The organism is Halobacillus sp. Marseille-Q1614 (assembly GCF_902809865.1).
Taxonomy (GTDB): Bacteria; Bacillota; Bacilli; order Bacillales; family Halobacillaceae; genus Halobacillus_A.
Genome location: NZ_CADDWH010000001.1, coordinates 977209 through 1034504, shown reverse-complemented (window position 1 = coordinate 1034504; position 57296 = coordinate 977209). Strand labels below are relative to the sequence as shown.

Annotated in this window: 63 protein-coding genes (2 of these 63 only partly in view); 8 read left to right on the top strand and 55 right to left on the bottom strand. The window is 42.2% G+C overall.

Translation table 11 applies throughout. The features are described 5' to 3' along the window. Positions 1-28 carry the beginning of an NfeD family protein gene (locus HUS26_RS05100; protein ID WP_173916128.1) on the bottom strand. Its footprint begins 617 nt before the window's first position, so only the first 28 of its 645 coding nucleotides appear in the window; its start codon is at positions 26-28; its stop codon lies beyond the left edge, outside the window. Positions 29-286: 258 nt separating this feature from the next. On the opposite strand from HUS26_RS05100, the gene ispG reads away from it, so the two are divergent. Beyond that, positions 287-1396, top strand: coding sequence for a flavodoxin-dependent (E)-4-hydroxy-3-methylbut-2-enyl-diphosphate synthase (gene ispG / locus HUS26_RS05095; protein WP_173916127.1), 1110 nt, complete (start codon positions 287-289; stop codon positions 1394-1396). Between the two features lie 29 nt (positions 1397-1425). On the opposite strand, the gene HUS26_RS05090 is transcribed toward ispG, so the two are convergent. Then, the gene (locus HUS26_RS05090) at positions 1426-1881 is read right to left on the bottom strand and encodes a hypothetical protein (protein ID WP_173916126.1); all 456 of its coding nucleotides are present in this window, start codon (positions 1879-1881) and stop codon (positions 1426-1428) included. Between the two features lie 89 nt (positions 1882-1970). Next, positions 1971-2672: a lytic transglycosylase domain-containing protein gene (locus tag HUS26_RS05085; protein WP_173916125.1), complete on the bottom strand. Its 702-nt coding sequence runs from the start codon at positions 2670-2672 to the stop codon at positions 1971-1973. A gap of 136 nt (positions 2673-2808) precedes the next feature. On the opposite strand from HUS26_RS05085, the gene HUS26_RS05080 reads away from it, so the two are divergent. Beyond that, positions 2809-3093, top strand: coding sequence for a DUF2624 domain-containing protein (locus HUS26_RS05080; RefSeq protein WP_173916124.1), 285 nt, complete (start codon positions 2809-2811; stop codon positions 3091-3093). 155 nt (positions 3094-3248) lie between these two features. On the opposite strand, the gene HUS26_RS05075 is transcribed toward HUS26_RS05080, so the two are convergent. Further along, positions 3249-4142, bottom strand: coding sequence for a deoxyribonuclease IV (locus HUS26_RS05075; RefSeq protein WP_173916123.1), 894 nt, complete (start codon positions 4140-4142; stop codon positions 3249-3251). 15 nt (positions 4143-4157) lie between these two features. Further along, positions 4158-5477, bottom strand: coding sequence for a DEAD/DEAH box helicase (locus HUS26_RS05070; RefSeq protein ID WP_173916122.1), 1320 nt, complete (start codon positions 5475-5477; stop codon positions 4158-4160). A gap of 159 nt (positions 5478-5636) precedes the next feature. Here HUS26_RS05070 and HUS26_RS05065 point away from each other — a divergent pair, with 159 nt between their 5' ends. Beyond that, complete coding sequence (locus HUS26_RS05065; RefSeq protein WP_173916121.1) at positions 5637-6584, top strand: 4-hydroxy-3-methylbut-2-enyl diphosphate reductase; 948 nt, start codon at positions 5637-5639, stop codon at positions 6582-6584. Between the two features lie 38 nt (positions 6585-6622). On the opposite strand, the gene HUS26_RS05060 is transcribed toward HUS26_RS05065, so the two are convergent. The 38 genes from HUS26_RS05060 to gpr all read right to left on the bottom strand — a co-directional run bounded on the left by HUS26_RS05060 (position 6623) and on the right by gpr (position 42678). Beyond that, positions 6623-7729: a Nif3-like dinuclear metal center hexameric protein gene (locus HUS26_RS05060; RefSeq protein ID WP_173916120.1), complete on the bottom strand. Its 1107-nt coding sequence runs from the start codon at positions 7727-7729 to the stop codon at positions 6623-6625. Continuing rightward, a complete protein-coding gene (locus tag HUS26_RS05055) occupies positions 7726-8430 on the bottom strand; it encodes a class I SAM-dependent methyltransferase (protein WP_173916119.1) in 705 nt (234 codons plus the stop codon). Before HUS26_RS05055 ends, HUS26_RS05060 begins: the two co-directional genes overlap by 4 nt. 60 nt (positions 8431-8490) lie before the next feature. Next, a complete protein-coding gene (cccA, locus tag HUS26_RS05050; RefSeq protein ID WP_173916118.1) occupies positions 8491-8856 on the bottom strand; it encodes a cytochrome c550 in 366 nt (121 codons plus the stop codon). A gap of 613 nt (positions 8857-9469) precedes the next feature. After that, positions 9470-10597 (bottom strand): RNA polymerase sigma factor RpoD, encoded by a 1128-nt coding sequence (gene rpoD / locus HUS26_RS05045; RefSeq protein ID WP_173916117.1) that lies wholly within the window; start codon positions 10595-10597, stop codon positions 9470-9472. 32 nt (positions 10598-10629) lie between these two features. Further along, on the bottom strand, positions 10630-12447 hold the full coding sequence (dnaG, locus tag HUS26_RS05040) for a DNA primase (RefSeq protein ID WP_173916116.1): 1818 nt from the start codon (positions 12445-12447) through the stop codon (positions 10630-10632). 28 nt (positions 12448-12475) lie between these two features. Further along, entirely contained in the window at positions 12476-12946 is a 471-nt protein-coding gene (locus HUS26_RS05035; protein WP_173916115.1) for a DUF188 domain-containing protein, read from the bottom strand. Positions 12947-13154: 208 nt separating this feature from the next. Beyond that, positions 13155-13964 carry a pyruvate, water dikinase regulatory protein gene (locus tag HUS26_RS05030; protein WP_173916114.1) on the bottom strand — a complete coding sequence of 270 codons (810 nt, stop codon included), beginning with the start codon at positions 13962-13964 and terminating at the stop codon, positions 13155-13157. A 29-nt stretch (positions 13965-13993) separates the two neighbouring features. Further along, complete coding sequence (locus HUS26_RS05025; protein WP_173916113.1) at positions 13994-14623, bottom strand: helix-turn-helix transcriptional regulator; 630 nt, start codon at positions 14621-14623, stop codon at positions 13994-13996. Between the two features lie 86 nt (positions 14624-14709). After that, entirely contained in the window at positions 14710-16794 is a 2085-nt protein-coding gene (gene glyS, locus HUS26_RS05020) for a glycine--tRNA ligase subunit beta (RefSeq protein ID WP_173916112.1), read from the bottom strand. After that, on the bottom strand, positions 16787-17674 hold the full coding sequence (gene glyQ, locus HUS26_RS05015) for a glycine--tRNA ligase subunit alpha (RefSeq protein WP_173916111.1): 888 nt from the start codon (positions 17672-17674) through the stop codon (positions 16787-16789). The genes glyS and glyQ overlap by 8 nt, the downstream gene beginning before the upstream one ends. Positions 17675-17762: 88 nt before the next feature. Next, positions 17763-17951, bottom strand: a complete 189-nt coding sequence (locus HUS26_RS05010) for a hypothetical protein (RefSeq protein WP_173916110.1) — start codon at positions 17949-17951, stop codon at positions 17763-17765. 3 nt (positions 17952-17954) lie between these two features. Beyond that, on the bottom strand, positions 17955-18707 hold the full coding sequence (gene recO, locus HUS26_RS05005; RefSeq protein ID WP_173916109.1) for a DNA repair protein RecO: 753 nt from the start codon (positions 18705-18707) through the stop codon (positions 17955-17957). Between the two features lie 20 nt (positions 18708-18727). Then, on the bottom strand, positions 18728-18865 hold the full coding sequence (locus tag HUS26_RS05000) for a YqzL family protein (RefSeq protein ID WP_173916108.1): 138 nt from the start codon (positions 18863-18865) through the stop codon (positions 18728-18730). A 95-nt stretch (positions 18866-18960) separates the two neighbouring features. Further along, a complete protein-coding gene (era, locus tag HUS26_RS04995; protein ID WP_173916107.1) occupies positions 18961-19866 on the bottom strand; it encodes a GTPase Era in 906 nt (301 codons plus the stop codon). Between the two features lie 23 nt (positions 19867-19889). Next, positions 19890-20270 carry a diacylglycerol kinase family protein gene (locus HUS26_RS04990; RefSeq protein WP_173916106.1) on the bottom strand — a complete coding sequence of 127 codons (381 nt, stop codon included), beginning with the start codon at positions 20268-20270 and terminating at the stop codon, positions 19890-19892. After that, positions 20245-20718, bottom strand: a complete 474-nt coding sequence (gene ybeY / locus HUS26_RS04985; RefSeq protein WP_173918744.1) for an rRNA maturation RNase YbeY — start codon at positions 20716-20718, stop codon at positions 20245-20247. The genes HUS26_RS04990 and ybeY overlap by 26 nt, the downstream gene beginning before the upstream one ends. A 4-nt stretch (positions 20719-20722) precedes the next feature. Continuing rightward, positions 20723-21337: an HDIG domain-containing metalloprotein gene (locus tag HUS26_RS19980; RefSeq protein ID WP_254434142.1), complete on the bottom strand. Its 615-nt coding sequence runs from the start codon at positions 21335-21337 to the stop codon at positions 20723-20725. 97 nt (positions 21338-21434) lie between these two features. Beyond that, a complete protein-coding gene (locus HUS26_RS04980; protein ID WP_254434141.1) occupies positions 21435-22847 on the bottom strand; it encodes a hypothetical protein in 1413 nt (470 codons plus the stop codon). A gap of 61 nt (positions 22848-22908) precedes the next feature. After that, a complete protein-coding gene (locus HUS26_RS04975; RefSeq protein WP_173916105.1) occupies positions 22909-23871 on the bottom strand; it encodes a PhoH family protein in 963 nt (320 codons plus the stop codon). 2 nt (positions 23872-23873) lie between these two features. Beyond that, a complete protein-coding gene (gene yqfD, locus HUS26_RS04970; protein ID WP_173916104.1) occupies positions 23874-25058 on the bottom strand; it encodes a sporulation protein YqfD in 1185 nt (394 codons plus the stop codon). An 11-nt stretch (positions 25059-25069) separates the two neighbouring features. Beyond that, positions 25070-25357, bottom strand: a complete 288-nt coding sequence (gene yqfC, locus HUS26_RS04965) for a sporulation protein YqfC (protein ID WP_173916103.1) — start codon at positions 25355-25357, stop codon at positions 25070-25072. Between the two features lie 68 nt (positions 25358-25425). Next, positions 25426-25914 (bottom strand): hypothetical protein, encoded by a 489-nt coding sequence (locus HUS26_RS04960; RefSeq protein WP_173916102.1) that lies wholly within the window; start codon positions 25912-25914, stop codon positions 25426-25428. Between the two features lie 29 nt (positions 25915-25943). Further along, positions 25944-26930 carry a flotillin-like protein FloA gene (floA, locus tag HUS26_RS04955; RefSeq protein WP_173916101.1) on the bottom strand — a complete coding sequence of 329 codons (987 nt, stop codon included), beginning with the start codon at positions 26928-26930 and terminating at the stop codon, positions 25944-25946. Then, positions 26927-28276: a nodulation protein NfeD gene (locus HUS26_RS04950; protein ID WP_371809551.1), complete on the bottom strand. Its 1350-nt coding sequence runs from the start codon at positions 28274-28276 to the stop codon at positions 26927-26929. The genes floA and HUS26_RS04950 overlap by 4 nt, the downstream gene beginning before the upstream one ends. Before the next feature lie 115 nt (positions 28277-28391). After that, positions 28392-28838: a GatB/YqeY domain-containing protein gene (locus HUS26_RS04945; protein ID WP_173916099.1), complete on the bottom strand. Its 447-nt coding sequence runs from the start codon at positions 28836-28838 to the stop codon at positions 28392-28394. Between the two features lie 21 nt (positions 28839-28859). Beyond that, positions 28860-29033, bottom strand: coding sequence for a 30S ribosomal protein S21 (gene rpsU / locus HUS26_RS04940; RefSeq protein WP_082233792.1), 174 nt, complete (start codon positions 29031-29033; stop codon positions 28860-28862). A 193-nt stretch (positions 29034-29226) separates the two neighbouring features. Continuing rightward, positions 29227-29898, bottom strand: coding sequence for a deoxyribose-phosphate aldolase (deoC, locus tag HUS26_RS04935; RefSeq protein ID WP_173916098.1), 672 nt, complete (start codon positions 29896-29898; stop codon positions 29227-29229). Positions 29899-30215: 317 nt separating this feature from the next. Next, a complete protein-coding gene (locus tag HUS26_RS04930) occupies positions 30216-30971 on the bottom strand; it encodes a 16S rRNA (uracil(1498)-N(3))-methyltransferase (protein WP_173916097.1) in 756 nt (251 codons plus the stop codon). Between the two features lie 12 nt (positions 30972-30983). Beyond that, entirely contained in the window at positions 30984-31916 is a 933-nt protein-coding gene (gene prmA / locus HUS26_RS04925) for a 50S ribosomal protein L11 methyltransferase (RefSeq protein ID WP_173916096.1), read from the bottom strand. Positions 31917-32001: 85 nt separating this feature from the next. Continuing rightward, complete coding sequence (gene dnaJ, locus HUS26_RS04920) at positions 32002-33129, bottom strand: molecular chaperone DnaJ (RefSeq protein WP_173916095.1); 1128 nt, start codon at positions 33127-33129, stop codon at positions 32002-32004. Positions 33130-33271: 142 nt separating this feature from the next. Beyond that, a complete protein-coding gene (gene dnaK / locus HUS26_RS04915) occupies positions 33272-35098 on the bottom strand; it encodes a molecular chaperone DnaK (RefSeq protein ID WP_173916094.1) in 1827 nt (608 codons plus the stop codon). 29 nt (positions 35099-35127) lie between these two features. Continuing rightward, positions 35128-35697 (bottom strand): nucleotide exchange factor GrpE, encoded by a 570-nt coding sequence (gene grpE, locus HUS26_RS04910; RefSeq protein WP_173916093.1) that lies wholly within the window; start codon positions 35695-35697, stop codon positions 35128-35130. Between the two features lie 125 nt (positions 35698-35822). Then, positions 35823-36845 carry a heat-inducible transcriptional repressor HrcA gene (gene hrcA / locus HUS26_RS04905; protein ID WP_173916092.1) on the bottom strand — a complete coding sequence of 341 codons (1023 nt, stop codon included), beginning with the start codon at positions 36843-36845 and terminating at the stop codon, positions 35823-35825. A 93-nt stretch (positions 36846-36938) separates the two neighbouring features. Beyond that, positions 36939-38078 (bottom strand): radical SAM family heme chaperone HemW, encoded by a 1140-nt coding sequence (hemW, locus tag HUS26_RS04900; protein ID WP_173916091.1) that lies wholly within the window; start codon positions 38076-38078, stop codon positions 36939-36941. A gap of 68 nt (positions 38079-38146) precedes the next feature. Continuing rightward, the gene (gene lepA, locus HUS26_RS04895; protein WP_173916090.1) at positions 38147-39961 is read right to left on the bottom strand and encodes a translation elongation factor 4; all 1815 of its coding nucleotides are present in this window, start codon (positions 39959-39961) and stop codon (positions 38147-38149) included. A 119-nt stretch (positions 39962-40080) separates the two neighbouring features. After that, entirely contained in the window at positions 40081-40335 is a 255-nt protein-coding gene (locus HUS26_RS04890; protein WP_173916089.1) for a hypothetical protein, read from the bottom strand. Positions 40336-40347: 12 nt separating this feature from the next. After that, entirely contained in the window at positions 40348-41499 is a 1152-nt protein-coding gene (gene spoIIP, locus HUS26_RS04885) for a stage II sporulation protein P (RefSeq protein ID WP_173916088.1), read from the bottom strand. Between the two features lie 81 nt (positions 41500-41580). After that, a complete protein-coding gene (gene gpr / locus HUS26_RS04880; protein ID WP_173916087.1) occupies positions 41581-42678 on the bottom strand; it encodes a GPR endopeptidase in 1098 nt (365 codons plus the stop codon). Between the two features lie 153 nt (positions 42679-42831). Here gpr and rpsT point away from each other — a divergent pair, with 153 nt between their 5' ends. After that, the gene (gene rpsT / locus HUS26_RS04875; protein WP_173916086.1) at positions 42832-43092 is read left to right on the top strand and encodes a 30S ribosomal protein S20; all 261 of its coding nucleotides are present in this window, start codon (positions 42832-42834) and stop codon (positions 43090-43092) included. Between the two features lie 177 nt (positions 43093-43269). Here the strand turns inward: rpsT and holA are convergent, their stop codons facing one another. Then, positions 43270-44271 carry a DNA polymerase III subunit delta gene (gene holA / locus HUS26_RS04870; RefSeq protein WP_173916085.1) on the bottom strand — a complete coding sequence of 334 codons (1002 nt, stop codon included), beginning with the start codon at positions 44269-44271 and terminating at the stop codon, positions 43270-43272. Between the two features lie 330 nt (positions 44272-44601). On the opposite strand from holA, the gene HUS26_RS04865 reads away from it, so the two are divergent. Further along, the gene (locus tag HUS26_RS04865; RefSeq protein ID WP_173916084.1) at positions 44602-44736 is read left to right on the top strand and encodes a YqzM family protein; all 135 of its coding nucleotides are present in this window, start codon (positions 44602-44604) and stop codon (positions 44734-44736) included. A 43-nt stretch (positions 44737-44779) separates the two neighbouring features. On the opposite strand, the gene HUS26_RS04860 is transcribed toward HUS26_RS04865, so the two are convergent. The 3 genes from HUS26_RS04860 to HUS26_RS04850 all read right to left on the bottom strand — a co-directional run bounded on the left by HUS26_RS04860 (position 44780) and on the right by HUS26_RS04850 (position 48274). Next, positions 44780-47047, bottom strand: coding sequence for a DNA internalization-related competence protein ComEC/Rec2 (locus HUS26_RS04860; protein ID WP_173916083.1), 2268 nt, complete (start codon positions 47045-47047; stop codon positions 44780-44782). Next, positions 47044-47622 (bottom strand): ComE operon protein 2, encoded by a 579-nt coding sequence (locus tag HUS26_RS04855; protein ID WP_173916082.1) that lies wholly within the window; start codon positions 47620-47622, stop codon positions 47044-47046. Before HUS26_RS04855 ends, HUS26_RS04860 begins: the two co-directional genes overlap by 4 nt. A gap of 76 nt (positions 47623-47698) precedes the next feature. Further along, on the bottom strand, positions 47699-48274 hold the full coding sequence (locus HUS26_RS04850; protein WP_173916081.1) for a ComEA family DNA-binding protein: 576 nt from the start codon (positions 48272-48274) through the stop codon (positions 47699-47701). A gap of 73 nt (positions 48275-48347) precedes the next feature. On the opposite strand from HUS26_RS04850, the gene comER reads away from it, so the two are divergent. Then, entirely contained in the window at positions 48348-49151 is an 804-nt protein-coding gene (gene comER, locus HUS26_RS04845) for a late competence protein ComER (protein ID WP_173916080.1), read from the top strand. Positions 49152-49222: 71 nt separating this feature from the next. Here comER and HUS26_RS04840 read toward each other — a convergent pair whose 3' ends face one another. From HUS26_RS04840 to HUS26_RS04805, 8 genes are read right to left on the bottom strand one after another with little or no spacing between them, the layout of a single operon-like run. Continuing rightward, a complete protein-coding gene (locus HUS26_RS04840; RefSeq protein WP_254434140.1) occupies positions 49223-49954 on the bottom strand; it encodes a class I SAM-dependent methyltransferase in 732 nt (243 codons plus the stop codon). After that, positions 49951-50304, bottom strand: coding sequence for a ribosome silencing factor (gene rsfS, locus HUS26_RS04835; protein WP_173916079.1), 354 nt, complete (start codon positions 50302-50304; stop codon positions 49951-49953). Before rsfS ends, HUS26_RS04840 begins: the two co-directional genes overlap by 4 nt. Positions 50305-50342: 38 nt before the next feature. After that, the gene (gene yqeK, locus HUS26_RS04830) at positions 50343-50909 is read right to left on the bottom strand and encodes a bis(5'-nucleosyl)-tetraphosphatase (symmetrical) YqeK (protein ID WP_173916078.1); all 567 of its coding nucleotides are present in this window, start codon (positions 50907-50909) and stop codon (positions 50343-50345) included. Continuing rightward, positions 50893-51468, bottom strand: a complete 576-nt coding sequence (locus HUS26_RS04825) for a nicotinate-nucleotide adenylyltransferase (protein WP_173916077.1) — start codon at positions 51466-51468, stop codon at positions 50893-50895. The genes yqeK and HUS26_RS04825 overlap by 17 nt, the downstream gene beginning before the upstream one ends. Before the next feature lie 12 nt (positions 51469-51480). Beyond that, the gene (gene yhbY, locus HUS26_RS04820) at positions 51481-51771 is read right to left on the bottom strand and encodes a ribosome assembly RNA-binding protein YhbY (RefSeq protein WP_173916076.1); all 291 of its coding nucleotides are present in this window, start codon (positions 51769-51771) and stop codon (positions 51481-51483) included. Beyond that, positions 51758-52612: a shikimate dehydrogenase gene (aroE, locus tag HUS26_RS04815; RefSeq protein ID WP_371809616.1), complete on the bottom strand. Its 855-nt coding sequence runs from the start codon at positions 52610-52612 to the stop codon at positions 51758-51760. The genes yhbY and aroE overlap by 14 nt, the downstream gene beginning before the upstream one ends. A gap of 9 nt (positions 52613-52621) precedes the next feature. Further along, positions 52622-53722 carry a ribosome biogenesis GTPase YqeH gene (yqeH, locus tag HUS26_RS04810; protein WP_173916074.1) on the bottom strand — a complete coding sequence of 367 codons (1101 nt, stop codon included), beginning with the start codon at positions 53720-53722 and terminating at the stop codon, positions 52622-52624. Beyond that, entirely contained in the window at positions 53710-54246 is a 537-nt protein-coding gene (locus tag HUS26_RS04805; protein ID WP_173916073.1) for a YqeG family HAD IIIA-type phosphatase, read from the bottom strand. The genes yqeH and HUS26_RS04805 overlap by 13 nt, the downstream gene beginning before the upstream one ends. A gap of 337 nt (positions 54247-54583) precedes the next feature. Here HUS26_RS04805 and HUS26_RS04800 point away from each other — a divergent pair, with 337 nt between their 5' ends. Further along, a complete protein-coding gene (locus HUS26_RS04800) occupies positions 54584-54745 on the top strand; it encodes a sporulation histidine kinase inhibitor Sda (RefSeq protein ID WP_173916072.1) in 162 nt (53 codons plus the stop codon). Positions 54746-54989: 244 nt separating this feature from the next. Continuing rightward, a protein-coding gene (locus HUS26_RS04795; protein ID WP_173916071.1) for a Na+/H+ antiporter subunit A crosses the window boundary here: on the top strand, positions 54990-57296 show its 5' portion. The gene runs 24 nt beyond the window's last position; 2307 of the gene's 2331 nt are visible here — the first part of the coding sequence; it begins with the start codon at positions 54990-54992; the stop codon falls past the right edge of the window.

The following is a 57296-nucleotide window of genomic DNA, read 5'->3' as shown; positions in this document are numbered from 1 at the left end:
CCATCCAGTCGTAAGCTAATAAATCCATAACTCTTCCCCCTCTTTAGGTCCCATAATTAAAATACGAATGAAACCGTGAAAATGTTTCAAAAGATATGTAAAGTTTTTCTTCCAATTAGACTCGTGATATAATCTCTCTAGCTGGCCGTCTGCTCTTTCATCTTAAAGCAGGAATCGGTCCATGTTAAGCTGCACTACTTCTCATTTACACTATTACCCCTTATAATAGGTATTGGCAAATTTATAAGAGGAACAGCTTTTTTCAGATATAAAGGAGCGATTATTAATGGCATTAACTCACAGAAAAGACACTCGGCCTGTTAAAGTCGGTAATCTTACAATAGGCGGAGAAGATCAAGTTGTGATTCAGTCCATGACAACGACAAAAACACACGATGTCGAAGCTACTGTTGCTGAGATTCACCGTTTAGAAGAAGCGGGATGTCAAATCGTACGTGTAGCCTGCCCGGACGACCGAGCAGCAGATGCGATCCCGGAAATTAAAAAGCGCATCAACATCCCTCTCGTAGTGGATATTCATTTTGATTATAAAAAAGCATTAAAAGCAATTGAAGGCGGAGCCGATAAGATTCGAATCAACCCTGGGAACATTGGGAAGCGTGAAAAAGTTGAAGCTGTTGTAGAAGCAGCTAAAGCTAAGGGCATCCCTATTCGAATCGGAGTTAACGCTGGATCTCTCGAACGCCATATCCTGGAAAAATATGGCTATCCCACAGCAGAGGGTATGGTGGAAAGTGCCTTACACCACATTAAAATTTTAGAGGACCTTGACTTTCACGATATTATCGTATCGTTAAAAGCGTCAGACGTTAAGCTGGCGATCGAGGCTTACGAAAAGGCAGCAGAAGCTATCGACTATCCTTTACACTTAGGAATTACCGAATCCGGAACATTGTTTGCCGGGACTGTAAAAAGTGCGGCAGGCCTTGGGGCTATCCTTAGCAAAGGCATCGGAAGTACTTTACGTATCAGCTTAAGTGCCGATCCTGTAGAAGAAGTTAAAGTAGCTAAGGAATTATTAAAATCATTTGGTTTAGCATCCAATGCTGCAACACTTATCTCATGCCCTACATGCGGCCGGATCGAAATTGATTTAATTTCAATTGCTAACGAAGTCGAAGAATACATTCAAACAATAAAAGCACCGATTAAAGTAGCCGTTTTAGGCTGTGCCGTAAACGGACCAGGTGAAGCCAGAGAAGCAGACATCGGCATTGCCGGAGCAAGAGGAGAAGGCCTTTTGTTTAGACACGGTGAGATCATACGTAAAGTACCTGAAGAAATCATGGTTGAAGAACTTAAGAAAGAAGTCGACAAGCTGGCAGAAGAACATTACGAAAAAGAACGAAAAGAAAAAGAAGAGCAAAACGCTTAAAAAGTGGACCCGCACAGGGTCCACTTTTTTTATAACATTTGAGTTATTGGTGCCATAAATAATGAGAACAGGATCGAGATGACACTTATAATGATCGCCATGTTCCCGAGCGTATCAGCGCCGCGTCGTTTTCCAAATACTCCAAGCACAATACCGACTATCCCCAATATAAAGGGAGCAAAGAAGAAGGAAAGAATAGCTGCGGTTAAGGCAATCCACCCTAACCCGGGCTTGACGTCATCCTCCATCGTCGTTTCCCTTTCTTCTGAACGCATTGGTTCATCTAAAGGTACAGCTGCTTCCTGAGCATATTCTTCGTTATAGCTTTCACCGTAAACGGGCTTGCTGGCAACTCGTTCTACTTCACTTTGCTGCCTATACTTTTCATGCTCAGTCACTGGTTCTTCACGCTCAATCTCTGGCTCTTCATGTTCAATCTCTAGCTCTTCATTCTGATTCCCTACAGACTCTTTTGATTCATCCATAAGAATTACCTCACTTTCTGTTTTGAGAATCAAGCTTAGTATGTGATTCTTTTTTACATTTAAGTGAGGGAGTTAATGGGAAAATAAATTTAATTAGCAGAGGCAAGTGTCTCGTGCGCAGCAGCGTTTGACTGGATTTCTTCTGCATACCAGCTGTCTGCATCACCATTTTCTTCTTTATATTGTTTTAATCCGCCCATGCCGCGGTGATAGGCGGTAAGTGCCTCGTTCCAATTGTTATATTTATTGTGAAGATAATCTAAGTAAACAATAGAAAGGTGCATCGCATAATAGGGGTCGAACAAATAGTCTTTTTTATAAGGCAAATCAGCCATGTCAGCTATCCAAGGGGCAGTATTAGTCATAAATTGAGCCATCCCATACGCTTTCCCATACTTTGTTTTAGGGCCAACGAGAGAAGGATCAAACGTTCTTCCTGTTTCCACTTTCAGCAGTTCATACACAATCACAGGATCGACTTTATACTCATTTGCTTTCTTCACTAAATAAATCGCCCAGGATCTTTTGAAAGCTCCTCCGCTGTCTTCATGCAGATTCTCGGCCTGCACTTCCATTTCTGACCAGTATTTAAAGCTGATGTCTTCTTCTACGTTTTGCTGAGATATGTATTCATATTCTGATTTAAGTTTTTCATGCTTTTCTTCCAGCTGCTTCTTTTGTAAAGCTAGCTCCCGGTTATCCTGTTCTTTCATATGATTAACGATAAGTATAGAGCCAGTTACTAAAATAACGGTGACTCCGATATTAATATACCAGATAATTCCTTTCATCTAAATCCACTCCTTCAACAGCAAACCCCTATTCCTGAGCCTTAGACCGACGAATTCCTATTCCTTTTTTTTTCGAGAACAGATTAAGCCCTCTTAACATAAGGTGTACTGAATAAGCAGAGAGGGAGACGGTAGAATGTTCAACGTAGCTCAACAGTACATTACCCATAAATTGAAGCAGTTAACCATTGAAGATTTAATGTATTACAGTCAGACGTATAACATACCTATTTCGTATGAAGAAGCAGGAAAGATTACGAAAGCCTTAAAACATAGTAAAGAAAACCCATTTGACCCGGACGGAAGAAAAAGAATGCTGCGGCAGCTGGCCTCCATTACCTCTAAGGAAACCGCTCATTCGGTCAATATATTATTACATCGGTTAGCCAAACAGTATGGAGTCGAAGACTGGCTTTATTAAAAGGCTTATTTTTTGTAAATAGTGAAGCCAGCTCGCTTTCCAGACGAGGGGCGTTCGATGTTGGCACACTGCATGCCGGTCTTAATCGAACTTCCTTTTTTTGTCCCAGCCATAGCTCCTATTAAAAAAGAGAGTGCTGATGCTCAGCACTCTTCTTATTGTTCCATAATTTTTTCTTTCAAATCTTCCTCGTACTCTCCCGCTTTAAGCATATCAATTTCAAACTTATAGGGCGGCTTTTTATTTTTCTTATCTTCGCCGACGTATGGTGTTTCTAGAATTTTCGGAATACCCTTAAACACCTCATGATGCACGATCTGATGAAGGGCTTCAAAGCCGATATGGCCGAATCCAATATTTTCGTGACGGTCTTTTCGTGCTCCTGTAATGTTCTTGCTGTCATTGACGTGGACAACTTTGATTCGGTCAAGCCCTATAATGCGGTCGAACTCTTCTAATACACCGTCAAAATCATTTACAATATCGTATCCCGCATCATGAACGTGACACGTATCAAAACAAACGGAAAGCTTTTCATTCATCGTTACACCGTTGATTATCTGTGCTATTTCTTCAAACGAGCGTCCACATTCCGACCCTTTTCCTGCCATCGTTTCTAATGCGATTTGGACATTCTGATCTTTATGGAGAACTTCGTTGAGTCCTTCAATGATTTTAGGGATTCCCTTTTCAGCCCCCTGTCCAACGTGAGAGCCCGGATGCAGTACGATTTGTTTTGATCCCAGCGCCTCGGTTCTTTCAATTTCACTTCTTAGAAAATCAACACCCAACTGAAAGGTCTCCGGCTTTGTCGTGTTTCCGATATTAATAATATAAGGAGCATGCACGACAATATCCTCGATCCCGTGAGCCTTCATGTGGGCCTTCCCTGCTTCAATATTTAAATCATCAATCGCTTTTCTTCTCGTGTTCTGCGGAGCTCCTGTATAGATCATGAATGTTGTGGATCCGTATGATACAGCTTCTTCACTTGCTCCTAACAGCATTTTTTTCCCCTTCATAGATACGTGTGACCCAATCTTAACCATTCACAATTCTCCTCTCTATTTATTGCGAAAGCTGTCTCGCTTTAATTTTTTAAAATTCTTATCAGCCTGCTGTTTCATTTTCTTTTTATAGCCGGGCTTGACCTTTTTAGGCTTTCGGACCATCGCTTTTGCTTTCTTCTCCATATCAGAAGTCGTGCGTGTCCGTTTCTGCCTGTCTTTATAGGACTTAGCTTCCTTCCATTCTCCATCTTTCACTTCATAAAACGTAAAGGTAAGGCCGCGTTTTTCCAGCTTCTCGATTAAAGGAAGATCTTCCTCTGTGTACAGGTTGATCGCTGTACCTTCTAACCCTGCCCGAGCTGTCCGGCCTACACGGTGAATGTAAAACTCTTCTTCCTTCGGCATCTGTGCATTAATAACGTGGCTGACACCCTGAATATCGATTCCTCTGGAAGCAAGGTCTGTAGCTACGATATATTGATATTTTAGATTTTGCAATTCTTTCAGCATCCGTTTTCTTTCGCGGGGACTTAAGCCTCCGTGGATAACACCGGCTTCTAGTCCTCTTTCCAGTAAATCTCCCGCCAGCTGATCAGCCTGTTCTTTTCCATTTGTAAAAATAATCGCTAAATACGGCTGTATCGCTTTAGAAATCTCAAAGACCACATCTGCAGGATCTTTATGCCTTAGTGCAATAAGCCTGTGTTCCATAAGCTCAGGGGCAGGCTTGCTGTCCTGGATTTGAATATGTGTTGGATTGGTAAGATATTTCTTTAAAAAGGGCTGTAATCTTTCCGGTATCGTTGCAGAAAAGACGAGAAGCTGGACTTCTTCATTGGTACGGACCAAGATTTGATCCACATCTTCAATAAAGCCTAAGTCGACCATAAGATCCGTCTCATCTAAGACGAATGAAGCGGTTTTTGATAGATCTAATGCTTCTTCTTTAGCCATATCCAAAATTCTTCCCGGCGTTCCTACGACAATTTGCGGAGGATTGTTTTTTAGCTTTTCCATCATTTTTTGCTTGTCTGTTCCGCCGATTACAAGGCTTGCTCTCCACTCGCCCTTTTTGCCGGCGTACTCAATGGACTGCTTTACTTCTTCATGAATTTGAATAGCAAGCTCCCTCGTTGGTGCTGCTACAACAAACTGAACATGCGCGGCTTCCTTTTCCATTTCATTAAAAAGCGGAAGCAGGTAAGCGTGAGTTTTTCCAGACCCTGTATGAGACTGGCCGATAATACTTTCACCGCGAAGTGCGGCTGGTATAACTTTTTGCTGGATAGGTGTAGGCTCTTTAAAACCATAACCTTCTATAATATGTCCGACCGTTTCCCGGATATCGAATTGATAAAACGAATGATTGCTCATAGACGTACTCCTTTAATGTATAATGTCCCCATCTTATTATAAGCCACTGCCTTAAGAATTGCACGGACTGAGAAGATTCTTTGTTTTCTGAGGCTATAGGCTTTATAATAAAGGTTGGAAGTTAGTATAGATGTGTACACAAAGAGGAGGATTTATGCAATGGAAGTCATAAAAATCGCCCCTCGCGGTTATTGTTACGGAGTGGTTGATGCGATGGTCATTGCCCAAAACGCAGCAAAAGACCCTAACCTGCCACGACCTATATATATTTTAGGAATGATTGTGCATAACTCGCACGTTACGAAGGCATTCGAAAGTGAAGGAATTATAACTGTAGATGGCAAAAACCGCTTAGATTTACTTGAAGGCATCAATGAAGGGACTGTTATTTTCACAGCCCACGGAGTTTCACCTGAAGTAAAAGAGCGTGCGAAAAAGAAAGGGTTAACCGCACTGGATGCGACCTGTCCTGATGTAACCAATACTCATAATTTGATTCGTGACCGCGTAGCTGAAGGCTATGAAATTATTTATGTCGGGAAAAAAGGACATCCGGAACCTGAAGGAGCGATGGGTGTTGCTCCTGATAAAGTTCATTTAGTAGAAACTGAAGACGATGTGGATGATCTGGACGTAAATCATGATAAGCTGATGATCACCAATCAGACTACGATGAGCCAATGGGACGTATATGATGTAATGGAAAAGGTAAAAGAAAAATACCCGCACGTCGAAAAACACCAGGAAATCTGCATGGCTACACAAGTACGCCAGGAAGCTGTTTCCGAACAAGCTAAAGATGCTGATTTAACTTTGGTGGTCGGCGACCCGAAAAGTAATAATTCAAACCGTTTAGCTCAAGTATCGATGGAAATTGCCGGAACACAGGCTTACCGGATTGCAGACGTTACGGAAATCGATCTTAAATGGCTCGAAGGAGTTTCCAAAGTAGCGGTAACAGCAGGAGCTTCTACCCCTACTCCAATTACAAAAGAAGTCATCAAATTTATTGAACAATACGATCCAGATGATGAAGACACGTGGGTTCTTGAATCCAAAGTTGAACAGAAGAAGATTCTTCCTCGTGTGAAAGTGAAGAAAAAATAATGAAAAAACCGGCATCCCTTAAGGGGGACGCCGGTTTTTTACATAAAGCGAAAAGGTTCTGTATCTGTATTCGAAATAAGGACTGTGCCCACTTGAGGCACATTTTTTTCTATACAATCTTTTATAAAAGGATGGACGACTTTTTCCACATGGTGTCCCGGATCAATCAATGCCAGTCCCGCTTCAACAGCATCCTGCGCTGTATGGAATGTCATATCACCCGTAATGTAAACGTCGGCTCCTTTACTTAAAGCATTCTTGTAATAACTTTCTCCGCTTCCGCCAAGAAGGGCAACTTTCTTAACTTTTTGATTAGCGTCTCCTGAGTATCGCAGCTGAGGCACCTGATATTTTTCTTTAATCATCGAGCAGAGATCATACAAAGACATCTCGTTTTCCAGCTCCCCGATTCTGCCGACACCAAGACTTGCTCCTTCATTTAACAAAGGAAAGAGGTCATAGGCGGCTTCTTCATAAGGGTGAGCCTCTATCATTGCCTTCAGAACTTTTTGCGTGAGAGAGGACGGCATGATGGTTTCAATGCGATTCTCTTCTACCCTTTCAAGTGAACCTTGAGAGCCGATATAAGGATCACTTCCGTCTAAAGGTTTAAAAGTGCCTTCTCCTTTTACCTGATACGTACAGTGGCTGTAATCCCCGATATGACCCGCTCCTGCTTCACTTATTGCATCCCTCACTTGATCTGCATGACTTACGGGTACATACACAGCCAGCTTCACTAAAGACTTGCTTGTAGTCTCAATGAGCGGCTGAACGTCCTGCAATTGAAGCAGTTCGGCCATCGCGTCGTTTACACCGCCCTGAGCGATATCAAGGTTCGTATGAGCTGCATAAACGGTGATGTCATGCTGAATCAGCTTTCGTATGACCCGTCCTTTTGGCGAGCTAAAATCAATTTGATGAAGCTTTTTGAATAGCAAAGGATGATGAGCTACGATTAGATTAACATTCTTTTCTACAGCTTCCTCTACAACGTCTTCTAATACGTCGAGAGTAACCATCACGTTTTCGACCTTTTGATCAAGAGAACCGAGCTGCAGGCCTACATTGTCCCATTCAAAGGCAAGATTCTTAGGAGCAAGCTTATCGAGTTGTTGAACGACTTCTCTTACGGTAACCGTCATTGGCTTAATTCCTCCTCTATCCATTTGATTTGCTGTTCAAAAAACCTCGCTTTTTCTTGATCTGCATTTTTCGCTCGTTTCATCTGCTCTATAACTCTTATCTTTTTGCTTCTTTCTTCTTCCCATTTCTCAAGAAAAGCTGAGTTTTTCTCTCTCATTAAATAAGGACCAAGCCACAGTTCTTTTTCAAAGTTATCTTTGCCATAAGGGGATTTACTGTCTTCTTTATTAGCAACAAGTATTTCATAGATGTGGCCGTTCTCTTCTAGTATTTCCTCTGCAGCCAGCTGATAGCCGTTTTGATAAAACCACTTTCGAACAGATCGTGCATCAATATTAGGCTGGGCAATAATGCGGGTGACATTCTCGAGTTTATGACGTCCCTCCTCTAAAATGTCTCGGATCAGCGGCCCTCCCATCCCGGCTATAACCACCTGATTAACTCTTTCATCGATCACTTCGAGTCCGTTTCCTTTTTTTACTTCGATCGCGTTCTCGAGCTGATTTTCTTTTACTTCTTCTTGAGCACTTAAGAAGGGGCCCTCATTCAATTCTCCAGCTATGGCTTTGGCAGATGAATTGCTTAAGCAGACATAGCACGGAAGGTAAGCATGATCTGAACCGATATCCGCAAAAAATATGGGGTCCTTCAGGAAATCTGCTACCTTTTTTAAACGCTGAGATAACTGTTTACCGTTCATATTTAATCCCTCTCATAAAAAGAAAAGCTTTCTGAAAGGACAGAAAGCTTTTCTTTCAATTTATTGATGTTCTTCTGCCAGCCACTGAGCTAATTTTGCAGCATCATCACCTGTGTAAAGTCCAGCAGGCATTGCACCGCCGCCTTTACCATTTATGATAATTTCCTGAATTTCTTCAGCCTCGTACTTAGATCCTACCTCTTGAAGGTTTGGACCGTTTGCCCCTTCAAGATCGCCGCCATGACAGCTGGAACAGGACTGCTGATACATTTCTTCAGGAGCGGCTGCAGTCTCTTCTGTTTCCTCTCCATTTTCTTCATTTTGAATGGCTTCTCTTTCGTTAATTCCCACTGATGATACGATAACCATCGCAAGAATCCCCAGCACTGCAATTAGTGCAAAAGGAATCACAGGGTTTCTTTTCATCGGTTGCATCCTCCTTATGTATCCCTTGAAAGTTGACTTATGTCTTACAGACTATATTTATTTTACTTTAAATTCCCCTATCAGGAAAGGGGGAAAGCCTCAAAAACTCATAAAAGTAACCGAATACCGTCAAGTATAATGCCTAATAAAGCGGCAATATTAATAATTTCACACGCATTTCATCCCCTGAAATTACCCAGGAAATAAATTGAATATCTATAATATAGAAAACGGCCGCCTGTTGTGCAAAGTTCCCAACCGTATTAACCGTTCATATTAAAAACAATAACATTAAATTCAAGAGGGCAACAGCTCTCATCCAATTTTCCTGCACGTTTCCTTTTCGATAGATGATAAATCCGCCCCTAACAAATGTCGACAAAAGACTTGTTTGCATTATAATTCCCATTTCAGTAAAATAAATGACAAGAAATGAAAGCGGAACCAAAATAAGAGAAAGAGTTAACCAGCCGTAATAAGCTGGTCAACTGTTCTACTTATCGCCGTTTTAAAAGCTGCAGATCTCTCTTCGTTATAAAGGGCTTAACAGGAAATCACCTCGAAGCAAATAGTTAAGGGGCATCTGCTTGAAATGCCCCTAAAGAGATTAGATTTATTCCATGAAATCTTTCAATCGTTTGCTTCGACTAGGATGTCTTAATTTACGAAGAGCTTTGGCTTCAATCTGACGAATACGTTCACGAGTTACGCCAAAGACTTTACCTACTTCTTCCAATGTACGGGTACGTCCATCATCAAGACCGAAACGCAGACGAAGAACATTTTCTTCTCTGTCCGTTAAGGTATCCAGCACATCTTCCAGCTGTTCTTTAAGCAATTCGTAAGCAGCATGATCGGAAGGTGAAGTAGCTTCCTGGTCTTCTATAAAATCACCAAGATGTGAATCATCCTCTTCACCAATTGGTGTTTCCAATGATACAGGCTCCTGGGCAATCTTAAGGATTTCCCTGACTTTGTCCGGTGTAAGTTCCATATCCTGGGCAATTTCTTCAGGTGTAGGTTCACGGCCGAGGTCCTGAAGAAGCTGTCTTTGTACACGGATTAATTTATTAATCGTTTCCACCATGTGAACTGGAATACGGATCGTTCTTGCCTGGTCAGCAATAGCACGAGTAATGGCTTGTCTGATCCACCATGTAGCATACGTACTAAACTTATAACCCTTACGGTAATCGAACTTCTCTACCGCTTTGATCAATCCCATGTTGCCTTCTTGAATCAGGTCTAAGAAGAGCATTCCTCTTCCTACATATCTCTTGGCAATACTAACGACTAAACGCAGGTTGGCTTCAGCTAAATCACGCTTAGCCTCTTCATCGCCTTCTTCAATACGCTGAGCAAGGCTTATTTCGTCGTTAGCTGAAAGAAGATTTACCCGGCCGATTTCTTTTAGGTACATACGGACAGGGTCATTAATTTTGACACCCGGTGGTACGCTTAAATCATTTAGGTTGAATTCTTCTTCTTTATTTAACTGCTGCATGCTTGGATCCTGATCAGAATCGCCGATTACTTCTACACCTTGCTCATTTAAAAACTCATAGTATTCATCCATTTGATCGGAATCCAGTTCGAAACTCGAGAGTTTCTCAGCCACTTCTTCGTAGGCCAGAACCCCTCGTTTTTTACCCATTTCAAGCAATTGTTCTTTTGCTTGCTCTAAGGTTAGCTCGCTTTCATTTTCTTTAGAACGTGATGGCTGTTGTTGCTTATCTGCCATGAGTCCCCCTCCTTCCAACTATCCATACCAAGTTAATAAGTGTTTTTCATCTCTTTTTTTCTTTTCAATATTTCCATAGCAATCTGTGCTGCTTTAACAGGATCGTTCTGTTGTTCTGCTAATTTCTGCTCCTCCAAAAGTCCTTTAATATCCGTCCGGTCTGTTCGTTCCGCCTTGATTCGATTCATGTAATCGTCGAGTTCCTGGTCCGTCACCTCTTCCCCGCTGGGTGACATGGCCAGCTGAACCGCTAGTTCCTTAATGGATGGATCGTCGAGGCGTTCAACAAACTGGCTTATATCAGATTCATGACCGTCTTCATAATATGCATACAAATGGGTAACAATAACCTGATGCTCAGAAATATTAAATGCTCCGCCTAGTTCTTCTTGAACTTTTTCAGCAATAACAGGGTTGTTCAGCATAATGGAAATCAGCTTTCTTTCTGCATTATGAAAGGCTGGCAGCAGTTTACTCTGTACAGAAGTGCGTGGTTTAGTATGCCTTTGTGGTTTTCCAGCTTGTGGTGGTCCGGCTGAAGAAGTTTTTCTTCGAACCTCCTCCACTTCTTCTTTCAACGTTTCCAAGGCCATTTCAAATTCATTGGCAATCTCTTTTAAATAGTGTTCTCTTTCAATCGCCCGGTCAAGACGGGCAACCTCCTGTACTACCTTTTCGATATAAGCGATGCGATCTCCTTCTAATTGAAGGTTATAATTTCTTTTCCAATAATTTATAATAAACGACGTATAAGGATCACTAGTTTCTAAAACTTCTTTTTTAAAGCGATCTCCGCCAAATTTCTTTATATAATCATCTGGATCCATTCCTTCAGGCAATCGGGCTATTTTCACAGGACAGCCTGTCTGCTTGAGAAGTTTTCCTGCCTTCACTGCAGCCTGCTGTCCGGCTTTGTCTCCGTCATAACAGACGATAACCTCATCTGCATAACGCTTCAAAAGCTGGGCCTGAGTTTGTGATACCGCTGTTCCCATCGTACCTACACTATTATGAATGCCTGCCTGGTCGGCTGATATCACATCAGCAAACCCTTCAAAAAGCACAACGGTCTTTGTCTTTCTGATTTCTGAACGGGCATAATCAAAATTGTAGAGTAGCCGGTTTTTCTGAAACAGATTTGTTTCCGGGCTGTTTAAATATTTTGGAGTTTGATCCCCCATTGCTCTACCGGCGAAGGCCACCGTCTTTCCCAGGTGGTTTCGCAAAGGAAACATAATCCTTGATCGAAAGCGGTCAAAATATTCCCCCTGATCATTAACGACCAGCAGTCCCGCTTTCACCATCGTCTGGGGGTGGAAGCCTTTCTTTTCTAAAAAGGTAACGACAAAATCCTGCGACGGCGGAGAAAATCCTAAAGAATGTTTCTCAATCATCTCGTCTGTAAACCCTCGATCATGAAGGTATTGAAGAGCATCCCTGCCTTCTTTCGAGTGCCGCAAAAGGTGATGATATAATTTTGTAAGCCACATGTGCGCGTCTAAAACGTTCTGAGCTTCCGGATCATGAGGCTTAGAAGGTTCCTCATCCACATCTTCCGGTAAAGAAATACCTGTTTTATCAGCGACTTTTTTTACGGCTTGAACGAAGGAGAATCCTTCAAGCTCCATAAGAAAGGAATAGACATTCCCTCCTTTTCCACAACCAAAACAATGGAAGATTTGTTTATCAGCGGATACGGAAAAGGACGGCGTGTTTTCGCCGTGAAAAGGGCAAAGGCCGAAATAATTTCTTCCCTGCCTTTTGAGTTGCACATATTCCCCGATCACATCGGCTATATCCACGGATTTTCTAATTTCATCAACAGTTTCTTCTGGGATACGTCCAGCCATAAACATCACCATACCAGTACTTAAATACTTACATCCCGTCCCTCTCGAGATGACTTTCTAAAATATCGGTTAAAGTTTGGGAAAATTGTTCTCGATCTTGTTTTGTAAAAGCTTTAGGCCCCTTCCATTTTTTCTTACGCTTTAAAGTTCGCTGCCGGAGGTGCTTCTGATTCATTATCTGAACCGCATCCCCTTCGTTAACTAGTTTACCTCGTGGGGTAAGGACATAAACCCTTTGAGGGGTAAGAAGAACACCGAGTGATAGATCTTGTGTAATCACTACATCATTTGGTTTTACGTGATTTAGAATATATAGATCGACACTTTGAGACCCATGGTCAAGGTAGATCCACTCTTCCCCTGATGGGTCTGCTTTATAGTGATTGATCGTAGCGATAAATTGAGGTGTGATTTGAAAGTTTTTGCATACATTAGTGATTTCTTTCTGAACCGGACAGCTGTCAGCATCTACCCATACATTAATCATAGTTTTCGGCATAATTCAGTAATTCTACAATAATCTTTAGATTCCTGCCCTTTTCTTAATGTTTAATTTTTCTGAAAAGTATCTCTGTCAACATATAATAAGATTATTTTTACACAAATAATCATTATAATACATAGATTTGCGAAAATCTATAGATAAATTGAACTTTTCCCCAATAAAAGTCGCGCTTTACATAATAAGCGCGACTTTTTATAGGGATTTATCTCGAATCTTGTCTCATAATGTTAACGATAATATTCGCTGTTTCTTCTACTGCTTTGTGAGAAACATCGATAACTTCACAGCCTATTCTATCGACAACGGAGTTGAAATGTCTAATTTCCTGCCTGATCCGGTCCATGTTTGCATAACTGGCTTCAGATCCTAACCCTAAAGATTTCAGCCTCTCTTTACGGATGTCATTCAGTTTCTGAGGACTGATTTTTAACCCAATACATTTCTTTGGATCAACGTTATACAATTCTTCCGGCGGTTCTACCTCCGGAACGATTGGTACATTCGCAACTTTTAGCCGTTTGTGGGCCAAATATTGAGATAATGGGGTCTTAGAGGTTCTTGAAACACCGATCAGAACAATATCAGCTTTTGGAATTCCTCTAGCATCTCTTCCATCATCATATTTCACAGCAAATTCAATTGCTTCTACCCGTTTGAAATAATCTTCATCCAGCTTATGAACAAGACCAGGCTCAAGCCGCGGCTCTGTTTTGAAGAAACGCTGCATCGCATCCATCATCGGCCCCATAATATCTACACATTCTAAGTTGTGTTCTTTGGACTTTGTCAGCAAGTGCTCGCGAAATTCCGGGTCTACCAGGGTAAACCCTATTAAAGCATTATGTTCTTTAGCCTGAGCGATTGCTTCGTTAATCGTTCCCTTATCTTCCACATATGGAATCCGCTGAACATCAAAAGGTCCGTCATCGAATTGGCTCAGCGCTGCCTTAACAACCAGCTCGGCTGTTTCCCCTACTGAATCTGATAATATATAGATGATTGGTTTTCCCACTAGTTCCCCTCTCCTTTGAAAGGATTCTTTTATAAGTGCTGGTCTGTTGCAAGTTCTACCAGCGCTTTTGTAATACTTGTTTTTGTTAAGCGTCCAACTACTTCATATCCGTTCTCAACCGGCTTTACAACAGGAAGGCCGTCGATTTGCTTTTCTATCAGCTTTTGAGCTGCATCAAGCAGCAAATCTTCTTTTTGACAAATAGAAATGTTAGGCATGCGTGTCATAATGATATGAACCGGAATGGACGATAAGTCCTGATTTCCTATACTTGCCCTCAATAAGTCTTTTCTCGATAAAACACCGACGAGCAGAGACTGCGTATTGATGACAAAAAGTGTACCAACATCTTCTAAAAACATTGTACAAATAGCATCGTAGGCCGAAACATCTTCTTCTACTACGACAGGAAGCGCCTGGTACTCGTGTACTTTAAATTTCTTCAGCTTCTCTGTTAAAAGCTCTGATCCAGTTTTTCCAGTAAAAAAGTAGCCGACCCGGGGACGGGCGTCTAAGAACCCAGCCATCGTAAGAATAGCAAGATCCGGTCTTAAGGTAGCCCGTGTCAAATTAAGCTGATCAGCTATACTTTCCCCTGTGATCGGACCATTATCTTTAACAATTTGAATTATTTGTTCTTGCCTGCTGGATAGTTCCATTCTTTCACCACCCTACTCATCAACTGTGACATACTATTCCTTTAATTATTATAGCCTATTTAAGTGAGATGGTAAAAGAACGAATATTAAAACTGCTGTTTCCATTGAATGCTTGTTAAGTCGGCAAATTCCAAGATTTCATTAGATAGCGTATTTAAAAGTGCCAGCCTGTTTAGTTTAACTTTTTCATTTTCGGCCATTACCATCGTTTGATCAAAGAAGGAGTGAATCGGCTGAGCCAGTTTGGCCAGTTCTTCCAGGGCCTGCGCAGGCTCCTCCTGCGCCAGTAATTGATTGTAAACTGGCTGAACCTCCTGGAAAGTGTCATACAATTTTTGCTCTGTTGTGTTTTCAAACAAATCTTTATCTACATGTGTGCTGTCCGCTTTTTTCGCTAGATTCAGAACTCTTCCCAGCGCTTCATGGACAGGCTTAAAAGATTCCTCGTTACGTTTATCCATTAACAGTTCCGCTTTCTCAAGCGTTACTCTATAGACGTGAATTCCTTTTGCCAGCACAGCTTCGACGATATCTGGCGCGATATTCTCATCTTTAAGTAAATAAGCAGCTCTTATGCGGAAGAAATCGTGAACTGATTCTGTCAGCTCTTGTTTTTCTGCTGTAGGAAGCTCCCATTCATAATAACGGTCAATCACAGCGTTTAACAGCTCTTCTACAGAAATAGACCATTCGAATTGTTTAAGGATCTGCAGAATGCCTAAAGACTGTCTTCTTAAACCGTATGGGTCCTGAGACCCTGTCGGAAGATTTCCAATCGCGATCGATCCAATAATAGTATCTAGTTTGTCCGCTACACTTACTACAGCTCCAATTGGAGTTTGAGGAAGCTGGCCATTGGCATGACGGGGCATATAGTGCTCACTTACGGCAACTGCCACTTCTTCATCTTCACCAAACAATCTAGCATACTTCTCTCCCATAATTCCCTGCAAGTCAGAGAATTCGTCTACCATGTGGGTAACAAGATCAAATTTGCAGATTTCAGCTGCTCGCACCGCCTGCTTTTGCTGTTTCTCACTTAATGAAAGCTGCTCACTAATATACTGAGTGATTGTTTTAACTCGTTCCACTTTATCTGCAAGTGTGCCCAGCTCAACCTGGTAAACCATTCGCTTTAACTTGGCAAGCTTCTCTTCAAGCGATCCTTTCTGGTCTTCCTGATAGAAGAATTGAGCATCGGAGAGTCTTGCCTTAAGCACTTTTTCGTTCCCTTTAGCAACTACATCAAGGTGACGATCGTCACCATTACGGACAGCGACAAAGTTAGGAAGCAGGTTTCCGTTTACAGACTGGACAGGGAAATAGCGCTGATGCTCTTTCATAGACATAACGAGCGCTTCTTCAGGAACGTTCAGAAATTCTTCACTGTAAGCTCCGCTGAAAACAGTTGGATATTCTACTAAGTGTGTGACTTCATTTAATAATTCAGGATCCTGTATAATGTTCCAGTCTTTTTCCTTCTCAAGTTCATTGATCTGGGCTGCGATGGCTGCTTTTCTTTTTTGAACGTCAGCTATCACGTATTGGCGGTTCAGCGTTTCTTCATATTGACTCGCATGCTCTATGGTTGTCTTTTCTCCTAAAAACCGGTGTCCGTAAGTAGTATTGTCTGTTTTTACTCCCTCTATTTCAAATGGAATGACTTCACTCTCAAACAGAGCAGCCATCCAGCGGATTGGACGGACGTAGCGCAGGTTCAAATCTGCCCAGCGCATATTTTTAGGGAAGTTAAGTCCAAGTAAGACCTCTTTAAAATCTTTTAAAAGCTCCTTCGTTGGCTGGCCTTCAACGAATTTTTTAATATGAGCGTATTCGACTCCTTTGATGTCTTTAAAAAAGATGTCCTCCACGTTTTGGCCCTGGCCTTTAGAGAAACCGATCGCTGCTTTGGACCAGTTGCCGTTATCATCGACAGCAATCTTTTTGGCCGGTCCTTTCGCTTCTTCTTCAATATCTGGCTGCTTATCTTCCACGCCTGTAATTTCTACTGCGAGGCGTCTCGGTGTAGCAAGTCCTTTAACCGATTGATACGGAATCCGCTGCACATCCAGCCATTTTTTTGTATTTTCCTCGAGCTGTTTTAAAGATTCATCAATAAATCTTGCCGGCATTTCCTCTAGACCCAGCTCAAATAGTACGTTATTACTCATGAGTGAACTCCCCCTTCTCAAGCATTGGAAATCCTAATCTTTCTCTCTCTTCTACGTAGGTTTTCGCGATAGATCGTGCCAGATTTCTCACTCTTGATATATAGCCTGTTCGTTCGGTTACAGAGATTACTCCCTTCGCATCTAACAGGTTAAAAGTGTGCGAGCATTTAAGCACATAATCATACGCAGGAAAGACGAGCCCTTTTTCCATGATGCGCTTAGCTTCTTTTTCATACGTAGAAAACAAATCAAACAGCATATCGTCATCAGATTCTTCAAATGTGTAAACAGAGTGCTCGTATTCCGGCTGTGTGAAAATGTCTCCAACCGTTACGCCGTTCGTCCACTCCAATTCAAAAACATTTTCTTTATCCTGAATATAGGATGCGAGACGCTCAATACCATACGTAATTTCAGCAGATACCGGGCGGGCTTCCAAGCCTCCGATTTGCTGGAAATAAGTAAACTGAGTAATCTCCATTCCATCGAGCCACACTTCCCATCCTAATCCGGCCGCTCCTAACGTAGGGTTTTCCCAGTTATCCTCTACAAAACGAATATCATGCTTTTCAGGGTCGATTCCGAGCGCCTTTAAAGAATCAAGATACAGCTCCTGTATATTGTCAGGAGATGGTTTCATAATGACCTGGAACTGGTGGTGCTGGTATAAACGGTTCGGGTTCTGCCCGTAACGCCCGTCGGCCGGACGTCTGGAAGGCTCCACGTATGCCACGTTCCACGGTTCTGGACCTAAACTTCTCAGCAGCGTCATAGGAGACATCGTGCCTGCTCCCTTTTCAACATCATAAGCCTGCATTAAGAGACAGCCTTGATTGGACCAGTGCTTTTGTAAAGTAAGTATCATATCTTGAATATTCATCTCTAAACCTCCTAATAGTGTAAGTAAACATAAAGAACCCCGTCTCTATGTCTCCTCGACATAGGGACGGGGTTACCGCGGTTCCACCCTATTTGCTTCCGCCAAAAAAACCGGAAGCCGCTTTACACGTACTTTGCTCCAGAACGCCTTCATCGATTGCGTGCTGCCCGAATCCCACCATCCCGGGCTCTCTAAAAACACACAGTGATCGATTACTACTTTCCTTCTTTGCAAACAAATATTTAGTAAATAGAATCATACTCCAGCGATACATCATTTGTCAATCGTTATCCTTAAACAGATCGATTTGTTTTAAGAATTTTTTAGATTTCAAATGATATCCGCCATACCGGTCATAATATTCATCTAAAATCTGTCGAAGTTTCTTTTTATTTTCCGCTTTCATCGATACCTGGCCCAGCCGCTTAACATCCATATGTAAAAATAGCCTCAGCAGTCTTGAAAGCGGGTCTGTTAAACCATAAGCCTGCGGGTCTCTCTGTTTACAGCGAAAACATAATAGTCCGCCCTCGACCACGGAAAAAGAAAATGGCCCCTCTTCCCGCCCACAATTTAAACAGGCATCAACTTTCGGAGCAAATCCGGCTTTGCGGTAAATTTTTAGTTCATACATCATCGCTAATATTTCGCTGTCTTTATCCTCCGCTATCCATTGAAGAGTCTTTAGAAATTGTTCAAATAAAAAAGGATCCGGCTGCTTCTCATCCACCAGTTTGTCGGTGAGTTCTGCCAAATAAGAAGCATAGGCTGCCTTCACGATATCTTCTCGAATAACCCGAAGGGAAGACAGCATTTCCCCTTGGCTTAATAAGCCTAAGCCGGAACCTATCTGAATTAGATATTGACCGTGAATAAAAGGCTGGGTGATAGAGGACATTCGGCTCTTCGGTTTTTTTGCCCCTCTGGCCATAACCCCTATTTTCCCTTTTTCTCTTGTAAATAAAGTGACAATTTTATGGGTTTCCCCGTAGTCCCTCGTTCTTAGGACAATGCCTTCTATTTTTTCTAACAAGGCGTTCACCTGCTTCTTAATTAACTCATCGTATCCGTTTCTTCTGTCGCAGATGTCGCAGGTTCCTCTAATTCGCTGCTTCCTTCCAATTCCTTCATTAGTAAATAGGTTTCAATGTTTCCTGTCTGTCTAAAAACGTTCCAAGTGACGTCTAGCACAAGAAACTCCCCTTTCTATGAACATAAAAGAATTTTAATTACGTTATTAGGTTGCTTCATCTACGACAAACGATGAGGCTTAATTTTTTCCAATATTAATATTCGTCTTCTCTGTAGCCGAAATCACTCAGCTGAATCTGTCGGTTCCGCCAGTCTTTCTGCACTTTCACCCAAAGTTCTAGATAGACTTTGCTGCCTAGCAATGTTTCAATATCTTTTCTCGCTCTCTGGCCTACTTCTTTAAGCATGCTGCCCTGCTTGCCGATGATAATTCCTTTTTGCGATTTTCTCTCTACAATGATTACCGCTTGTATAAACACGGCATTTGAATTCTCCCTCGGCTTCATCGTTTCAATGACAACGGCAATCGAATGAGGAATTTCTTCTCTAGTTAGATGAAGTACTTTTTCACGAATGAGTTCACTGACGATAAACCTCTCAGGGTGATCGGTAATCTGGTCCTCCGGATAAAATTGGGGACCTTCGGGAAGATGCCCCTTTAGTACGTTAAGCAAATGGTCAACATTGTTGCCCACAAGAGCGGAAATTGGGATAATTTCTTCAAAATCCAATTTCTCACGATACTGATCGATCAAAGGCAGCAGTTGATCCGGGTGTACTTTATCAATTTTATTAACGATTAAAAACACCGGCTGATCGACTTTCTGCAGCCGGTCAATGATAAACTGATCACCTCGCCCGTAACCTTCCTCGGCGTTAATCATAAACATAATTGCATCTACTTCATTCAATGTGTTTTCTGCAACGTTCACCATATAATCGCCTAATTTGTGCTTCGGCTTATGAATGCCCGGGGTATCAATAAATATGAGCTGAGCATCCTTATCGGTTAATACACCCTGAATCTTATTTCGCGTAGTCTGAGGCTTATCGCTCATGATTGCAATTTTTTCTCCGATCACCCGGTTCATAAATGTAGATTTCCCTACGTTGGGTCTCCCGATGATTGCTACGAATCCTGATTTAAAATTTTCCTCCATGTATTACTTCCTCCGTTATATCACTATAATAATTCCATTAATTTCGGTATGAAAATAAGGCACCCGATGATAACCGAGCCGAGCGCTGCGATCAATACAGCTCCAGCAGCTATATCCTTAATCTCTCCCACCAGCGGATGACGTTCAGGTGCCAGATAGTCCATTATCCGTTCAATGCTTGTATTAACCATCTCTAAAGCAAACACCAAGACGATAATTACTGTCAGCACTGTCCATTCGATGAGTGAAACCTTAAGAACAACCCCAAGCAAAACTGCCAGAACGGCTGCAAGAATATGGATTTTAAAGTTTCCTTCTTTTCTGTACACCTCTTTTAATCCGTTAAACGCATGGTTAAAACCTATCTTATACTTTCGTTTACGAGCGTTCAAGTCCGTACTCATTTAAGATTTCCTCTTGCTTAGCAAACATCTTATTTTCATCTTCTTTTTCGATATGATCATAACCAAGCAGGTGAAGAAATCCGTGCAGCGCTAGAAACGCATGCTCTCTTTCGAGGGAATGGCCATATTCCTCAGCCTGCTCTTTAGCCATATCAACTGAAATAACGATATCGCCAAGAAGTACGGGCAGGTTCTCATTCTGAGCCTGTACTTCAACTTCACCTTCGCCAAGCTCCTGCATCGCAAATGAGATTACGTCAGTTGGCTGATCCTTCTGGCGATAATTGCGGTTAATTTCCTGGATTTCTTTATTGTCTACAAACGTTACCGAGAGTTCCGCTTCGCCCGGGACTTCTTCTTTCTTAGCGGCATACTGGATAACACGTTCAATTAAATCTACATAAGCTTCATCTACTGAATTTGTTTCGTCGTGAAAATCGATGTGGATCATTTTAATTGGCCTCCTTCACGGTTGTTTTTTGGTCTGGATATTGGATTCTTGAATGAAAGATCCCTTGTAGTGTTTCACAAATTGCATTTTCTACTTTTTTTAATTCGTTAAATGTGATCCGGCAGTCATCAAACTGTCCGTCGAGCATGCGGCTTTCTATGATCAAATGAACGATCCCTCTTATCTTATCCTGAGTCGGCTCACTCAGCGACCGGACGGCAGCTTCCACTGAATCACATACGCATACAATTGCCGCTTCTTTCGTCTGTGGTTTAGGCCCTGGATATCTAAACACTTCTTCACTGACGTTTCTGTCGATTTCTTTCGCCTTTACATAAAAGTATTTCAATAAAGTAGTCCCGTGATGCTGCATCGCAATATCGATTATTTCATCCGGGAACTTTTCTTCTTTAAGCATACGCGCCCCGTCATAAGGGTGACTAATAATGATGGACGCACTCTGCTTCGGATCGATAAAGTCGTGCGGATTCTTAAGGCCCATTTGATTTTCGATAAAATAGTTGGGCCGCAGTGTTTTTCCGAGATCATGGTAATAAGCAGCGACTCTTGCCAGCAGTCCTCTTGCTCCTATCGACTCACATGCTGCTTCACTCAAGTTAGCGACCATCACACTATGATGGTAAGTGCCGGGTGCCTCAGTGAGAATTTTGCGCAGCAGAGGGTGATTGGGATTAGAAAGATTGAGCAGCTTATTATCTGATAGTATACCAAACGATGACTCCGATAACCGGCAGCAGCCCAAACGTTAAAATAATGGACAGCAGGGCACTTATTACACTATACCCGGCAAAGACAGCTAAATCCAGCCAGCCGTATTTCTCAAAGGACAGGAATAAAATGAAGCTCAGTGTCATAAGATTCACTAAACCGATGCCTGTCCCTACTTTAACAATAAACAGCCGGTCGCTCGTATTTTTCAAAAAGAATATACCCGCTAATTGAGAAAATAATAAATATATGCCTGCATGGGCATTTAAATCTCCAGGCACTTGCCCGTTAAAGAGCATCATCGCAACCAGCGAGAGGACAATGCTTAACAGAATAGCGAACCTTTCAGTGCTTAAAATTTTTATCAGCATCGCCCCTAAGGCCGCTGGCAGCACATAAAACATAGGATCGTGGGCGGAGGAAAACAAGCTGATCACTTTCATGAGCACCATCATAATGATTGATACGACTACGGCTAGCGAAAGGTGTCTATAGCAGATCAGCTCCTCTTTAATCATATGGTAAAAATGATACATCAATAACAGAGCAACGATTAAAGAAAAGATCGCCAAACCGATAGATGGCATATAATTGGCGTCTTCATTTAATATACCAGCGATTTCTAATTCCTCATAAATTTCGCTTGTGATCGTTTCTCCTTCTGAAACGATCACTTCTCCGGCCTGAATCATTTCCGGCTGAATAAGAGAAGCCGCCTCTTTACGTACTTCACTTGTAGCTTCAGCATCAAACATCGTATTTTCCACAAGGGCGAATTCAGCTAATTCAAAAACTTCCTCTTTCAAACGATCTGGAACGTCTGAATATTGGATTTCCAGCTGCAGTGTTCCCTCAACATCTTCAATTTCAGTCTTTCTTACACCTTTTTCAAAATGAGAGTTTAATGAAGTGAGTAATAGCTGTTCGATCGATTCTAATTCGGATTGGGACGCTGAAAAAAGTGGCCGAAAAATCTCAGTGGGGAGCTCTGTAGTAATGGGTTCAGATAAAAGTGATGTCAATTGGTTTAATTTTTTTTCCGTTGATGTCTCTTCTGAAGCGGATTGCTTCACTTCATGCACAGCTGCAAAAATTTCTTCCATATACCCGATTCTCTCTTCTGCAACCGGCAGGGAAATTTGATAGCGGTCCTCAACAGATTGTGCAGCTTCCCGTATTCGCTGCTCTGTCTTCAGTTTGTTCTCAATCGTTATAGGGGAGCGGATAGTTTCCTCAGCTTCACTGAACTTTTCAAGACTGTAAGTTTTAATATGTACGTTAGAAATGCTGAGTAAAAAAAAGACGAGTGCTATGAGCAGTGCTGGAATACTGATTTTCCAAATACTCTTCTGGTGCTTAGAAGACCGCCGTATCCAGTGCCAAAATCTTTTTCCCACACCCTTCACCCTCCTCCCCATAGAGATCTTAAAATATTAAGAAAGGCCCTTTATACGGGCCTTAAGATGGATCCTTCTCATAAGCATCAATCACTCGCTGAACCAGTGGGTGACGTACGACGTCTGTCTGATCTAGATGAATAAAGGAAGCTCCTTTAACATTACCCAGTTTCTGCTCGGCTACTTTCAAGCCTGAAGTCATTCCTTTTGGCAAATCGACCTGGGTGATATCCCCGGTTATAATCATTTTCGAGCCGAATCCGAGACGAGTCAAGAACATTTTCATTTGTTCAGGTGTCGTGTTCTGGGCTTCGTCTAATATAGCAAATGCATCATCCAATGTTCTTCCCCGCATATAAGCAAGCGGTGCGATTTCAATGGTTCCTCTGTCGATAAGGCGGGCCGTATGTTCAGCTCCGAAAACATCGTGCAGCGAGTCGTACAGCGGACGAAGATAAGGGTCTACCTTTTCTTTAAGATCACCTGGTAAAAACCCTAGACTTTCTCCAGCCTCAACAGCAGGGCGGGTTAGAATAATTCTTTTGACTTCACCATTTTTCAGGGCGTTCACCGCCATAACTACAGCGAGGTAAGTTTTGCCTGTTCCGGCTGGACCGATTCCAAAAACAAGATCGTGGTTTTTAATAGCAGATACATAACTTCTCTGCCCTAATGTCTTTACACGTACCGATTTCCCCTTGGCGTTGCGGGTAATCTCATCTTCAAACAAAGCTTCAAATTGATTAATTTTCCCTTTTTTCGCAAGTTCAACGGCATATACTATATCGCGTTCTGTGATCGTTAAGCCTTTTCTGATAATGGCCAGCACAGCTAATAAAACCTCTTCGACGAGCTTCACGTGTTCGGCTTCTCCCGAGACGCTGACACGCTCCCCGCGGGATATGATAGTTACCTTCAGCTGCTCTTCCAATTGTTTTAAATGGCGGTCTTCTGTGCCAAATAAAGAAAGGGCTTCGGATGGATTATTTAGTTGGATATCAATGGTTTTAAGTTCTCCTTGCATACTCAGTCTCCTTGGGAAACATACTTTGTTTCAGCTATATTTTCATTTACTTTAAATAATAGGATTAATTTTACTTTACCACGGTCCTTACGCTGGTGCAAAATTTTTCCCTCTGTTATTTCTGCCTCCTCCCCAAGCTGATTGAGGAGTGATTTTTCAGCACTTTTCTGAGCTTTTGTAACGGCTTGATTCTTGCTTAAGTTCTGGGTCATATGCTCGTTTGTATAAATAGTAGTCTCTTGAAGTTGAAAAGGGAGTCTCCAGCTTAATATGTGGAAATTTCGATCAAACGATTCTTGTCTCTCTTCTCCGCTTTCTTTTCTCCAGAAGCCCCATACAGGAATCGTCACCTTACCGATCTTTAAAGAATAGGAGTTAACGGAATCACCATCGGTTAAATAAATATTCTGCTTCTCGGGAATTTCAACTTCTGCTCTGTACCATGTTTCAGCCATTACCTTTCCTTCTGACTGAATGAATTCTCCGCTTTCCTCTTTAAGTTCCCCGGTAGCGAGAAGAGTTCCTTTTTTCACAACATCATTAACTTCTGCTAACGGGCGTCCTTTGGAAATAAACATACTGGTAATCATCCCTTTTTTGGATGCGACAATATTAGATGGCTTAGGCTGTTCAGTCTCATCATAATTTGTCTCCATAACCCCATACAGCTGATAGCTTGTTCCTTGTTTTTTCACACCGATCCACAGCAAATCACTGACATCTTCCAGCAATAGCCGCTGTACTTCCCGGGGCTTTTTCATGGAAAAAGTGAACTTTCCCGGCTTAATCCCGTATGATTTCAGCTGGGTCTGGACCTCGGCTTCCACCTCGGGGGTTACTCCGTCTATTTTAATCGACCAGAGGGTATTTGCCATTAAGATAACGACAAGAAAGCTGCACAGAACAGCCGCCCACAAAGCGGTATGCCTTTTCATGCGCTGAAGAAAGAAAGGCAGTCCTGACGTGGATTTGACTTTAATCCTGCATCTGAACCTTTTTCTCAGCCGGCGGAAGGTTGTCCAATCTTCAAGCCGGATGGTCATTTGCACCTCATTCTCGTTCAAGTATTTAACATTTGATATTTGACTGCCTTTTTGGACACAGGTTCTTATAAAGGGTTCAATATATTCTCCCGACACTTCTATCGTTATTAGACCATGCAGAAACTGAAGCTGATTTTTAGCCATCGTTGCCCCCCCTAGCCCTTATCTTTTAAAAACTGGATTTCCTGCAGTTCTCCTTCTAAAAGCAGCTCTTCTTTAAGCATCATTTTGATGCGCAGTTCTTTGCCTTTTATGGAAATGACACCCCTGCTGTATTTCAAACGGATTTCTGTATCAGAAAAGTGCAGCAACCCTGTACAGTTCTCTATGTAAGCATGAATCGACCCGATGGTTGTAATCCTGGGAAGATCCAGCATGACATCAGCTGGCAGGTCAAAATATTGACTCACCCAGTTCTTAAATTGACTTTGCCATTTTGACATCCGGCTCCCCCCTTATTCTATACATACGAAAAACGCCCGAATTGTATCACTACAATCCGGGCGTTTTATTATCTTTTTCTAGGATGGGAGCTGTGGGGCTTATAAGCACGAGGCTGGCCGAGTATTTCAGCCATAATAATCCCGTTGGCTAGTTTACTGCGGTCCCACTTTTTCGAATAATTAATTTGAACTTTATCTTTTTTAGAATCTTCCTGAACTAAAACTTCTAGCGTATTACCCTGGTTCATTCGGTCACTGTACCGGGAAGTCCCGTAATTGTTCTTTTCAACATTGGTTTCTGCATGAGAGTCTGAGTCTAATTTCTTTCGCTGCTCATAATATTCCTGCACCCTGTCTTTTGTTTCTTCCATTTCTGCAGAAGCTTGCTTCATAGTAGGTCTTCCCACTGGCTTGCTGCCTGCTGGACGTGATCTCTGAGGTCTGTTCTGTTTTCGTTCTTCCTCCTTGGCTGAATTGGAGAACCAGCTGATCAGTCCGCCAATGACCGCGGCCACAATTAGAAAATTACTAAAGATTAACTCGAGCAGATCATTCATAGAAATTCTCCTTTATCTCTTCAGGAAAATTATTGATCATCCTGGTCTTTATCCGACATGTCGCCAAGTGTATTTCTCATATCGGTGTCAGCATTAATGTTCTGATAGTTCATATAGTCCATTACACCCATTTTCCCTGAACGAAGTGCTGCAGCAAGAGCTTGTGGTACTTCAGCTTCTGCTTCCACTACTTTAGCCTGCATCTCTTGTACACGGGCGCGCATTTCTTGTTCCTGGGCGATCGCCATTGCGCGGCGTTCTTCTGCTTTCGCCTGAGCGATATTCTTATCGGCTTCTGCCTGGTCAGTCTGAAGAATCGCTCCGATGTTTTTGCCGATGTCGATATCCGCAATATCAATGGACAGGATTTCAAAAGCTGTTCCGGCATCCAGCCCTTTTTCCAGTACGTTTTGAGAAATCCTATCAGGATTCTCTAACACTTTATTGTGATTAGTACTTGAACCAATCGTAGAAACGATTCCTTCACCAACACGGGCAATAACTGTTTCTTCTCCCGCACCCCCGACCAGTCGGTCAATATTGGCACGTACGGTAATTCTGGCTTTGGCTTTTACTTCAATACCATCAATCGCGACACCGGCTATGAATGGTGTTTCAATCACTTTAGGGTTGACGCTCATCTGTACCGCTTCTAACACGTCTCTTCCCGCCAGATCAATCGCGGCACAACGTTCAAAGCTTAATTCAATATTGGCACGCTGGGCAGCAATAAGTGCGTTAACCACTCTGTCTACATTACCACCTGCAAGGTAGTGGCTTTCCAGCTGGTTCGTATCTACATTCACACCGGCTTTGTGTGCTTTAATTAAAGGGTTGATCACACGGGAAGGAATTACCCTTCTTAATCTCATCCCAATTAGAGTAAGTATGCTTATTTTTACCCCGGCTGCTAATGCGCTGATCCATAACATTACCGGAATAAAGGTAAATAATACAGCTACCGCGATGATAATTATCCCAATTATAATAATGGGCATAAGTTCTTGAATCGTCATGCTTTCTCCTCCTCATTCTTAATAGCGCGTACCACAATTCGAGAACCTTCCGTCCTCACAATTTTGACCCGCTGATTTGCTTTTACAAAGTTTCCCTCCGTAACGACATCCAGCCGTTCATCATCAAACAGAGCGGTACCGGACGGACGCAATGGAGTAAGGGCTGTCCCTTCTAATCCAATGAGCTCCAGGCGAGTAACAGAACTTACATACCCACGCTCTGTCGATGTTGTATCATTTAAAATGATACGTTTAAATAATCCCCGGTTCCCAAACCCAATATACCGAAACAGGATAATAGAGACGGCAATCGTTGCTATCATGGCAATCCCTAAACTCAACGCCATCTGTCCCATATCTGCTGATGAAAGCATTAAGGAAGCAACTACGGCCACAATTCCAATAATACCGAGGATCCCACTGGCCACAAAGAATTCGGTGACAATAAGCCCAATTCCTATTATGAGCAATATAATGGATTCATAACCGGCAAGGCCAGCTACGATATGCCCATAGAAAAACAGGACCAGCGCCAGTACGCCCATAATCCCCGGAATACCAAAACCTGGGGAATATAATTCAACGACCAGGCCAATGCTGGCAACAGATAAAAGAATGGGAATCACTACAGGGTCTGTAAGAAATCGGGCAAAGTTCTCGGCAGGCGTAGGACTGGTTTCAACGATAGTAGCCTCAGAGAGACCAAGCTCGCTTAACAATTCAACTCTATACCGGACAATTCCTTCCGCATATCCCACTTCCACAGCATCTGTAGGACCTAAAGTCAAAAATTCGCCTTCTGGCGCCCCATACTCCGGCAGATCGACCGAGCTGTCAGCCATAGCCCTGGCGTACAAAGGATCCCTGTTGTTAGATTCAGCAGCAGCTACCATTGAAGAAATCCAGGCAGACTGGGCTTTTTTATCTGCGGCTGTACCATCAGAGTTGATCACCCCTGAGGCTCCCATTGTTGCTTGCTGCTTCATATAAATCTGATCCGCATTCAGCGCAATATAAGAACCGGCTGAGTAAGCCTGGCTTGTGACGAAAGCAGTATTAGGAATTTCTAAATCCTGAAACAGTTCTCCAATGGCGCCGGCTGCATCGACCCGGCCGCCGGGCGTGTCGATTTCAAAGATTATATGGTCGGCTCCTGCATCGACCGCTTCGCTCGTCGTCCTTTCTAAAAAGGCCGTCATGCCTCGCTCTACTGTATTCTCAACAGGAATAACGTAGACCTGCTTACCTTCTCCATCAGCGCTAACAGTGCCGATCATATGGTACAGGGACAGCCCTGATGCAATGACCACCAGCAAAGTGCATATTGCGAGGCGTATCTTCTTCACTTTCTCCCCTCCCATCTGTGACTTTCGCTGAACATCTTATATACGGTTTTATTATGTACTAAGTTTCATAAATCTAAAAAAAGTCTCTCTTTTAAAAAGAGAGACTTTTTCTCACTTATGATAACTTCTTAAGTACGAGCTGATTCACCTTAGATCCTTCTGTTTTACCTTTTACTTTCGGCATAACAGCACTCATGACTTTACCCATGTCGGCTTTAGATGAAGCTCCTACCTCTTGAATGGTTTCCTGAACAATCTGCTCAAGTTCTGAGTCGGACAGCTGTTTCGGCATATATACTTGTAAAATCTTAATTTCTTCATCAAGTTCTTCTACAAGATCTCCGCGTCCAGCTTCTTTAAACTCGTGGAGGGAATCTTTTCTCTGTTTTACTTCGCGAGATAAAACAGTAAGTTCTTCTTCTTCAGATAGTTCATTTTTACCTAGTTTGATCGCTTCATTTTGAAGTGAAGCTTTGACCATGCGAATTGTGGAAAGAGTTTTTTTGTCTCTAGCCTTCATCGCTGTTTTCATATCTTGATTAAGGCGTTCTGTAATCGTCATTGAATGACACCTCTTTTATCACTACTTGCGCTTTCTAGCGGCCTCAGATTTTTTCTTACGGCGAACGCTAGGCTTATCGTAATATTCACGCTTACGATATTCAGCTAATGCACCGCTTTTCGATACATCGCGCTTGAAGCGACGAAGAGCATCTTCAAGTGACTCGTTTTTACGCACGCGAGTTGTTTTTGACATGCTATTTCCCTCCCTCCGAAGCAAAAAAAAACTGTTTCTAAAAGTATGGAGATCTCCCATACCTTCGACAATTATATTATATCAATAGAGCACGGTCAACTTTTTTCGAAGGAGATGGGCTCGCAAATTAGAATTTGTATGAAAAAAATGAAAAAAAAGCCCATTTGCCTTATGACAAATGGACCAGTTGAAATTAATAATCAGAGGAGCCTTGCTCTCCGCTGATAATAGCGATTCCGGCACTCGCGCCAATTCTTGTCGCTCCTGCTTCAATAACGGCCTTAGCACCTTCGAGGTCTCTTACTCCACCGGAAGCTTTGACGCCTAAGTCAGGGCCTACTGTCTTACGCATAAGGCTTATATCTTCGACTGTCGCTCCGCCGCCGGAGAAGCCTGTAGATGTTTTTACAAAATCAGCGCCGCCTTCTTTAGTCAGCTGGGATGCTGTGATTTTTTCGTCTTCTGTTAACAGAGAGGTTTCGATGATTACTTTGACTAACGCTTTTCCTGCTGCCGCCTGAACGACTGCTTCAATATCTTTTAAGACAAAGTCTTTATTGCCGGATTTCAGTTCTCCAACATTAATGACCATATCTACTTCTGTGGCTCCGTTTTCAATCGCCTGCTTTGTTTCAAAAACTTTTGTTTCTGTTGTGGTCGCTCCAAGAGGGAAACCGATAACTGTACATACTTTTACATCTGTACCTTTCAGCAGCTCTTTGCAATAGCTGACCCAATGCGGGTTTACACATACCGACATAAACTGATGTTCTTTGGCTTCTGCACAGATCTGTTCAATTTTGTCTTTTGTAGTATCAGGTTTTAACTGTGTATGATCAATCATTTTCGCTAAATTTTGTTCCATTTGAATACTTCCCTTCATCAGTTGTTCGTACATCTATTGTATCATAGCACGGAACTGTGCAAAAAGCGAGCATGTAAGGGCTGTCATTGGTATGATGAAGAACTCTATGACATTTAATAGAAGGCGTTGTTAAACGACATGGATGATATTGGATAAAAAAGCAAGGAGTTCTGTGAGAGCCCTGGGGAAAAACGGACAATACGAGAATCCGAAGTCTGGTTTTCTCGGGAGGCTCGGATTAGCCCTGGAAAGCGAGCGAGTCTCCTTTTCAAAAGGTCAAAAGAAAAAAAACCACTTCAGACTTGGCGCCTGAGTGGTTACCTTCGTTCTTCCATTTCATAGGAAACGGCAGACAGGAAATAAAGGGGGGCCGTTTCCATCCGCAGAATTCTTCGTCCTAACCGGACAGGGTTAAACCCCTCAGATTTAAGGGTTTCCGCTTCCTTTTCAGAGAATCCGCCTTCTGGCCCAAAAGCAATAATGACAGAGCTGCCTTCTGATATCCCTTCCAGCTGGCCCTTAAGCGTATGATGAGTACCTTTTCGGGCTTCCTCCTCAAAGGCAAACAGCTTCGTATTAAACGAAGAGGCATATTCCAAAACGTCCGACAGTGCCATAAGGGGGTGGACTTCCGGAATTTTCGTGCGTTCAGACTGTTCACTGGCTTCTTTTGCTATTTTAGCTAACCGTCGAATTTTCTTCATGGCTTTCTTGCCATCCCATTTAGCTACTGAGCGGTCAGCCTGGAAAGGAACGAAGGAATCGGCCCCAAGCTCTGTTCCTTTTTGAACCACCTGCTCAAGCTTGTCCCCTTTACCAAGGCTTTGGACAATCGAAACGGCCACCGGCAGCTCAATGTCTTCCTTTAACCATTCGAGAACAGAACATACGACCTTTTCTTTATCTAGGACCTCTTCAATCTTACATTTCGCTGCCCCTTTTTCAGGATGAATACAAATTAAGAAGTCGTCTACCTTCATTCTCATTACGTTCGTTATATGATGAAAATCTTCCCCTTCGATATAAACCAAGGATTCATCCCAATGATCTTCTTTTACGAAATATCTCTGCATAGTCCGTCACCTTTACTTCTTCGCGATAATAGAAATCCAGTCTTCCATTTTATTGGTTTCTACGATTTCAAAACCTGCTTCAGCCAGGCGCCCTGTAACGAGATCCTTTTTACCGGAAATAATGCCTGAAGTAATAAAATAACCATCTTTTTTAAGCAGGCGGTACGCATCATCTACAAACTGAACGATGATTTCAGCAAGAATATTGGAAACAATTAAATCAGGCTTTATTTCTACATCATTCAATAAATTATTTTTCTGTGATGTAATCTGGTGCTGCACCTGGTTGAGTTCTGCATTATTTTTTGTGCTGTTCACAGCCACTTCATCCAAGTCATAGGCATGGACGTGCTGCGCACCGAGTAATACAGAAGCAACACTTAAAATCCCGGACCCTGCTCCGACATCTAATACCACATCATCTTTATTTAAATATTGCTCAAGCGCCTGAATACTTAATACAGTTGTAGGGTGGGTTCCCGTTCCAAACGCCATCCCGGGATCCATTTCAATGATGATTTCATCACTTGAAACAGGGGTGTAGTCTTCCCATGTAGGGATAATAGTGATCTGTTCAGAAATTTTGACGGGCTTATAGTACTTTTTCCACGCAGTGGCCCAGTCTTCTTCATGAATCTCACTAAGAGTTACATTATTTTTTCCAATATCTATGTTATAAAGTTTCAAGTTCGTAACTGACTGCTTGATAGAATCGACAGTTTCCCCAAGGAAACTGTTCATCTGTAAGTATGCTTTGACATATACGCCTTCCTTCGGATAATCCTCCGGATTTAGCTCATATATTTCTCCAAGTCCCGTTTCTTCTTTAATCATATCCCGCGGATCTTCAATTACTACACCGCTGGCTCCGGCCTCATGGAGAATATTAGATACCGGCTCGATGGCTTCATTAGTCGTATGGATACAAATTTCAGACCATTTCATATCGTTCACTCATTCCTTTATAAGGATTTGCCTTTAAAAAAGAAGTGTCTAGACTTTCCAAGACCTCATCTAGACACTTCCATCATTAGTCACCTTTAAATGCACGTTTCATTCTTTCAAAAAAATTACCATGCTGTTCATCTGTCGCTTCATTGCCGCTGATTTCATTAAACTCTCTAAGAAGCTCTTTCTGGCGATCTGTCAGCTTCTCAGGAGTGATCACTCTGATTTTTACGTGCTGATCACCTTGTCCACGGCCGTGAACATTCGGAACCCCTTTATCTTTAAGACGGAAGGTTTTGCCCGTTTGTGTCCCAGCAGGAACTTTTAATTTTACTTTGCCATGCACAGTCGGCACTTCGATTTCATCACCTAGGGCTGCCTGTGCAAATGTAAGTGGCATTTCACAGAAAATGTGATCGCCGTCACGCTGATAGAACTCATGCGGCTGTACTCTGATAATGACAAACAGGTCTCCGGCAGGGCCGCCGTTTACTCCGGCTTCCCCTTTGCCAGGGACTCGAATCTGCTGTCCTTCATCAATACCGGCTGGAATATCAAGCTGGATTTTATTGCGCTTGGTGACGCGGCCGTCACCGCCGCAAGTATTACATTTGTCTTTAATAATATTACCGCTTCCTTGACAGTAATGACATACACGGCGATTTACAACGCGGCCGAAAGGTGTATTCTGTTCCTGATTGATTTGACCGCTTCCTTGACAATGGGAGCATGTCTCAGGCTTGGAACCAGCCTTCGCACCTGATCCATCACATGTTCCGCAAGTTTCTTCTGTAGGGATCTCCACCTCTGTGTTCTTTCCGAAGATCGCTTCTTCAAACGTCAAGGTCATTGAATACTGGAGGTCAGCACCTTTTCGTGGAGCATTCGGATCTCTGCGACGGCCACCGCCGCCAAAGAACATATCGAAAATATCTCCAAAGCCGCCGAAATCTTCTGCTCCGCCGCCGAATCCGCCAAATCCTTGGCCTTGAGGGCCGGCATGACCAAATTGATCATACTGAGCTCGTTTCTGCTGATCACTTAATGTTTCATAAGCTTCTTTTGCTTCCTTAAACTTCTCAGAAGCGTTTTCTTCTTCACTTACGTCTGGGTGATATTTACGTGCCATCTTACGGTATGCTTTCTTAATTTCCTCTTTCGAAGCATCCTTAGAGACACCCAAAACGTCGTAATAATCACGTTTACTCACTTCTTGATCACTCTCCCGGGCTCTGTTACATAAGGTTTATATTAACATTCACAAACCTGTTCAAGCAACTTATTATCTAGAGGCTTACGTGAAAAAAGTCAAAGCCAAGTATGACCTGACTTTGACTTTCACTTTTTACCTCTTACTTCTTGTCGTCTTCATTTACTTCTTCGTAATCAGCGTCGACTACATCGTCTTCTGCACTGCCTTGCTCTCCCTGAGCGGCCTGTGCCTGCTGCTGAGCCTGCTCGTAAAGCTTAACAGAAAGGTTTTGAACTAGCTCTTGAAGAGCTTCTTTTTTCTCTTTAATCGCTTCAATATCATCGCCTTCTAGAGCAGATTTAAGTTCTTCCTTCGCTGATTCAGCTTTTTCTTTTTCTTCCTCAGATACTTGATCGCCTAGATCTTTGATCGTCTTATCTGTAGTGAAGACAAGCTGGTCTGCTTCGTTGCGAAGCTCAATTTCTTCACGTTTCTTCTTATCGGCTTCAGCATTTTCTTCAGCCTGGCGTACCATTTCTTCTACTTCGTCATCAGAAAGGCCGGAAGAAGATTTGATCGTGATGGACTGTTCTTTATTCGTACCCATGTCTTTCGCACGTACGTTAACAATACCGTTAGCATCAATATCGAAGCTCACTTCGATTTGAGGTACTCCGCGCGGTGCCGGCGGGATATCCGTCAGCTGGAAGCGGCCCAGAGTTTTGTTATCCTGCGCCATTTCACGCTCCCCTTGAAGGACGTGAATATCTACGGCTGTCTGGTTGTCAGCAGCTGTAGAGAATACCTGTGAATGGCTTGTAGGAATTGTTGTGTTACGCTCGATAAGTTTTGTGGTAACTCCTCCCATTGTTTCAATACCAAGGGACAGTGGTGTAACGTCAAGAAGCACAACATCTTTAACGTCTCCTTGAAGTACTCCACCTTGGATAGAAGCACCAAGTGCTACTACTTCATCAGGGTTAACGCCTTTAGACGGCTCTTTTCCTACTTCTTTCTTGATTGCTTCCTGTACGGCAGGAATACGAGTAGAACCACCGACAAGGATGACTTTGTGGATTTCGCTTGCGCTTAGTTCCGCATCTTTAATTGCCTGACGAGTCGGTTTCATTGAACGCTCGATAAGATCAGAAGCTAATTCTTCAAACTTAGCACGAGTTAATGTCATTTCTAAGTGAAGAGGACCTGCTTCTCCAGCGGTGATAAATGGAAGCGAGATTTGAGTCTGCGCTACACCGGAAAGGTCTTTTTTAGCTTTCTCAGCTGCATCTTTCAAACGCTGCTTCGCCATTTTATCCTGGGAAAGGTCGATGCCGTTTTCTTTTTTGAATTCAGCTACCATATGATCGATGATCACTTCGTCAAAGTCGTCACCGCCAAGACGGTTGTCACCGGCAGTCGCAACTACTTCGAAGGTACCTTCACCGATATCAAGAATGGATACATCAAATGTACCTCCGCCAAGATCATAAACTAGAATTGTCTGATCCTGGTCTTCTTTGTCAATACCGTAAGCCAATGCAGCAGCTGTAGGCTCGTTAATAATACGTTCAACTTCCAATCCTGCAATTTTACCAGCATCTTTAGTTGCCTGGCGTTCAGCATCGTTAAAGTATGCAGGAACGGTAATCACTGCTTTCTCTACTGTTTCGCCAAGATAGTCTTCTGCATAACCTTTAATGTACTGCAGGATAATCGCAGAAACTTCCTGAGGCGTATATTCTTTTCCTTCTACTTCCACTTTGTAGTCAGTACCCATGTGGCGTTTAACAGAAAGAATTGTATTAGGGTTAGTAATAGCCTGACGTTTAGCTACCTCACCAACCTGACGTTCTCCGTTTTTAAATGCCACAGCAGAAGGAGTTGTACGGTTACCTTCCGGGTTAGGGATAACCTTCGCTTCTCCACCTTCCATAACTGCTACACAAGAATTTGTTGTACCTAAGTCAATTCCAATGATCTTACTCATAAATCATATCCTCCTCTACAAAATTCAAATTATTGATTCACTTTAACCATAGCCGGGCGGATAACCCGATCTTTTAATCGATAGCCTTTTTGCAGCTGCTCGACTACTACGTTGGATTCAAAGTTATCATCTTCCACCTGCATCACAGCCTGATGTAAGTGAGGGTCAAACTCTTCCCCTTCAGCCGGGATCTCTTCGACCCCTTCCTTTTCAAGAGCGGCCTGGAACTGGCTGTAAACCATCTTCATGCCGCTTGCAAGGTTCTGAGCTGCATCCCCCTCAATTTCAACCTGCAAGGCTCTCTCAAAGTTATCAAGTACGGGGATTAGTTCTTCCACTAAGGATTGAGATCTATATTTTCTATCAGCCTCTTTTTCTTTTTGAGTGCGGCGACGGAAATTATCATAATCAGCTTGAAGTCGAAGGAGACGATTTTGCAATTCATCTTTTTCTTCCTGAAGCTGGTTTAATTCAGTCTGTTCTTCACCCTCTGCTTCCACCGTTTGTTCATTGGCAGATTCAGTTTCTTTCTCATTTAATTCTTCATTTTCTTTTGGATCGATTACTTCCTGTTCATTTTCTTGTTTGTTTTCCTGCATCCGTTACACCTCCTTGATACCATTACACCGTTATTGAATATAACATGATTATATATCCTAAAAAAAGCAAAAGACAAAAAGAAGCGATGGAGATCACCCTCCATCTAAAGTTGATTTCTATAAAATCAGTACCATTCCTTGAATGTATTTGTCATTTGCCTGGATAAAACGTTCAGTAAGGAAATGCCTCGATTATATTCCATTCTCGTAGGCCCAAGCAGGGCAATCGTCCCTACTTGTTCATTCCCCAGTGTATAGCTGGCAGTAATCAGGCTGCAGTTCTGCATCTCATCCACCTGATTTTCATGCCCAATTCGAATGTGAAGGCCCTGCTCATTTGAACGAAGCAGGCTGGCCATTTCATTTTCTCTTTCAATGATGGCGTAAAGGGAACGCACCTTCTCTAAATCTTTAAATTCCGGCTGCATCAATATGTTGGTTTTGCCGCCGATATACAGTTTCGTCTGATGGTCATCCAACAGGGCTGCCTGAAGATAAGAAAAGGCCTGTTCATGCTCATCTGTGTGCTCTCTTATTAGATCATATATCTCAGTCTGCAGCTTCTCATAGAGCTTCACGAGAGGAACACCTTTAAGACGGTCATTTAATATGTTCACCATCTTTTCCAGCTGCGAAGGCTTAATTTCAACAGGAATTGTAAAAGTCCTGTGCTCCACATGACCTGTATCCGTGACGAGAATGGCAATAGCAGACTGTTCATTTAAAGGAACGATCTGCAGCTGTTTAAGCTTAGTTTCAAACACTTCAGGTCCAAGAATGATAGAGGTATAGTTCGTCAATTCCGAAAGAATCCCAGCAGACTTTTGGACAACTCTCTCAAATTCCATCATTCTATCCTGAAACGCCCGCTCGATTGTATGCATTTCCCGTTTGGATAATTGAAGAGGCGATAATAAATGATCGACATAGAAACGATACCCTTTTTCAGATGGGACTCGGCCGGATGATGAATGGGTTTTTTCAAGGAAGCCCAATTCTTCAAGATCCGCCATTTCATTCCTTACTGTAGCCGGGCTGTGATTAATTTCTTCTTTTTTAGCAATGGATCTAGATCCTACTGGCTGAGCCGTCAAGATAAAATCATCAATTATGACTTGCAAAATTAACAATTGTCTATCCGTTAGCATCATAATCACCTCTGTTAGCACTCGGATAAGCTGAGTGCTAAATCTAATAATAAATTATCAAAAGGCATCATTGATGTCAATGGATATCCTCTATTATGAATCGATTAAAAATTCCTGAAAAACTTCGTTACCGAGAATCTTCCCTTTATCGGTTAAAAAAACCCTCTGATTGGATTGACTGATCAGTCCTCTTTGTTCAAGGAGCAGAATAGCAGAGCCGAAAACTTCCTTCATCGGTCGGTCAAATTTTTTCTCAAACCTATCCATTGATACACCTTCTGCCTTGCGAAGTCCAAGAAACATCTCTTCTTCCATCCGTTCTTTTTCTCCCACCGGCTCTTCGTGTAAAATTGGACGGCCATCAGCCAGCGCTTTTTTCACATAGGCAGGGAGAGGCCGAATGTTGATCGTCCGAACTCCTGGAAGGTAGCCATGGGAACCGGCGCCAATTCCATAATAATATTCATTATTCCAGTATGTCAGATTATGCTGGCTTTCATAGCCCGGTTTGGCAAAATTACTGATTTCGTATTGACTTACTCCTGCAGCTGACAGCTTTCTTTGCAAAAGTTCGTACATTTCAGCTTCGTCATCCTCCGGCGGTTTCACAAGCTTCCCTTTTTTATAGCGATTGTAAAACACGGTTTTCGGTTCAATTTGCAGCGAGTATGAAGAGTAGTGCGGAAGGTTGAACTGCAATGCTTCTTCAATCGTTTTTTCAAAGTCGGACACCGTCTGTCCGGGCAGGGCATACATCAGATCAATGCTTATATTCGTCAGACCTTCATTAAGAAGCCTGTCCACGTTCGTATAGACATCTTTCACACGGTGTACGCGGCCGATCTTCTCTAACATTTTGTCATCAAAAACCTGTACCCCTAAAGAAATCCGGTTAACCCCATAATCTTTTAACAGTTTCACCTTTTCTTTATCAAGGTCGCCTGGATTCGCTTCAAACGTATATTCCCTGCATTTATCAATCGCAAAGTGCTGATCGATCATTTCAAGCAGCCGCTTTAATTGAGGGGCGGTCAGTGCGGTAGGTGTCCCTCCGCCGACGAAAATCGTCTCCAGCACTTCCTTATCACCCGGAACGTAAGTGTGTATTTCTTTCTCGAGCGCCTTTAAATATTCATCAGCTAATTGTTCATTATAAAAAAACTTCGTGAAATCGCAATAATGACAGATCTGCTGGCAAAAAGGAATATGAATATAGGCGGATGAAATATTCATCGTTAACAACCTTTCATAAGGAAAACCGCAAGAGAGTTACTCCTTGCGGCTCCATCCTATTAGTTCTATTAATCTTCGTCAATTTCCAATACGGACATAAACGCTTCCTGCGGCACTTCAACAGAGCCCACCATCTTCATGCGCTTTTTCCCTTCTTTTTGCTTTTCAAGAAGTTTACGCTTACGGGAAATATCTCCCCCGTAACACTTAGATAGTACGTTCTTTCTCATCGCTTTAATCGTCGTACGGGCTACGATCTTGTTCCCAATAGCAGCCTGTACAGGAACTTCAAACTGCTGGCGTGGTATTAACTTTTTCAGTTTTTCAGCAATCAACTTGCCTCGCTCATAGGCGAAATCCCTATGAACAATAAAGGACAGAGCATCAATCGTGTCCCCGTTTAAGAGGATATCCATTTTTACAAGGTTGGACGCACGGTAGCCGACTAATTCATAGTCGAAAGATGCATAACCTTTTGTCTGAGATTTCAAGGAATCGAAAAAGTCATAAACAATTTCTGAAAGCGGGATCTCATAAACGATATTTACACGATTATCGTCAAGATACTGCATATCTACAAAATTACCGCGTTTTCTCTGGCAGATTTCCATAACTGGACCGACGTAATCATTTGGAACCATAATTGTTGCTTTTACATAAGGTTCTTTTACTTCAGCCACTTTTTGGTTATCAGGCATTTGAGAAGGGTTATCGACATCGATTTCTTCTCCATCCGTTAAACTGACCTTATAAATTACACTCGGTGCAGTCGTAATAAGATCAATCTTATATTCACGCTCGATCCGCTCCTGGATAATCTCCATGTGAAGCATCCCTAGAAATCCGCAGCGAAAGCCAAATCCAAGCGCCTGCGAAGTCTCCGGCTCAAATTGGAGAGATGAATCGTTTAGTTCAAGTCTCTCAAGCGCGTCTCTTAAATCATTATAGTTCGCGGCATCTACAGGGTAAAGACCGCAGAACACCATAGGATTAAGTCTTTTATATCCCGGGAGCGGCTCGGCGGCCGGGCGGTTTGCTAACGTTATGGTGTCCCCGACTTCTGTATCTCCGATATTCTTAATCGAAGCGGAAAGATATCCTACATCCCCGACATTCAGCTCTTTTAACGGAGTCGGCGTCGGCTTGAACACTCCTACTTCGTTAACTTCGAACTCTTTGCCTGTTGCCATCATCTTGATTTTATCACCGATTTTCACAGAACCTTCACGCACACAAGTATACGCAACTACCCCGCGGTAAGAATCGTATAAAGAGTCAAAGATCAAAGCTTTAAGAGGATCATCGGGATTACCGCCTGGTGCCGGAATATCCGTTACGACCCGCTCTAAAATCTCATCAATTCCTACTCCTTCTTTAGCAGAAGCAAGAATAGCCTGTGAAGCATCAATGCCGATCACATCTTCAATTTCTTGTTTGATACGTTCAGGATCGGCTCCCGGCAAATCAATTTTATTGATAACAGGAATAATCTCCAGGTCGTTCTCCATAGCAAGATAAACATTAGCTAACGTCTGTGCTTCAATCCCTTGAGCGGCATCAACTACGAGAATAGCCCCTTCACACGCAGCAAGACTCCGGGACACTTCGTATGTAAAATCGACATGTCCAGGTGTATCAATTAAATGGAACGTATATTCCTTATTATCTTTTGCTTGATAATTTAATTGAACAGCATTCAATTTGATGGTAATTCCACGTTCTCTTTCTAAATCCATCGCATCTAAGAACTGTTCTTTCATTTCGCGTTGGGTTAACGCGTTTGTTTTCTCAAGGATTCGGTCAGCAAGCGTCGATTTTCCGTGATCAATATGGGCGATAATCGAAAAGTTGCGCACCCTCTCCTGGTTTGGCTGGGTTTTCATCCTTCATCACTCCTACTTTCTACGACACAAATGTCTAGGTTGATTATAGCAATAGGAGAGCAGGGATTCAATCTAAAGCAAAATAAAGCGCTGGCTGATTTCAGCCAGCACCTTACACTTCACCCTTTAGCAAATCCATAGAGGAGCATTAGGAATACGTCAAAGCTTCTGCTTACTCCTTCTCCTACTCCAACAGCCACTTCTGCGATAAAGGGGTCGTCTGACTTCACAGGGTCTGAGCAGCTGCCGGCTTCCTTTTCCTCCACAACTTCTATAACAGGTCCGCTCTCCACCGGGTGGCTCTGTTTGATTCCAAATAAGGCTCCTCCGGCAAACAGCAGCAGGCAGATCATGATCAATATAATACCTCTCATTTCTGCTCCTCCTTATTCCCCGCCGGATACTTTTTCAGCTTCAAAATAGTACTCACTGAATACTTCGGCAATGACACCGGTTGTTAAGTAGGTTTCTTCAAGGCTGTTATAAACACCGCCGAATTCAATCAGTACCGCATTTCCGGATAAATCCTGATTATACTTTCCGTCTACTCCGCTTCCTTTCTTTGTCAATACGCCGCGGCTCAGACCTGGATATTTTTCTTCCAGCATTTTATGCAGGTCTGTAGCGATCTTTAAGTTCTTTTCATACTCTGGGTGCTTCGCTCCGACAACAAATATTGTTCTTGCATAAGACTTTCCATCAATTTCTTTCGTAGTAACTTCCCTAGGTACATTATCTCTATGAAGATCAAAGATATATTTGATTTGGTTACCATCCGTTGACATAACTTCCTGGACTATTTCTCTTGAAGCTTCATAAGCACCTATACCTTTCTGCTGAGCGGCTGTTGTAATGTCAGACGTATCTACTTCTGCACCAATTCCACGATTTTCTAATTCTTTTCCTAGACGAGCTCCCACTTTCGTGATATTTACCTCATCGTGATAAGCATGCTGCGTTCCCTCAGGCAGCTGCGGGAAGAAGGACTCACGGTTATGGGTATGGTAGATAAATACACTGTCTTCCTTAATATCCTGGTCTTCCTGCGGCGGTGTTTCTTCTTCCTGCTCCTCATGATCCACTGCTTCTCTGTCTTCTAACACAATATCCAGCGGCGGCTGAGACTCATAAGGTAAATTCGTATAATCTGTACCTTCACCTGCGATTATGATTTCACTATTGTAAGAAGACAGCCCTGGGATCTCCCGTCCCAGCAAGCTGCGTAAATCGTTTGGTTTAATGCTGGTTAAGAGCTGGAAAGATAGAGAGGATAAACCCGGCAGCTTTTTCTCTTGCGGGTGTGCCTTAGCGAAAACCTTGTTTTCTGCTTCAAAGAAATAAATAAACGAGCTTCCGTCCAATTGTGTCGTAAAGTTCTGGATCGTGGATGAGTAGAGTTTATATGTAGATTTTGCCCCGGTTAGTATACCGATCCCGATAAATAAAAGGAGAAGGATAGACATAGCTGAAGCTCCCCAAAATGTCCACCTTCTAATTATAAGATTTTGCTTATTCTCCCACTTTCGTATAGGCCCCATCGATTATTCCTCCTATTATGGACTCTACTAATCCATATGAGAGGAAAAATAATAATAGAACGTGTAAGCTCTTAAAATATATTAAAATCTCGTATAAGAGGAAGCTTCGCCTTCGTCAATTTCTTTATGGAGAGCGCTGTTAATTCCCGACGCAATTACGTATGCCATATCCTGAACGAAAGAATCCACCTCTTTAGGAGTTACCATTAAATTGTGGCCAAGAGGGGTTAGAACTTCTTTAATAAGCTGTTTCTTTTCTTCCGTCCCGAGCTGTCCTATCATTCCTAGTACGGCTTTTCTCTTTTCTTCTCCAGGCATATCTTCCTCAGTCAGTGTCTTTCTCTCAAACGGATTAATAGCCGGAGAAAGTACATTAGAAGGACTGTTCTTCTCCTTCCACTCCCTTCCGAAGTGCTTAAGCATATAGTCAATACTGTCATTAGTAATTGTTACAGCATCTACGACAGTCGGCACACCGATGGAGATAACTGGAATTCCATATGTCTCTTTACTGATTTCCTTCCGCTTATTTCCTACACCTGAACCAGGGTGTATCCCTGTATCAGAAAGCTGAATCGTAGCGTTAATCCGATTGATGGAGCGAGAGGCGAGAGCGTCCACAGCAATGACAAAGTCAGGATTGATCTCATGAATGATGCCATGAATCATATCGCTTGTTTCAATACCTGTAACTCCCATAACTCCCGGTGCTACAGCTGAAACCGGCCGGTAGCCTTCTGCTACAGTATCCGGCTGCAGCTTAAACAAATGGCTGGTTACGAGCACTTCATTCATAACAAGAGGTCCAATTGCATCTGGAGTGACCTGCTGGTTTCCAAGCCCTACAATTAAACAGCTGTCTGTTTCTTTAATTCCGCAAAGCTCCATGACCTTAACGAGCTGTCGTGACAAACACGCAGCCAATTCGACCTGCAGCTCAGTGTCCTGCTTTCGGATGGCAAGGGATTCCAACGTAATATAATTTCCCGCTTTTTTCCCAATCCGCTCCGCTCCTGCTTCATCGACTTTTACATAAGTTAATGTAATATTACCTACACTTTCTTCATCAACGGTCACGCCATCGCCCGGCTGACTCTTGTCCTGCTCAGGGTGAACCCTCATTTCCTGAGCTTCTAAAGCTAAATCTGTCCGAACCGAATATTCCTCATTATTTGGCATTTTTTCTACCTCCTTAACGATAATTTTTCCTACCGAAACGGAAACTATACGAAGGAAGAAGCAGAAAGCTATTGAAAACAAGCGTCCGCTTTGGTAAAATGTCTCTTGTTCGACATGAACGAGTTTGATTGTTTTTACCTAGGAGGTGAAACCATGCCTAACATTAAATCAGCAAAAAAACGTGTACGTGTAAATAATGATGCTCGCGCTCTTAACGCAGCTTTCAAATCTGATATGCGTACTGCCGTTAAACGTGTAGAAAAGTTAACTGCAAGCAAAGAAGCGGATCAAGCGAAAGAAGCTTTAACTGTTGCTGTTAAGAAAATTGATAAAGCGGTAAAACGCGGTGCTCTTCATAAAAATAACGGGAACCGCACGAAATCCCGCCTATCTAAAAAAGTTAATGCGCTTTAATGCTTAAAGTTTTTTATGACCAACACGCGATCCTTTTTCAAGGGTCGTTTTTATTTTTCGTCTTTTTGAGAAACCCTCAGGAGACTCACAGCTCTCTTTATTTTCTATACATGTTAACATGTCATCTAACATAGCTTTAAAAAAGCCTTCCGAGTTAATAATTCGGAAGGCTTTTTTCTATACCTTTTGAGGTTTTTTAATATGGATCAGACGGTATAATAGCATTTCAAAGGTCAGCACTTTATCCATATGACCCTGCTTCATCATCAGATCGGCATCTGCAAGCTCCTGAATGATCTGATTGAGTTCTTCGTTTGTAAATCCTCTTTCTCTTTTCAGTGCCATCTTAATGACATAAGGATGGGACCTTATATAATCCCTCATTTTATTCTGAGCATATCCTTTTTGCTTTAATGTTTTCACCTGGCTGATAATTCTGAACTGTGAAGCTAATAAGGCGATCAGGGCAATAGGTTCTTCATTGGCCTTCAACAGATCTTTAAATAGTTTAACGGCCCGTCCTAAGTCCCTTTCCATAACAGCATCCACCATTTTTAAGCCGGAAGCTTCTGCACTATGGGATAGAAGATCCTCTGCAAGTTCACGCGTAACCACACCGCCTTCCCCTACATTTAGGGCCAGCTTCTCAATTTCCTTGCGAAGGGCTAACAGGTTGGTCCCAATTTCCTGTGCGAACAGTTCATGAATAGACTCTGGAATTGTTATATGTAAGTCATTGGCGATGGACTGAATCCATTTATCCATATCCCATTCCTTCACCGGCTGACACGGTATGATTTCTGCATGCTTCTTTAAGAGCTTAAAGACTTTTTTACGCTCGTCCACTTTTTCATAAGGGGCCACAATAATTAAAGTTGTATAATCAGCTGGGTGATTAACATAATCAACCAGAGCATCTGTATTGTGTTCAAATGGCAAGGCATCCGGCTTCGCTTTTAGAAAGACAGGATTATAAGCAATGACCATCTTTTTATCCCCCAGAAAGGGAAAAGTTTCCGCATCCGTTACTGCTTCTTCAACAGGAGTCTCTTCTAGATCATACTGCGAAATATTAAATTCCCGGTCTTCGGGAGGCAGAACAGATTCAATGATTTTATTTTTCTCTTCCTGAATCAGGTAATCCTCAGGTCCATATAATAAAAAAATACGTTTGGCCACAAAATGACTCCCTTCTTAAACAAAAATGCGGTGGTGTCCCATAAGAGGGGCATTTTGATTCTATTTTATGGTTGAACCAAGGTTCTGTCAAAATTACACCACCGCAAAAATCTATATAAACGCCACTTCTTCAGCCCCGGACGCTAAAAAAGCAAACGATATTTGTCTCCCTCATGAATATAGTGTGACCGCTTGAGTTAGAATTATCTGTGACAAGTCTTGCTAACTGAGGCAATGAATAAATTATTGAGGAAGAACAATTCTCTATAAAGAAAGTAGATTTTTAATGGGTTATCACTTATAATGTAAGTTGATATAGGAGGGGTAACAATGAATGAATTTAGAAAAGATATTCAATCTAAAACGAATGACGTCATTGATTCTGGAATCGGCTTTGTCGCTTCATTCGTATTCTTCTTCGTTATTTTCACGATCGGGGTAGTGTTTTCTGTTATCGGGCAATAATACTTAATCAATGAAGAGAAAAGGCTGCAGCTGCAGTCTTTTTTTAATGTCTTCTTTCCGCATTATACGGTAAGAAAGTTGAAAACGTTCCTCTTTCTTTTGTGAACTGAAACCTTACAGCGCCGTGCCAATCCGTCCTTAAAACAAGAATGTCCTGCATTTCGAGCAGCTCGACTATTTCCTCATGAGGGTGACCATAACGGTTATTGACTCCTGCTGATATTAAGGCTGCAGAAGGCTGAAGTTTCTTAAGCCATTCTTCCGACGTAGAAGTCCGACTCCCGTGGTGGGCAAGTTTTAGTACATCAGCCGTTAGCTGTGGATAGCTTTTTAATAATTTACTTTCTACCTCCTGTGAAATATCTCCGGTAAACAGCCATTTCTTCCCACCCAGTTCCACGTAAAGCACTAAGGAATTATCATTTTCCTCTAAATAATCCTCATCCGGATGAAGAACGTGGAAATTAACACCCGAAATGTCAATAATCTGGCCAGCCTCTAGAAATTCCTCGGTACCCGTTAAGGACTGATTAAATGGATGAGTAAATACGCTGCTGATTTCATAGTTGTTCAATAATTGGCCGGTACTTCCATTATGGTCCTGGTCTCCGTGAGAAATGAATAAAGCACCTATTGAGCGGATCCCTCTGGACTTAAGGTAAGGATGAATGATGTGATCAAAAGTGGCATCTTGATCATTTAAAAAAAGAGAAGGTCCCGCAGCATCGATCATAATAACGTTCCTCCTGTAGGGAAGCTCAATTATAAAAGTATCCCCCTGGCCGACATCAAGCATAGTAACTGTTCCTTTAGGCGTCACATAAGGAAGCAGCATATAGGAAACAATCACAGCTACTGAAAGTATAGAGAGTAAAAAAGCCTGACTTCTCTTCTTTTGACACCAGAAATACATCATGCCAAAAAAGCCCACCCAGTACATAAGCATCCATTCAATAGGAAGCTCACCGACGACCCATTGGAGATTAAAAATTTCCCAATGCTTCATCATGAAAAAAACAACCGCCTCATGAAACTGGTAAAATAGCCCAGATAGAAAAACCGTAGTGGATGGACCGATTATAAAGCTTATAATCACAAAGAGAAATAAAACCGGAATAACAAGCAGTGAGAAGTAAGGAACAAGAAGCAGATTCGCAAATAACGAAAAGGGGTTATACTGATAGAAGTAATGAAGCTGCAGCGGAAGGATCATCAGCTGGCTGATCAAGCTTATGGAAGCAGGCAATTTCCATGATTGTTGTTGTTTTAGTAGAGGAGCTGCCAGCACTAAGGCAAAAGTTACTAAAAAAGAAAACTGATAGCCGAGGTTGTGAAGGTAATAAGGATTCCATAGCAGAAGAAGACCCGCTGCCAAAGATAACACATCTGTAATTGGAAAGCGGAGTTTTCGCTGGATCAATAAAAAAAAAATCCCTGCCATAAAAGAAGCACGTAATACAGATGGTGCGCCGCCCGCTAAAAAACTATAGCAAGGCAAAATGATAACCAGCAGCCATCTTGTCTGCTCAAGTGCCACCCTTCCAGTTCGGTAAAACAAAAGATACAGTCCGCTGATGAAAAGTCCGATATGGAGTCCAGAAATTGCCAAGATATGAGATAAGCTGAACTCACGGAACCACTCAATGATTTCTTCATCAAGTAATGAAGTATCCCCAAAGATCAGGGCTGACGTCCAGGCAAACAATTCTTTGTCCATCGAATCGCTGACTTTGACGATGAGGGCCTCACGAGAAGCAAACAATTTTTGCAGCGCCCCTTTTCCTTCGCATTGGATCTCTTCCAAAGAAGTGATTAAACTCTGATACTGTATTCCTTGATTTTTCAAATACATACGATAATCAAACTGCCCGTAATTCCTCGCTTGCTCAGGAGATTTTACTTCTCCGCTAAAAAGGCATACTGCTCCATATTTCAATTGTTTTTTTACAGTCTGTACCTCTGAGTCAGACAGATCGCTGATAAGAAAAAGCAGCTGGATTTTATTGTGTGAAGGTGAATGATACAGGGTGGTCTGGATGGTGGAGGAGGATTCTTTTAAAGGGGAAATGATTTTTATATTCATAGGGGAAGATGACGGTTCAATCGGCAACAAAGAAGGTTTGGAAACGGAAAGAAGGGCTCCGGCCAAAAAGAAGATAAAGAGGCTTCCTTTCCATTTCCATGAAGAAATCCATAAACTAAGCCACGCTATTACAAAAGACAAAAGAATCAGCCTGTAAAACCCTTCCATTTCAAAAGCAGCCGCACCTGCTACAAAAGCAATAGCGGCCAGATGGTGGCGCCCTCTCATTTGATCGGTTGCTGATTGTTGTGGAAGAGCTGTTCGGCCTGTGCTTTCAGCTCGTCGATCTCGTCTGGTGCCGTGTTATTTTTTTCTAGTTTTTGTAGCAGTTCTTCTACAAAGGACTCGGTCTCATTTAACTTTTCCTGGTCAGAGGGCTGATGTTCCACTTTTACTTTTCTTACGCCTGCCTCATCTAACATCGCGACAGCATAAGGGTCGTTTCTGTAATCTTCACTATAATAGACAGCTTTTATTCCTGCCTGAATAATGGCCTTTGTACAGTGCAGACACGGAAAATGGGTAACGTAGATTTCCGCTCCTTCTGTGGCAACACCGAACTTTGCACATTGAATGATTGCGTTCATTTCCGCATGTATGGTTCGCACACAATGGCCATCAACGACGTAACAGCCTTCATCTATACAATGAATGCCCCCACTGACGCTTCCGTTATATCCGCCGGCAATCATCCGCTTATCCCTGACGATTACCGCACCAACAGCGAGGCGCTCGCACGTACTTCTTGATTTCAATAAATGACTTTGGGCCATAAAATAATGATTCCACGAGATCCGTTTCATAAACAGTTCTCCTTTTTTATGTATTTTAATGATTGTTTTTAGTGTACCCTGCTCTAATATTAACCGTCAATTTATCTTAAGGAATTTGGATCATTTCTTTCATCTGCTCCAAAGTCTTCTCTCCAATCCCCGGGACTTCCAACAGATCTTCAATCGATTGAAATCCTCCGGTGTCATCCCTGTATTGAACGATCGCTTCTGCTTTTGACGGACCAATTCCAGGAAGCTTCTGAATTTCCTCAGGAGTCGCCCGATTCACTGCCACTTTATCACTAGAAGCTTCCGCTCCACCACTACTCTGCTGATCGATGGATAAAACTAAAATGACCATTTCATCCTGAAGCTTTTGGGCAAGGTTGACGCTGTTTCTATCAGCTGTATCAGTAAAACCTCCCGCTTTGTTTACAGCATCATTCACTCTTGTGCCCTGCTCCATCTCATATATTCCCGGGCGGCTGACTTCTCCCTTTACATCTACCATCCACTGTTCCCCTTTATCATGAGGCATCTCTTCAAACGAGGCTTCCTTCGTCTCTTCAGCCACTTTATGTTCTCCAAGTGCTGCTTCATTGTTTTCTGACGGAAAATAGTAAATGAATGCGGCAATAGCCGGAATCAGCAGGAGCCAGCCGTACTTTCTCAGCAAAGACATAAATATAATTCTCCTTTCATATTTTGAACATTATTGAATAAAGTGATTAGGTAAACATTTAGGAGGGATTCTTATGCGCTATGGAATCATAGGCACAGGAAATATGGGGAGCCTGCTCACTCAGTCGTTAATCTCAAGCGGAGCACTCAACACAGAGCGGGTCACTGTTTATAATCGGACTCTGGAAAAAGCAGAGCGTTTACAATCTTTCATAAATGGTTTGAAAATTTCGCCATCAATTGAAAAATTGCAGGACGAAAGCGATATTATTTTTATTTGTGTAAAGCCCCATGACTATCACCACATTTTAAGCCAGCTGAAACCTTCTGCTTCTCAATGTGTGGTTTCTATCACAAGTCCGGTTTCTGTCACTGATCTTGAAGATCGTCTGCCTTGTCAGGTCGCACGTATCGTTCCGTCCATTACAAATCAGGCCCATGCCGGTGTCAGTTTGTTTACTTTCGGCCAGTCCGTAACCGAAGAATACAAAGAAGAGCTGATAAAAGTATTCTCCTCTATTTCACGGCCTGTAGAAATAGAAGAACCTTATATCCGGGTCGCTTCCGATATCGTATCGTGCGGGCCAGCTTTCGTCGGATTTCTGCTGGAGAACATGATAAAAGCCGCTCATGAAGTAGGAGATATTCCAATGGATAAGGCTACAGAATTAATGCAGGAGATGGTTGTAGGGTTAGGGGGATTGTTAGAGAAAAAAATCTTTACTTTTCCGGAGCTCATCAAAAAGGTTACTGTAAAAGGCGGGGTTACAGGTGAAGGAATTACCGCGCTTGAGGAAAATATCAATGATACCTTTGTGGAGATGTTTAAGGCGACCCATTATAAACACTATTTAGATAAGCAATCCTTACATTTATAAGTTTATTATTCGACAGGTTTTAAGAAAATCCTGCAAAAATAAAAAGGGATGCCTTTTTTGCATCCCTTCCCCTACTGTTTCTGACAGACAAAAAACAGGCGGTCACCTTTTCTTACTGGAGTCTCCGAAAAATCCGCGGTGACTAACTTTATCGAAAATCCTGTCTTTTCAAGTAAATTTAATAAAGTTTCCAACGTATATCCTTTTTGCTCATGTGTTTCGTCAAACCGTTCAAACCCCTGGCCTGTATGAACGAAAAAAGTCAGGTCATGAACCATGGAATATTCCGTATCTCCGGGATCACAAAACCAAATATAAGACATATCATCATACACTTCAGCAAAAGTCTGTCCATATAAATCCTGCAAAATGTGTTCAATCGAGTGCACATCAAATAAAAAGAGCCCATTTTGATTTAAAGCTTTATAGGCATTGGAAAAGACGGACTGAAGTCTGCTCTCATCTGGAATGTAGTTAATAACGTCACAGAAACTCACGGCGCAGTCAAACTGAGTGAGCCCTTCCAATTCAGATATGTCCTGCTGACTCCAATGCACTTTTCTTCCTTTGTCTTTTTGCGAAGCGATCGCCAGCATGTCAGCAGAGAGATCCACTCCTGTTAAATCATATCCTTTTTTTGCAAGGCGGATCGTTATTTCGCCGGTTCCGCAGCCTAAATCGAGTATGCGCTCTGTATGCCCTGAATAGGAGGCGAGCATCTTCCTCGTCCAATCGACCCATTCCTCGTAAGGGGCGTCCTGCATAAGCCGATCGTAAACCTGAGCCATTTGACGATAGCTCAACCGTGAATCTCCTCTAATGAAACAGTGGCAGCGTCTCCCCACAATCTCTCTAAATTATAGTAATGGCGTTCATCTTTGTGGAAGATGTGGCAGACCACTCCATTTAAGTCGACAAGGATCCAGCGCGCTTTGTCAAACCCTTCGATTCTTTTTACTTCAATTCCATTTTCCTCTGCTTTTTCTTTCACTTCACGTGCAATAGCTTGTACTTGACGCTCATTTGACCCTTCACAGATTAAAAAGAAATCTGAAATTAACGAAACCTCTGCCATATCTAAAACAACAATATCGTGTGCTCTTTTCTCGTCACATGCTTTTGCTGCGATAGTTACTAACTCTTTACTTTCCATATAATTCCTCCTGTTTAATAATAGCCTTCCTTAATTATTTACCCGTTTACTAATTGATTATATGCATGAAGCGTGTCCGGATAAACTGTCCGATGATGAGAAATCAAAAATTGTATTGTATTGATAACCGCTTGAAAGCAGGCAGTATCCAGATTCTCTTCCGCCAGTTCCCTTACATACTCTACTCCTTCAAAATTACGTCCCGGCTCAATATAATCGGCTAAAAAGATCACTTTATCCAATAAGGACATATTCTTTTTTCCGCTTGTATGACAGGAAATAGCAGATTGAACAGCCCGATCTGTTAAGCCGATTTCTGATTCGAGCATCAGCGCCCCCACAGGACCATGCCAAAGCTCATGATGATAATGAAGCAGGTCTTTGGATAAGCGGCGATCAGTTTCAATCCACTTTTTCATTAATTCCTTAGGCTTATGTTTAGCAAAATCGTGTAAAATAGCAGCGATTTCTGCTTTTTTCATGTCGGCTCCATACCTCTTTGCTAAAACGACAGCCGTGTCTGTTACTCGAACGGTATGTTCATACCTGGACTGCTTCAAATGGGGTTTCACAAAGTGAAGAAGCTCTTCACGACTGCACTTCATATAAAGCATTCTCCTTTATATATGTGTATACATTTTCGGTCACAGTGTACCGAATCGATTGTCCATTCGCGGCTCTGGATCTGATCATGGAAGAAGAAATATCAATTCTTGGCAATTCTGCCATTTTCACATTGTGCTCAGAATCTCCCGGCTCAAACCCTTCGCGGCTGACACCTATAAACTGGACAAGCTGAGTGAGTTCATCGATCCTGTGCCATTTGTTTAAATACTGAATCATGTCCCCGCCAATGATAAAGGAAAAGGAGTACTCAGGATACAACCTTTTCAGCTCTTTCATCGTATCAAGTGTGTATGACTTACCCGTACGGTCCATTTCGATCGAGTTCACTTTAAAATGAGGATTTCCCTTGATCGCTTCTTTTACCATCTGCAGGCGGTCTTCTGCTGAAACCGCCGCCTCTTGTTTATGCGGAGGAAGGTGAGATGGAATAAACCATATCTCATCGAGCTCCACTTGTTCATAAACATATTCAGCCATAAGTAAATGACCGATATGAGGCGGGTCAAACGTGCCGCCCAATATACCAATCCGTTTCATCCGAGCTCTCCTTTATGGTAAGCGAATCTGTTTATTTTCTTCTGACTCTTTATAGAGAATGATCGTGCTGCCAATAACCTGTACGATATGGGAATTTGTTTCTTCAGCGATTTGATGAGCAACTTCGCGGTTATCTTCAAAATTGTTTTGTAAAATACTTACTTTGATTAGTTCTCTCTTCTCGAGGGCTTCCGAGATTTGAGTCGTCATATTTTCATTAACTCCGGCTTTTCCTACTTGGAAAATCGGCTGAATATCGTGTGACAGTTTACGTAAATGTTTTTTTGCTTTACTTGTTAACATTAGAATCTCCTCTTAGCTTGTTTTCAAACTTTATCATAATTTCCTGCGTATCTGGAACTGCATCCGTCCATATTTCAAAAGCACCTGCTGCTTGATACAGAAGCATCTCATGGCCATAATGCAGATTGGCACCTAGAGCTTCTGCCTGCTTTAAGAAAGTAGTTTTCATCGGTCGATAAACGATATCACTGAATAAGGACCCATTTTTAATATCAGTGATTTTGACTATCGACTGGTCATCATTCGGGGACATCCCAACTGAGGATGTTTGAATTACTGCATCATAATGATGGATCTTTTTTTCAGCATCCGAGATGGAAAGAGCCTTTGAAAAACGAGTCCCGTCTAAATCTTCGATGATTTTTCGGGCCTTTTCTTCTGTCCGATTCGCAATATCAATGGTACTGACGTTTTGCTTAAGAAGGGCGTAATAGATTCCTCTTGCAGCCCCTCCACTCCCTAGAAGCAGGACTTTCTTATTTGAGGAGAGCGCTTCTGGATACCGTTTGGCTACTGAGTTGTAAAACCCAATACCGTCCGTATTGTACCCAATCCATTTACCATTCTCAACTTTTACGGTATTAACAGCCCCAAGGAATCTTGCTGCATCATCTATTTCATCAAGATAAGCGATAATCTTCTCTTTATACGGGACGGTTATATTGAATCCATCCAAGGATGAATGTTTGATTTTCTGGATTTTACTTTCAAATTCCCCAGGAGGAATCTCATAAAGGCTGTACTTTCCTTCTATATTTTGGTCACTCATAAATTGATGGTGAATCCAGGGCGACAGCGAATGTGCGGCTGGATAGCCTATTAAACCAAGTTGAAGCATAATTCTCTCCTCCTAAATCAGCGATTGTCTCAGGGAGACTTTGACTCCTTCGGGCACGTGGGCTGTTACCGTCACACCGCCGTTTGGAATAGTAACCCATCCAAGTCCTGAAAATACAATGTCTGTTTTATCATCTGTAATTTTGAAATGATGAGCTTTAAGCGGCGGCATGTTCTTAAGCGTTTCTGCATCTGGAGGGGAAAGCAGTTCACCTGCGTGATTCTTAAAGAGCTCATCGGCTTTCTCAAGCTTTGTCCGGTGAATCATGAGTTCATTTGCAAAATAGCAGATAAACGAAGACCTCCCGCCACTCACAAAATCCAAGCGGGCCAAGCCTCCAAAATACAAAGTCTGTTCAGCATTCAGCTGATAAACTTTAGGCTTTACTTCTTTTCTCGGTGTAATTAATTTCAAATCTTGATCTGAAACATAATGAGCCATCTGGTGGCGGTGAATGACCCCAGGTGTATCAAACAATGAACTATTATCATCTAAAGGAATATCAATAAAGCCTAATGTCGTACCAGGAAAATATGACGTAGTGATTATATCCTTAACCCCTGAAGTCATATTAATTAAGCGGTTAATAAACGTCGACTTGCCAACATTAGTCGTACCAACTACATAGACGTCTTTGCCTTCTCTATAGCGGTCTATAGAGTGGGACAGTTCTTCAATTCCTTCCCCTGTCTGAGCAGAGATAAGGAATACATCTTCCACTTTCAAACCCTGCTCTTTGGCAGCTGTTCTCAGCCACTGCTTCACTTTATTCGGGTTAACCGAGTTCGGCAGTACATCCATTTTATTGCCGACCAGCACGACTGGATTCTGGCCCGTCAATCTCTTAAGGCCGGGAATAAAAGTTCCATTAAAATCAAAGATATCAACTAGCTGTACGACCAGAGCACTGCTGTCACTGATTTGATGAAGCATTGTAAGAAAGTCATCATCCGTGTACGGTACATCCTGAACTTCATTGTAATGCTTTAACCGAAAACACCGTTTACAGATAACTTCTTCCCTTTCCAACGCTGCTTTTGGCGCGTATCCTGGTTCAGAAGGTTCGGTTGTCTGGATAGGGGCTCCACAGCCTTGACATACTATTTCTTCCATTGCTCATTTTCCCCCTGCCAGGTAATTTTTCCGTTACGTTTCATCCAATTTAATATTCTTCGTTCAATTTTTCGATTGATCTTCGTTAGAAACCCGTCCGTTTCTACAATAGGTACAACGAGTATTGTATGCAGCCCTGCCAAGTTGCCGCCTAATACATCAGTCATCAGCTGGTCGCCTACAACGACGAGCTCGTCTTTATCTACTTTCATCTCTTTTTGGGCTTTTTTAAAAGCCCGCGCCAATGGTTTTCTGGCACTATGGATAAAAGTAGTGTCCAGAGGTTCCGAGAATAGGCTCACTCTATTTTCATTATTATTAGAGGCAATTATTACGCGAATACCCTGATCGTCCATTTTTTGAAACCATTCGATAATTTCTTCGGTAGCATCAGGCCGATCCCAGGCTACCAGCGTATTATCAAGGTCAGTAATAACCCCTTTTATCCCCTTATTCTTCAGCTCCAAAGGGTCTATATCATGAACACTTTCTACGTGTTCGTTCGGTAAAAATAACTTTAGCATGATTTCACTCCATCCCTTAACGACAAAATCTCCCTATTTATCATATACAAAAATAGACGCTGTTTCAAAACAATCCTAATATTTCTTTAACAATGACATAAATCGTTCGACAATTCGCGACATAACCGTCCTGTGGATAAGTTTATACACATATTCCACAATCTTAAATGATGATTAGAACAGGCAGAGAAGAAGTTATGAAATAAAGTTATCTACAATTAACTGTAGATAAGCGGGATATTGTAGGGTTCAGCCTCCCGTGATATGGTGAGATAGTAATAAAACATTATCGTTTTTATTAAACAGGAGGTGGCTGCCGAGAACAGGCAGAATAAAGATGAAACAGTTATCTGATACCCTGTTACTTCAATCTTACCACAAAGCATTGCAGCTCAATCTATCTAGAGAATTCATTAAACAAATAGAAAATGAAATCATCGAAAGGAAGCTTTATCATCTGGTGGATCGAAAAACAAGGTCTACTTATCAAGTAGGATAATTTATTCAAAAAAAGGAAATTATTAGTCCTTCAGGGGAACGCCATTAAGGGGAATGGCGTTTTTTTTATTAAATTTTTTTAACCTATTTTTAACGAGTTTCTTCTTATTTATAAAAAACTGAAAAAACTCTCTGCTCAATACTCCTTAAAAATAGTAGATAGTTGAATAATTTATGTTTTTTTGATTACAATTGAGTGAAACAACAACACTTCTATGAACTTAGGCCGAGGGAGGAACAACCAGATGCTACTGGCTGTATTATTGCCTTTTATTATCGCAATCTTCATTCCATTGTTAAGCAAATGGAAAAACGAGTTTCACACGGGTTTTGTAGCAACGGCTGTACCTGTAGTGATCTTTATTTATTTTGTACAATTTTTAGGAGCAGGTTTTGAACCTGTAACCCAAGAATATTCCTGGGTGCCATCTTTGGACATGAATCTTGTCTTTCATCTGGATGGATTGAGCTTACTATTTGTATTATTGATTAGTGGTATTGGCTCCCTAGTTGCTTTCTACTCGATTTATTATTTACATAAATCAGAGCAGCTGGGTCATTTTTATGTATATTTCCTGCTATTCATGGGATCTATGCTCGGAGTAGTTCTCTCAGATAATGTATTTGTACTTTATACGTTCTGGGAGTTTACATCACTATCTTCATTCTTGCTGATAGGTTTTTGGAACTATAGGGAAGCTTCCCGATACGGAGCTTTAAAATCTATGCTGATTACCGTTTTCGGCGGATTAAGCCTGCTAGGCGGTCTGGTGTTCTTGAGCGTAATTACGAACACTACGAGCATTCAGGAAATGCTCAGCCAGCAGGAGCTGATATTAAACCATGAGTTTTTCCCGCTGATCTTAGGATTTATTCTATTAGGCGCATTTACAAAATCTGCACAGTTTCCTTTCCACATCTGGCTCCCAGATGCGATGGAAGCTCCGACCCCAGTAAGTGCCTACTTACACTCGGCAACTATGGTTAAAGCAGGAATTTTTTTAGTTGCCCGCTTTTCTCCTATGCTTTCTTCTTCCGAGTGGTTTTTCATTATCGTATCAACTGTTGGTATTGCCACATTGTGCTGGGGTTCATATATGGCAGTAAGGCAGACGGATTTAAAAGCGATTTTAGCTTTTTCCACCATCAGTCAGCTAGGTATGATTATGGCTATGCTTGGTTTTGGTACAGAGATTGCAATATTTGCTGCAGTCTTCCACATCCTTAACCACGCCACTTTTAAAGGAAGTTTATTTATGGTTGCCGGAATAGTAGACCATGAAACGGGTACCCGTGACATCCGTAAGCTGGGCGGGTTGATGACATTCCTGCCTATAACCGCAACACTTGCTATTTTTGGGACGTTCTCCATGGCTGGAGTTCCCCTTCCGTTCTTAAATGGATTCTACAGTAAAGAATTCTTCTTTGATGCTTCCTTACACTTGGAATCTGCAACGAGCGGGTTGGCCGGCGTATTGCAGACATTAATTCCGTATTTAGCGGTATTTGGAAGTATCTTCACATTTGTTTACTCTATGTATTTCTTTTTCGGGACTTTCAGGGGACAGGCTGACATCAAAAAGCTGCCTAAAAAGCCTCATGAAGCCCCGGTCGGCATGCTGATTTCACCGATCGTGCTCGTAGCCGGAGTGATCATTATTGGTTTATTCCCAAGCTTAATCAATAAGCCGTTCATCGAACATGCCGCTTCTGCAGTAGGAGGCACAACAATTACAGAAGACATCTATTTCTGGCACGGAATTATTCCTCCTTTCATAATGTCGATCGCAGTACTCGTATTCGGTACTATTCTGTATCTAACAAGAACTAAGTGGCAGGCTGTATATAGAGCTGTTCCCGGCAAGTTAAGCTTAAATAAGTTCTATGACGGTCTTGTCGATCGAACTGAAAATTATTCAGTTATTGTTACAAACGGCTATATGAACGGCTCACTAGGCCGTTACGTCCGTTTAATTCTATCTGCCATACTAATAGTTACATTTAGTGTGATGGCCTTCACAGGCGGTTTCTCGATGGAATTTAACAACTTATCAGAAGTTACCATTCCTGAATCTATTATCGCCGCTCTAATGATAGTTGCAGCTGTAGGGGCAAGTATCGCCAATAAAAGGATTGCTGCAATTCTTATCCTTGGGGTTGTTGGATATGGATTAGCGATGCTGTTTGTGCTCTATCGCGCACCTGACCTGGCACTGACTCAATTTATTATTGAGACGGTAACGGTAGCTCTATTTCTGCTCGTGTTCAGACACTTGCCGGATCTGGAAGTGCGTAAGGATTCAGTATTAACTAATTCATTAAACCTGGTATTATCCATTGGATTTGGTTTGTTACTGACAATGATTGCTATCTCTGCTCACAGCAACAAATTGTTTAATTCCATTTCAAGCTACTTTGTTGATAATTCCTATAAACTCGGAGGCGGTGACAACATCGTTAACGTCATCCTGGTTGATTTCAGGGGCCTTGATACGCTGTTTGAAATTGCAGTGCTCGGTATAGCAGCGATGGCGATCTATAGTTTAATTCGC

Excerpts from the sequence above, each read along its gene's own strand:
- rpoD (WP_173916117.1), bottom strand. The coding sequence starts at position 10,597 with ATGGCAGATAAGCAACAACAGCCATCACGTTCTAAAGAAAATGAAAGC.
- cccA (WP_173916118.1), bottom strand. The coding sequence starts at position 8,856 with ATGAAAAGAAACCCTGTGATTCCTTTTGCACTAATTGCAGTGCTGGGG.
- prmA (WP_173916096.1), bottom strand. The coding sequence starts at position 31,916 with ATGAAATGGTCTGAAATTTGTATCCATACGACTAATGAAGCCATCGAG.
- gpr (WP_173916087.1), bottom strand. The coding sequence starts at position 42,678 with ATGCCAAATAATGAGGAATATTCGGTTCGGACAGATTTAGCTTTAGAA.
- HUS26_RS05070 (WP_173916122.1), bottom strand. The coding sequence starts at position 5,477 with ATGAGCAATCATTCGTTTTATCAATTCGATATCCGGGAAACGGTCGGA.
- rpsU (WP_082233792.1), bottom strand. The coding sequence starts at position 29,033 with ATGTCAAAAACAACTCGCGTGCGTAAAAACGAGTCACTTGAAGATGCT.
- yqfD (WP_173916104.1), bottom strand. The coding sequence starts at position 25,058 with ATGGCTAAAAATCAGCTTCAGTTTCTGCATGGTCTAATAACGATAGAA.
- HUS26_RS05085 (WP_173916125.1), bottom strand. The coding sequence starts at position 2,672 with ATGAAAGGAATTATCTGGTATATTAATATCGGAGTCACCGTTATTTTA.
- hemW (WP_173916091.1), bottom strand. The coding sequence starts at position 38,078 with ATGAATATTTCATCCGCCTATATTCATATTCCTTTTTGCCAGCAGATC.
- HUS26_RS05035 (WP_173916115.1), bottom strand. The coding sequence starts at position 12,946 with ATGCCGAAAACTATGATTAATGTATGGGTAGATGCTGACAGCTGTCCG.
- era (WP_173916107.1), bottom strand. The coding sequence starts at position 19,866 with ATGGAGGAAAATTTTAAATCAGGATTCGTAGCAATCATCGGGAGACCC.
- HUS26_RS04850 (WP_173916081.1), bottom strand. The coding sequence starts at position 48,274 with ATGTCTTTGCTGAGAAAGTACGGCTGGCTCCTGCTGATTCCGGCTATT.
- yqeK (WP_173916078.1), bottom strand. The coding sequence starts at position 50,909 with ATGAAGTGCAGTCGTGAAGAGCTTCTTCACTTTGTGAAACCCCATTTG.
- HUS26_RS04930 (WP_173916097.1), bottom strand. The coding sequence starts at position 30,971 with ATGCAGAGATATTTCGTAAAAGAAGATCATTGGGATGAATCCTTGGTT.
- HUS26_RS05075 (WP_173916123.1), bottom strand. The coding sequence starts at position 4,142 with ATGGTTAAGATTGGGTCACACGTATCTATGAAGGGGAAAAAAATGCTG.
- yhbY (WP_173916076.1), bottom strand. The coding sequence starts at position 51,771 with ATGTTAACAAGTAAAGCAAAAAAACATTTACGTAAACTGTCACACGAT.
- HUS26_RS04890 (WP_173916089.1), bottom strand. The coding sequence starts at position 40,335 with ATGAGAGGTATTATATTGATCATGATCTGCCTGCTGCTGTTTGCCGGA.
- dnaK (WP_173916094.1), bottom strand. The coding sequence starts at position 35,098 with ATGAGTAAGATCATTGGAATTGACTTAGGTACAACAAATTCTTGTGTA.
- HUS26_RS04805 (WP_173916073.1), bottom strand. The coding sequence starts at position 54,246 with ATGCTAAAGTTATTTTTACCGAACGAACACGTAGAAAGTGTTCATGAT.
- HUS26_RS05025 (WP_173916113.1), bottom strand. The coding sequence starts at position 14,623 with ATGGAACTATCCAGCAGGCAAGAACAAATAATTCAAATTGTTAAAGAT.
- HUS26_RS04975 (WP_173916105.1), bottom strand. The coding sequence starts at position 23,871 with ATGCAAGGAGAACTTAAAACCATTGATATCCAACTAAATAATCCATCC.
- rpsT (WP_173916086.1), top strand. The coding sequence starts at position 42,832 with ATGCCTAACATTAAATCAGCAAAAAAACGTGTACGTGTAAATAATGAT.
- yqeH (WP_173916074.1), bottom strand. The coding sequence starts at position 53,722 with ATGGAAGAAATAGTATGTCAAGGCTGTGGAGCCCCTATCCAGACAACC.
- lepA (WP_173916090.1), bottom strand. The coding sequence starts at position 39,961 with ATGAAAACCCAGCCAAACCAGGAGAGGGTGCGCAACTTTTCGATTATC.
- yqfC (WP_173916103.1), bottom strand. The coding sequence starts at position 25,357 with ATGTCAAAATGGCAAAGTCAATTTAAGAACTGGGTGAGTCAATATTTT.
- HUS26_RS05010 (WP_173916110.1), bottom strand. The coding sequence starts at position 17,951 with ATGATGTATCGCTGGAGTATGATTCTATTTACTAAATATTTGTTTGCA.
- HUS26_RS04860 (WP_173916083.1), bottom strand. The coding sequence starts at position 47,047 with ATGAGAGGGCGCCACCATCTGGCCGCTATTGCTTTTGTAGCAGGTGCG.
- hrcA (WP_173916092.1), bottom strand. The coding sequence starts at position 36,845 with ATGCTAACGGATAGACAATTGTTAATTTTGCAAGTCATAATTGATGAT.
- grpE (WP_173916093.1), bottom strand. The coding sequence starts at position 35,697 with ATGCAGGAAAACAAACAAGAAAATGAACAGGAAGTAATCGATCCAAAA.
- HUS26_RS05090 (WP_173916126.1), bottom strand. The coding sequence starts at position 1,881 with ATGGATGAATCAAAAGAGTCTGTAGGGAATCAGAATGAAGAGCTAGAG.
- HUS26_RS04990 (WP_173916106.1), bottom strand. The coding sequence starts at position 20,270 with ATGAGTACGGACTTGAACGCTCGTAAACGAAAGTATAAGATAGGTTTT.
- ispG (WP_173916127.1), top strand. The coding sequence starts at position 287 with ATGGCATTAACTCACAGAAAAGACACTCGGCCTGTTAAAGTCGGTAAT.
- HUS26_RS05060 (WP_173916120.1), bottom strand. The coding sequence starts at position 7,729 with ATGACGGTTACCGTAAGAGAAGTCGTTCAACAACTCGATAAGCTTGCT.
- HUS26_RS04855 (WP_173916082.1), bottom strand. The coding sequence starts at position 47,622 with ATGAAACGGATCTCGTGGAATCATTATTTTATGGCCCAAAGTCATTTA.
- floA (WP_173916101.1), bottom strand. The coding sequence starts at position 26,930 with ATGACGATTCAAGAACTTATGCCCATTATTATAATTGGGATAATTATC.
- glyQ (WP_173916111.1), bottom strand. The coding sequence starts at position 17,674 with ATGAATATTCAAGATATGATACTTACTTTACAAAAGCACTGGTCCAAT.
- HUS26_RS04945 (WP_173916099.1), bottom strand. The coding sequence starts at position 28,838 with ATGACGATTACAGAACGCCTTAATCAAGATATGAAAACAGCGATGAAG.
- rsfS (WP_173916079.1), bottom strand. The coding sequence starts at position 50,304 with ATGGAAAGTAAAGAGTTAGTAACTATCGCAGCAAAAGCATGTGACGAG.
- HUS26_RS04825 (WP_173916077.1), bottom strand. The coding sequence starts at position 51,468 with ATGAAACGGATTGGTATATTGGGCGGCACGTTTGACCCGCCTCATATC.
- glyS (WP_173916112.1), bottom strand. The coding sequence starts at position 16,794 with ATGAGTAATAACGTACTATTTGAGCTGGGTCTAGAGGAAATGCCGGCA.
- HUS26_RS05055 (WP_173916119.1), bottom strand. The coding sequence starts at position 8,430 with ATGAACGGTAAACAGTTATCTCAGCGTTTAAAAAAGGTAGCAGATTTC.
- HUS26_RS04865 (WP_173916084.1), top strand. The coding sequence starts at position 44,602 with ATGAATGAATTTAGAAAAGATATTCAATCTAAAACGAATGACGTCATT.
- comER (WP_173916080.1), top strand. The coding sequence starts at position 48,348 with ATGCGCTATGGAATCATAGGCACAGGAAATATGGGGAGCCTGCTCACT.
- HUS26_RS05065 (WP_173916121.1), top strand. The coding sequence starts at position 5,637 with ATGGAAGTCATAAAAATCGCCCCTCGCGGTTATTGTTACGGAGTGGTT.
- HUS26_RS05080 (WP_173916124.1), top strand. The coding sequence starts at position 2,809 with ATGTTCAACGTAGCTCAACAGTACATTACCCATAAATTGAAGCAGTTA.
- HUS26_RS04800 (WP_173916072.1), top strand. The coding sequence starts at position 54,584 with ATGAAACAGTTATCTGATACCCTGTTACTTCAATCTTACCACAAAGCA.
- spoIIP (WP_173916088.1), bottom strand. The coding sequence starts at position 41,499 with ATGGGGCCTATACGAAAGTGGGAGAATAAGCAAAATCTTATAATTAGA.
- HUS26_RS04960 (WP_173916102.1), bottom strand. The coding sequence starts at position 25,914 with ATGAATGATCTGCTCGAGTTAATCTTTAGTAATTTTCTAATTGTGGCC.
- dnaG (WP_173916116.1), bottom strand. The coding sequence starts at position 12,447 with ATGGCTGGACGTATCCCAGAAGAAACTGTTGATGAAATTAGAAAATCC.
- deoC (WP_173916098.1), bottom strand. The coding sequence starts at position 29,898 with ATGGAACAAAATTTAGCGAAAATGATTGATCATACACAGTTAAAACCT.